The 57,671-nt window shown below is 43.9% G+C and carries 58 protein-coding genes (2 of these 58 only partly in view); 23 read left to right on the top strand and 35 right to left on the bottom strand.

Features of this window, described 5'->3' with window-relative positions:
- The 14 genes from alaS to O3A65_02565 all read right to left on the bottom strand — a co-directional run.
- A protein-coding gene (gene alaS / locus O3A65_02630) for an alanine--tRNA ligase (GenBank protein ID MDA1331359.1) crosses the window boundary here: on the bottom strand, positions 1 to 906 show its start. 1,722 nt of this gene lie to the left of the window's left edge; only the first 906 of its 2,628 coding nucleotides appear in the window; the start codon lies at positions 904 to 906; its stop codon lies beyond the left edge, outside the window.
- Positions 907 to 938: 32 nt separating this feature from the next.
- Entirely contained in the window at positions 939 to 1,403 is a 465-nt protein-coding gene (locus O3A65_02625; protein ID MDA1331358.1) for a regulatory protein RecX, read from the bottom strand.
- Positions 1,404 to 1,420: 17 nt separating this feature from the next.
- Positions 1,421 to 2,488 carry a recombinase RecA gene (gene recA, locus O3A65_02620; GenBank protein ID MDA1331357.1) on the bottom strand — a complete coding sequence of 356 codons (1,068 nt, stop codon included), beginning with the start codon at positions 2,486 to 2,488 and terminating at the stop codon, positions 1,421 to 1,423.
- Between the two features lie 129 nt (positions 2,489 to 2,617).
- On the bottom strand, positions 2,618 to 3,121 hold the full coding sequence (locus O3A65_02615; protein ID MDA1331356.1) for a nicotinamide-nucleotide amidohydrolase family protein: 504 nt from the start codon (positions 3,119 to 3,121) through the stop codon (positions 2,618 to 2,620).
- A 7-nt stretch (positions 3,122 to 3,128) separates the two neighbouring features.
- Positions 3,129 to 3,638 carry a phosphatidylglycerophosphatase A gene (locus O3A65_02610; protein ID MDA1331355.1) on the bottom strand — a complete coding sequence of 170 codons (510 nt, stop codon included), beginning with the start codon at positions 3,636 to 3,638 and terminating at the stop codon, positions 3,129 to 3,131.
- A complete protein-coding gene (gene thiL / locus O3A65_02605; protein MDA1331354.1) occupies positions 3,622 to 4,590 on the bottom strand; it encodes a thiamine-phosphate kinase in 969 nt (322 codons plus the stop codon). The genes O3A65_02610 and thiL overlap by 17 nt, the downstream gene beginning before the upstream one ends.
- A gap of 21 nt (positions 4,591 to 4,611) precedes the next feature.
- A complete protein-coding gene (panB, locus tag O3A65_02600; protein ID MDA1331353.1) occupies positions 4,612 to 5,475 on the bottom strand; it encodes a 3-methyl-2-oxobutanoate hydroxymethyltransferase in 864 nt (287 codons plus the stop codon).
- Positions 5,476 to 5,508: 33 nt separating this feature from the next.
- The gene (gene nusB, locus O3A65_02595) at positions 5,509 to 5,925 is read right to left on the bottom strand and encodes a transcription antitermination factor NusB (GenBank protein MDA1331352.1); all 417 of its coding nucleotides are present in this window, start codon (positions 5,923 to 5,925) and stop codon (positions 5,509 to 5,511) included.
- The gene (gene ribH / locus O3A65_02590) at positions 5,915 to 6,385 is read right to left on the bottom strand and encodes a 6,7-dimethyl-8-ribityllumazine synthase (GenBank protein ID MDA1331351.1); all 471 of its coding nucleotides are present in this window, start codon (positions 6,383 to 6,385) and stop codon (positions 5,915 to 5,917) included. Before ribH ends, nusB begins: the two co-directional genes overlap by 11 nt.
- Positions 6,386 to 6,442: 57 nt before the next feature.
- Positions 6,443 to 7,540: a bifunctional 3,4-dihydroxy-2-butanone-4-phosphate synthase/GTP cyclohydrolase II gene (gene ribBA, locus O3A65_02585; GenBank protein ID MDA1331350.1), complete on the bottom strand. Its 1,098-nt coding sequence runs from the start codon at positions 7,538 to 7,540 to the stop codon at positions 6,443 to 6,445.
- Positions 7,537 to 8,133, bottom strand: coding sequence for a riboflavin synthase (locus O3A65_02580; GenBank protein ID MDA1331349.1), 597 nt, complete (start codon positions 8,131 to 8,133; stop codon positions 7,537 to 7,539). The genes ribBA and O3A65_02580 overlap by 4 nt, the downstream gene beginning before the upstream one ends.
- A 2-nt stretch (positions 8,134 to 8,135) precedes the next feature.
- Positions 8,136 to 9,233: a bifunctional diaminohydroxyphosphoribosylaminopyrimidine deaminase/5-amino-6-(5-phosphoribosylamino)uracil reductase RibD gene (ribD, locus tag O3A65_02575; GenBank protein MDA1331348.1), complete on the bottom strand. Its 1,098-nt coding sequence runs from the start codon at positions 9,231 to 9,233 to the stop codon at positions 8,136 to 8,138.
- Entirely contained in the window at positions 9,230 to 9,682 is a 453-nt protein-coding gene (gene nrdR / locus O3A65_02570; protein MDA1331347.1) for a transcriptional regulator NrdR, read from the bottom strand. Before nrdR ends, ribD begins: the two co-directional genes overlap by 4 nt.
- 31 nt (positions 9,683 to 9,713) lie before the next feature.
- The gene (locus O3A65_02565; protein ID MDA1331346.1) at positions 9,714 to 10,958 is read right to left on the bottom strand and encodes a serine hydroxymethyltransferase; all 1,245 of its coding nucleotides are present in this window, start codon (positions 10,956 to 10,958) and stop codon (positions 9,714 to 9,716) included.
- 163 nt (positions 10,959 to 11,121) lie between these two features.
- On the opposite strand from O3A65_02565, the gene O3A65_02560 reads away from it, so the two are divergent.
- Both O3A65_02560 and O3A65_02555 read left to right on the top strand, forming a co-directional pair.
- Positions 11,122 to 13,206 (top strand): carbon starvation protein A, encoded by a 2,085-nt coding sequence (locus O3A65_02560; protein MDA1331345.1) that lies wholly within the window; start codon positions 11,122 to 11,124, stop codon positions 13,204 to 13,206.
- Positions 13,207 to 13,223: 17 nt separating this feature from the next.
- On the top strand, positions 13,224 to 13,400 hold the full coding sequence (locus O3A65_02555; GenBank protein ID MDA1331344.1) for a YbdD/YjiX family protein: 177 nt from the start codon (positions 13,224 to 13,226) through the stop codon (positions 13,398 to 13,400).
- 71 nt (positions 13,401 to 13,471) lie between these two features.
- Here the strand turns inward: O3A65_02555 and O3A65_02550 are convergent, their stop codons facing one another.
- A complete protein-coding gene (locus O3A65_02550) occupies positions 13,472 to 13,984 on the bottom strand; it encodes a GNAT family N-acetyltransferase (protein ID MDA1331343.1) in 513 nt (170 codons plus the stop codon).
- 9 nt (positions 13,985 to 13,993) lie between these two features.
- The gene (locus O3A65_02545; GenBank protein MDA1331342.1) at positions 13,994 to 14,827 is read right to left on the bottom strand and encodes a hypothetical protein; all 834 of its coding nucleotides are present in this window, start codon (positions 14,825 to 14,827) and stop codon (positions 13,994 to 13,996) included.
- A gap of 235 nt (positions 14,828 to 15,062) precedes the next feature.
- Between O3A65_02545 and O3A65_02540 the strand changes: the two genes are divergently transcribed.
- Together O3A65_02540 and O3A65_02535 are read left to right on the top strand one after the other, a co-directional pair.
- Positions 15,063 to 16,217 (top strand): alpha/beta hydrolase, encoded by a 1,155-nt coding sequence (locus tag O3A65_02540; protein ID MDA1331341.1) that lies wholly within the window; start codon positions 15,063 to 15,065, stop codon positions 16,215 to 16,217.
- Positions 16,218 to 16,219: 2 nt separating this feature from the next.
- Positions 16,220 to 18,040, top strand: a complete 1,821-nt coding sequence (locus tag O3A65_02535) for a PDZ domain-containing protein (GenBank protein ID MDA1331340.1) — start codon at positions 16,220 to 16,222, stop codon at positions 18,038 to 18,040.
- On the opposite strand, the gene pcaF is transcribed toward O3A65_02535, so the two are convergent.
- Positions 18,037 to 19,239: a 3-oxoadipyl-CoA thiolase gene (gene pcaF / locus O3A65_02530; GenBank protein ID MDA1331339.1), complete on the bottom strand. Its 1,203-nt coding sequence runs from the start codon at positions 19,237 to 19,239 to the stop codon at positions 18,037 to 18,039. The genes O3A65_02535 and pcaF overlap by 4 nt on opposite strands.
- A gap of 80 nt (positions 19,240 to 19,319) precedes the next feature.
- A complete protein-coding gene (locus O3A65_02525; protein MDA1331338.1) occupies positions 19,320 to 21,041 on the bottom strand; it encodes a potassium/proton antiporter in 1,722 nt (573 codons plus the stop codon).
- A gap of 332 nt (positions 21,042 to 21,373) precedes the next feature.
- On the opposite strand from O3A65_02525, the gene O3A65_02520 reads away from it, so the two are divergent.
- Positions 21,374 to 22,996 carry a GMC family oxidoreductase N-terminal domain-containing protein gene (locus O3A65_02520; GenBank protein MDA1331337.1) on the top strand — a complete coding sequence of 541 codons (1,623 nt, stop codon included), beginning with the start codon at positions 21,374 to 21,376 and terminating at the stop codon, positions 22,994 to 22,996.
- 22 nt (positions 22,997 to 23,018) lie between these two features.
- Here O3A65_02520 and O3A65_02515 read toward each other — a convergent pair whose 3' ends face one another.
- Positions 23,019 to 23,741: a DUF1499 domain-containing protein gene (locus tag O3A65_02515; protein ID MDA1331336.1), complete on the bottom strand. Its 723-nt coding sequence runs from the start codon at positions 23,739 to 23,741 to the stop codon at positions 23,019 to 23,021.
- A gap of 227 nt (positions 23,742 to 23,968) precedes the next feature.
- Here O3A65_02515 and O3A65_02510 point away from each other — a divergent pair, with 227 nt between their 5' ends.
- Positions 23,969 to 25,141, top strand: a complete 1,173-nt coding sequence (locus tag O3A65_02510; GenBank protein MDA1331335.1) for an MFS transporter — start codon at positions 23,969 to 23,971, stop codon at positions 25,139 to 25,141.
- A gap of 55 nt (positions 25,142 to 25,196) precedes the next feature.
- Here O3A65_02510 and O3A65_02505 read toward each other — a convergent pair whose 3' ends face one another.
- The 5 genes from O3A65_02505 to O3A65_02485 all read right to left on the bottom strand — a co-directional run bounded on the left by O3A65_02505 (position 25,197) and on the right by O3A65_02485 (position 28,501).
- Positions 25,197 to 25,487, bottom strand: a complete 291-nt coding sequence (locus O3A65_02505) for a DUF1330 domain-containing protein (protein ID MDA1331334.1) — start codon at positions 25,485 to 25,487, stop codon at positions 25,197 to 25,199.
- A 49-nt stretch (positions 25,488 to 25,536) separates the two neighbouring features.
- Positions 25,537 to 26,385 (bottom strand): ribosome biogenesis GTPase YlqF, encoded by an 849-nt coding sequence (ylqF, locus tag O3A65_02500; protein MDA1331333.1) that lies wholly within the window; start codon positions 26,383 to 26,385, stop codon positions 25,537 to 25,539.
- A 61-nt stretch (positions 26,386 to 26,446) separates the two neighbouring features.
- Positions 26,447 to 26,728: an ArsR family transcriptional regulator gene (locus O3A65_02495; GenBank protein MDA1331332.1), complete on the bottom strand. Its 282-nt coding sequence runs from the start codon at positions 26,726 to 26,728 to the stop codon at positions 26,447 to 26,449.
- A 172-nt stretch (positions 26,729 to 26,900) separates the two neighbouring features.
- Complete coding sequence (locus O3A65_02490; protein ID MDA1331331.1) at positions 26,901 to 27,218, bottom strand: hypothetical protein; 318 nt, start codon at positions 27,216 to 27,218, stop codon at positions 26,901 to 26,903.
- Positions 27,219 to 27,526: 308 nt separating this feature from the next.
- On the bottom strand, positions 27,527 to 28,501 hold the full coding sequence (locus O3A65_02485) for a nitronate monooxygenase family protein (protein MDA1331330.1): 975 nt from the start codon (positions 28,499 to 28,501) through the stop codon (positions 27,527 to 27,529).
- 103 nt (positions 28,502 to 28,604) lie between these two features.
- Here O3A65_02485 and O3A65_02480 point away from each other — a divergent pair, with 103 nt between their 5' ends.
- Positions 28,605 to 28,892: a DUF1330 domain-containing protein gene (locus O3A65_02480; GenBank protein MDA1331329.1), complete on the top strand. Its 288-nt coding sequence runs from the start codon at positions 28,605 to 28,607 to the stop codon at positions 28,890 to 28,892.
- Between the two features lie 52 nt (positions 28,893 to 28,944).
- On the opposite strand, the gene parC is transcribed toward O3A65_02480, so the two are convergent.
- From parC to O3A65_02460, 4 genes are all read right to left on the bottom strand, one after another.
- A complete protein-coding gene (gene parC / locus O3A65_02475; GenBank protein ID MDA1331328.1) occupies positions 28,945 to 31,323 on the bottom strand; it encodes a DNA topoisomerase IV subunit A in 2,379 nt (792 codons plus the stop codon).
- Positions 31,324 to 31,384: 61 nt separating this feature from the next.
- The gene (locus O3A65_02470) at positions 31,385 to 31,825 is read right to left on the bottom strand and encodes a DUF3859 domain-containing protein (GenBank protein ID MDA1331327.1); all 441 of its coding nucleotides are present in this window, start codon (positions 31,823 to 31,825) and stop codon (positions 31,385 to 31,387) included.
- Positions 31,822 to 33,810, bottom strand: a complete 1,989-nt coding sequence (locus tag O3A65_02465) for a DNA topoisomerase IV subunit B (GenBank protein ID MDA1331326.1) — start codon at positions 33,808 to 33,810, stop codon at positions 31,822 to 31,824. Before O3A65_02465 ends, O3A65_02470 begins: the two co-directional genes overlap by 4 nt.
- A gap of 140 nt (positions 33,811 to 33,950) precedes the next feature.
- The gene (locus O3A65_02460; GenBank protein MDA1331325.1) at positions 33,951 to 34,913 is read right to left on the bottom strand and encodes a LysR family transcriptional regulator; all 963 of its coding nucleotides are present in this window, start codon (positions 34,911 to 34,913) and stop codon (positions 33,951 to 33,953) included.
- A 534-nt stretch (positions 34,914 to 35,447) separates the two neighbouring features.
- On the opposite strand from O3A65_02460, the gene O3A65_02455 reads away from it, so the two are divergent.
- Together O3A65_02455 and O3A65_02450 are read left to right on the top strand one after the other, a co-directional pair.
- Positions 35,448 to 36,182: an RraA family protein gene (locus O3A65_02455; protein MDA1331324.1), complete on the top strand. Its 735-nt coding sequence runs from the start codon at positions 35,448 to 35,450 to the stop codon at positions 36,180 to 36,182.
- 14 nt (positions 36,183 to 36,196) lie between these two features.
- A complete protein-coding gene (locus O3A65_02450) occupies positions 36,197 to 36,409 on the top strand; it encodes a DUF465 domain-containing protein (protein ID MDA1331323.1) in 213 nt (70 codons plus the stop codon).
- Between the two features lie 47 nt (positions 36,410 to 36,456).
- Here O3A65_02450 and ilvD read toward each other — a convergent pair whose 3' ends face one another.
- A complete protein-coding gene (ilvD, locus tag O3A65_02445; GenBank protein MDA1331322.1) occupies positions 36,457 to 38,139 on the bottom strand; it encodes a dihydroxy-acid dehydratase in 1,683 nt (560 codons plus the stop codon).
- Between the two features lie 223 nt (positions 38,140 to 38,362).
- On the opposite strand from ilvD, the gene O3A65_02440 reads away from it, so the two are divergent.
- The 4 genes from O3A65_02440 to O3A65_02425 are packed head-to-tail and all read left to right on the top strand — an operon-like array spanning position 38,363 to position 41,570.
- Entirely contained in the window at positions 38,363 to 39,262 is a 900-nt protein-coding gene (locus O3A65_02440) for a LysR family transcriptional regulator (GenBank protein MDA1331321.1), read from the top strand.
- Between the two features lie 3 nt (positions 39,263 to 39,265).
- Complete coding sequence (tsaE, locus tag O3A65_02435; GenBank protein ID MDA1331320.1) at positions 39,266 to 39,718, top strand: tRNA (adenosine(37)-N6)-threonylcarbamoyltransferase complex ATPase subunit type 1 TsaE; 453 nt, start codon at positions 39,266 to 39,268, stop codon at positions 39,716 to 39,718.
- Positions 39,718 to 40,971, top strand: coding sequence for an N-acetylmuramoyl-L-alanine amidase (locus tag O3A65_02430; GenBank protein MDA1331319.1), 1,254 nt, complete (start codon positions 39,718 to 39,720; stop codon positions 40,969 to 40,971). The genes tsaE and O3A65_02430 overlap by 1 nt, the downstream gene beginning before the upstream one ends.
- A 5-nt stretch (positions 40,972 to 40,976) precedes the next feature.
- Positions 40,977 to 41,570, top strand: a complete 594-nt coding sequence (locus tag O3A65_02425) for a nucleotidyltransferase family protein (GenBank protein MDA1331318.1) — start codon at positions 40,977 to 40,979, stop codon at positions 41,568 to 41,570.
- Here O3A65_02425 and O3A65_02420 read toward each other — a convergent pair.
- Genes O3A65_02420 through O3A65_02405 form a run of 4 tightly spaced genes read right to left on the bottom strand, consistent with a single transcriptional unit; the run spans position 41,567 to position 45,140 of the window.
- The gene (locus O3A65_02420; protein ID MDA1331317.1) at positions 41,567 to 42,238 is read right to left on the bottom strand and encodes a flavin reductase family protein; all 672 of its coding nucleotides are present in this window, start codon (positions 42,236 to 42,238) and stop codon (positions 41,567 to 41,569) included. The genes O3A65_02425 and O3A65_02420 overlap by 4 nt on opposite strands.
- A 27-nt stretch (positions 42,239 to 42,265) precedes the next feature.
- Complete coding sequence (locus O3A65_02415; protein MDA1331316.1) at positions 42,266 to 43,687, bottom strand: NAD(P)(+) transhydrogenase (Re/Si-specific) subunit beta; 1,422 nt, start codon at positions 43,685 to 43,687, stop codon at positions 42,266 to 42,268.
- Positions 43,684 to 44,001 (bottom strand): NAD(P) transhydrogenase subunit alpha, encoded by a 318-nt coding sequence (locus O3A65_02410; protein MDA1331315.1) that lies wholly within the window; start codon positions 43,999 to 44,001, stop codon positions 43,684 to 43,686. The genes O3A65_02415 and O3A65_02410 overlap by 4 nt, the downstream gene beginning before the upstream one ends.
- Positions 44,002 to 44,027: 26 nt before the next feature.
- Positions 44,028 to 45,140, bottom strand: a complete 1,113-nt coding sequence (locus tag O3A65_02405) for a Re/Si-specific NAD(P)(+) transhydrogenase subunit alpha (protein MDA1331314.1) — start codon at positions 45,138 to 45,140, stop codon at positions 44,028 to 44,030.
- A gap of 173 nt (positions 45,141 to 45,313) precedes the next feature.
- Here O3A65_02405 and mutL point away from each other — a divergent pair, with 173 nt between their 5' ends.
- Positions 45,314 to 47,122: a DNA mismatch repair endonuclease MutL gene (gene mutL, locus O3A65_02400; protein MDA1331313.1), complete on the top strand. Its 1,809-nt coding sequence runs from the start codon at positions 45,314 to 45,316 to the stop codon at positions 47,120 to 47,122.
- Positions 47,123 to 47,159: 37 nt separating this feature from the next.
- Complete coding sequence (gene miaA / locus O3A65_02395) at positions 47,160 to 48,101, top strand: tRNA (adenosine(37)-N6)-dimethylallyltransferase MiaA (GenBank protein ID MDA1331312.1); 942 nt, start codon at positions 47,160 to 47,162, stop codon at positions 48,099 to 48,101.
- A gap of 1 nt (position 48,102) precedes the next feature.
- Here the strand turns inward: miaA and xseA are convergent, their stop codons facing one another.
- Positions 48,103 to 49,446 (bottom strand): exodeoxyribonuclease VII large subunit, encoded by a 1,344-nt coding sequence (gene xseA / locus O3A65_02390; GenBank protein ID MDA1331311.1) that lies wholly within the window; start codon positions 49,444 to 49,446, stop codon positions 48,103 to 48,105.
- A gap of 444 nt (positions 49,447 to 49,890) precedes the next feature.
- On the opposite strand from xseA, the gene O3A65_02385 reads away from it, so the two are divergent.
- The 8 genes from O3A65_02385 (at position 49,891) to O3A65_02350 (ending at position 57,262) form a co-directional block, all read left to right on the top strand.
- A complete protein-coding gene (locus tag O3A65_02385) occupies positions 49,891 to 50,502 on the top strand; it encodes a MotA/TolQ/ExbB proton channel family protein (protein MDA1331310.1) in 612 nt (203 codons plus the stop codon).
- A gap of 8 nt (positions 50,503 to 50,510) precedes the next feature.
- Positions 50,511 to 50,924, top strand: coding sequence for a biopolymer transporter ExbD (locus tag O3A65_02380; protein MDA1331309.1), 414 nt, complete (start codon positions 50,511 to 50,513; stop codon positions 50,922 to 50,924).
- A gap of 108 nt (positions 50,925 to 51,032) precedes the next feature.
- Positions 51,033 to 52,013, top strand: coding sequence for a tetraacyldisaccharide 4'-kinase (lpxK, locus tag O3A65_02375; protein ID MDA1331308.1), 981 nt, complete (start codon positions 51,033 to 51,035; stop codon positions 52,011 to 52,013).
- The gene (locus O3A65_02370; GenBank protein MDA1331307.1) at positions 52,006 to 52,176 is read left to right on the top strand and encodes a Trm112 family protein; all 171 of its coding nucleotides are present in this window, start codon (positions 52,006 to 52,008) and stop codon (positions 52,174 to 52,176) included. Before lpxK ends, O3A65_02370 begins: the two co-directional genes overlap by 8 nt.
- A 24-nt stretch (positions 52,177 to 52,200) precedes the next feature.
- Positions 52,201 to 52,962: a 3-deoxy-manno-octulosonate cytidylyltransferase gene (gene kdsB / locus O3A65_02365; protein MDA1331306.1), complete on the top strand. Its 762-nt coding sequence runs from the start codon at positions 52,201 to 52,203 to the stop codon at positions 52,960 to 52,962.
- A gap of 101 nt (positions 52,963 to 53,063) precedes the next feature.
- Positions 53,064 to 53,720 (top strand): adenylate kinase, encoded by a 657-nt coding sequence (adk, locus tag O3A65_02360; protein ID MDA1331305.1) that lies wholly within the window; start codon positions 53,064 to 53,066, stop codon positions 53,718 to 53,720.
- Between the two features lie 73 nt (positions 53,721 to 53,793).
- Positions 53,794 to 55,059 (top strand): 6-phosphofructokinase, encoded by a 1,266-nt coding sequence (locus O3A65_02355; GenBank protein MDA1331304.1) that lies wholly within the window; start codon positions 53,794 to 53,796, stop codon positions 55,057 to 55,059.
- 172 nt (positions 55,060 to 55,231) lie between these two features.
- On the top strand, positions 55,232 to 57,262 hold the full coding sequence (locus O3A65_02350) for a sodium-translocating pyrophosphatase (protein ID MDA1331303.1): 2,031 nt from the start codon (positions 55,232 to 55,234) through the stop codon (positions 57,260 to 57,262).
- 57 nt (positions 57,263 to 57,319) lie between these two features.
- Here O3A65_02350 and O3A65_02345 read toward each other — a convergent pair whose 3' ends face one another.
- Positions 57,320 to 57,671, bottom strand: partial view of a DUF502 domain-containing protein gene (locus tag O3A65_02345; protein MDA1331302.1) — the 3' portion only. It continues 245 nt past the right edge of the window; the window shows 352 of its 597 coding nt (coding positions 246-597); its start codon lies beyond the right edge, outside the window; the stop codon is at positions 57,320 to 57,322.

The raw sequence follows: 57,671 nt of genomic DNA, 5'->3' as shown, positions 1-57,671 counted from the left end.
ACCCTCGTTACTTGGCATTACCCCGTCAACGATGAGAAAAGCACAAGAGCGAATATGATCGACTATCACCCTTAAAGACGCGTTACCAGAATCTTGACAACCGGTCTCACGAACAACAGCATTGATTAACACTTTAAATAGATCAATCTCATAATTGGAATAAACCTTTTGTAGAACAGCGGCCATTCGCTCCAACCCCATACCTGTATCTACCGAAGGTTTAGGTAAAAAATTCATCGCCCCGGACTCATCACGGTTGAACTGCATGAACACCAAATTCCAAATCTCAATGAAACGATCCCCATCCTGATCTGCGGAACCCGGCGGGCCACCTTCTACCTGCGCCCCATGATCCCAAAATATCTCTGAACAAGGTCCACAAGGACCGGTATCTCCCATTTGCCAAAAATTATCACTTTGATATTTTTGACCACCCGGTTTATCACCGATACGCACAATACGTTCAGCAGGGATCTTGATCTCTTTAGCCCAAATATCGTAGGCCTCCTCATCCGTCTCGTACACCGTGACCCATATACGGCTGGGATCCAAACCAAACTCATCGGTCAATAAACCCCAAGCCAGTCGTATCGCATCTAATTTAAAATACTCCCCAAAACTAAAGTTTCCGAGCATTTCAAAAAACGTGTGATGGCGTGCGGTATAACCTACGTTTTCCAAGTCATTATGTTTGCCTCCCGCTCGCACACATCGCTGCGAGGTCGTAGCCCGAGAGTAAGAACGTTTATCATGCCCAAGGAATACATCCTTAAACTGAACCATACCTGCGTTAGTAAACAATAACGTTGGGTCGTTTCCAGGAACAAGCGGGCTACTCGAAACGATCGCATGACCACTTCGCTCAAAGTATTTAAGAAATCTTTCTCTAATTTCATCACTTTTCATTCGCGTGTCTCACTACATTAAATAACGCTTTATCAATCCTGAAAAACATCTCTTTCGAAGGTACAATCAGGATCCGATAAGACTTTCTTTATCGTACTTTGATCAAAACCTCGATTCAATAAAAAACGGGCTTGCTTTGCCCATTCAGCAGGACACTCGGGTTTCAAACTGTATTTTTTTGACCAAACCAATCTAGCAGCAGCCAGATCGCCAGTAAGAACCTCTTCTCGATATTTCAGGATGGTACTTTTAGCGACGCCTCTCGCCTCCAGATCCTGAAAAATTTTTCTCATACCAAACCGTTCACGCTTAGTGCGAATAAAAGCTTCGACATAACGACGGTCATCTAGGTAACCTTTATGCTCAAATTCATCCAGTAACTGGTTGATATCTTGCGGACTTCCACCCTTTAGAAGAAGCTTATTACCCAGCTCAAAACGCGTATATTCACGTCGCCCTAACAAACGCATCGCCGTTAGTGTGAGTGACTCTTCCAAATGAATTATCCCAAATTCTAATCTTCAGAACCTTCAGAATCTTCAGCATCTTTTGGAGCTTTTGCACCCTTGGGAGCTTTTGGAGCATTGGCAAGACGAACACCAACGATCTCACGTATTTTGTTTTCAATTTCAACAGAAATTTTCGGATTTTGCTTTAAAAATTCTCGGACATTATCTTTACCTTGTCCGATGCGATCACCATTGTAGCTATACCAGGCCCCCGCTTTTTCCACGATATTATGCTTCACTCCGAGATCAATGACTTCGCCTTCCCGGGAAATTCCCTGGTCATAAAGAATATCAAATTCCGCCTGCCTAAAAGGAGGGGCAACTTTATTCTTTACTACCTTGGCGCGAGTCTCATTGCCGATCACTTCATCAGATTTTTTTATCGCACCAATACGTCTAATATCAATTCGAACCGAAGAGTAAAACTTAAGGGCATTACCCCCTGTCGTAGTCTCAGGATTCCCAAACATGACACCAATCTTCATACGTATCTGGTTAATGAAAATAACTAACGTGTGAGATCTCTTAATATTTGCGGTTAGTTTCCGAAGTGCCTGAGACATCAATCTAGCCTGTAGCCCCATTTGTGGCTCACCCATTTCACCCTCAATCTCCGCCCGAGGCGTTAAAGCTGCAACCGAATCAACAACCACCACATCAACAGAACCTGATCGAACCAACATATCAGCTATCTCTAATGCCTGCTCACCGTTATCTGGTTGGGAAATTAACAATTCATCAATGTTGACACCTAATTTCTTCGCATACTCAGGGTCTAACGCATGCTCCGCATCAATAAAGGCTGCGGATCCACCAATTTTTTGCATTTCTGCAATCACAGAAAGCGTCAATGTGGTCTTACCAGATGACTCTGGACCATAAACCTCAACAACCCGCCCTCTGGGTAATCCACCAATGCCAAGCGCAATATCAAGGCCGAGAGATCCCGTCGAAACCACCTTCAAATCCGGATTAATTTCCTGCTCCCCAAGCCGCATAATGGAGCCTTTGCCAAACTGCTTCTCAATCTGAGATAGTGCCGCCTCTAGCGCTTTTTGCCTATTTTCATTCATTTGTGTATGAGCTCCGGATGTCTAAGATTAATCGTAGTTTATTAGTATTAGATTATCGCACAGCCTCGACAAGTCCGAAGCCACTTTATTAAAACCCGCCTATCCGACTGTGCCATACCTCGAGAAGTACTAGTCCTGAGCTAAAAACTGCTCCATCAAACTGAGGCTCTCTATCACCGATTTCTGACGCACAGAGTTGCGATCTCCTTCAAACAAAAATCTTCTTGTCATCAAACCCTTAAGCTTACTCCCTACACCAATCCAGACTGTGCCCACAGGTTTGTCTTCGGTTCCCCCTTCAGGACCCGCAACACCACTTGTCGCAATTGCACAATTCGCTCCGGTACGATTCAAAACGCCGAATAACATCTTCTCAACGACAACGTCAGACACCGCTCCATATTGATCGATCAATTTAGGATCCACCCCCAATTGCTGCACTTTTGATTGATTAGAATAAGTGACGAAGCCAACATCGAACCAAGATGAACTACCTGGCACCATCGTTAGGGCTTGTGCGACCCATCCGCCGGTGCATGACTCCGCAGTCCCAACAATCAAAGCATTTTCTTTGAGTATCAAACCTAAACGTTGACTAATTTGATAAATATCTGATTTAAGGTAAGAGCTCATCACTGAATCAGTTAGTCCCCAGCAAGGCTACGACCGGCACGAAAACTGTAAACGCACAAAGGGTGTATACCGCAGCGACTAAATCATCCAGCATCACGCCCAGCCCTCCTTTTACGCGTTGGTCTATAAGACGTATTCCAAAAGGCTTTAAGATATCAAAAATACGAAAAACAATAAAACCGAGCACATGAAAGATCATATTTTGCGGAATAAGCGCTAATATAATTCCGAAAGCGACGATCTCGTCAATCACGATCGCAGAATGATCTGAATGACCTAGGATAGTTTCCGAAACCGCACAAATCTTAATGCCTACTAAGAACATCACAACCCAAAATAGCAACAACAGTTCTACCGACAAACTAGCGCCTAACAAATAGTGAATTGGCAAAGCGACTAACGTCCCCCAAGTTCCTGGGCCTGGACGAATCAAGCCAACACCAAAGCCACACGCCACAAATAGATATGGATGCTTAAAAACCTGATTAGCTATAGAAACGCTATTTTTTTCTTGCAAAATGATCGAAACCTCTTTGGAAGTCTTTTTTAAAATCGACATTCCCGCAGCGAACTATAACACCAGCGCCTTGGATCACGCGACCGATCTTAGTAAGCGACAAACCTAGCTCGCCAGCAATCTTATTTATACTATTTTCATGTTCTACATTAGCTGTAAACAAAAGCTCATAATCATCACCACCACCGAGAATACTGCTCTCAATGTTTTGATCATACCGCAGATTTTTTATTGACTCATGTAATGGAATTTTTTCATAATCAATGATAATTTTCACACCAGATTGATCTGCAATATGCCCAGAATCAGCTACTAAGCCATCAGAAATATCGATTGCCGAATTCGCAATCCCGAGTAACTTTTGACCGAGCTCTATCCGAGGTTGCGGCTGATGCAAATGCTGCAAGAAGTCTTGTTCTTCTTCGATAGTAAATTGAAGTACTCCCTGTTTAATCAAAAGACCAATGGAACCAAGCCCAATTAAACCGGAAACCCATACGTCATCCTCCAGGCAAGCATGATCTCTCCGCAAAGCAGCATCTGATTTCACAAATCCAATTGCCGTTAGAGTAATCGACAAGGTGTCCCCTCGATTGGTATCTCCGCCCACAAGAGCCACAGAGTGACGACTGAGCAATTCCTTGACGCCATTGGAAAACCGCTCAATCCAGATTTCATCAGAACAGGGCAACGTGATAGACAAAAGCACATATTTTGGAATCGCTCCCATCGCAGCAAGATCCGATAAATTTACTGCGACAGATTTATAGCCGATAGAAAATGGATCATCCGTCGATAAAAAATGAGTACCGCTTACCAGTGTATCGGTAGTAAGAACTAAATCCCGACCATCACCCATGTCTATTAAGGCACCATCATCACCGACACCGAGCCGCACACCAGCTGAATTATGATGGAAGTACTTGCGTATAATTTCAAATTCCGAAGCCAAACTTTTGACCTCTGTCCTAAATCAACTTCTGGAAACTACGGCCAAGAACTCTTTGTACTCTTCATCATCCATTGAAAAGCTGTGTTCTTTCATTGGGAATTGCCCTCCTCTAACCTCATTCTGAAAGTCATCAAGTGCCTTAAGAATAATCTCCCAACAATTTGCATATTTCTTCATGAACTTTGGAGAAAATCGATCGAACAACCCGACCATATCATGTAACACCAAGTTCTGACCATCGCATCCGGCACCGGCCCCAATACCAATTGTGGGTATCCGAAGCGTATCAGTAATCAGTGCCGCGACCCGATCAGGAATAGCTTCTAAAACAATTGCGAAGCATCCAGCCCTCTCTAGCGCAAGCGCATCGCACAAAAGTTGCGCCCCCGCTTTAGCACTCTTTCCCTGAACTCTGAATCCCCCCATCTTTGACAGCAATTGTGGCGTCAGTCCGATATGAGCCATCACAGGAATCCCTGCGTCTACAACCGCCTTCGCTATATCTGCAAACTCTTCGCCCCCTTCCATCTTGACAACATCTGCACCCCCCTCTTTGACCATACGCATCGCATTATTAATCGCATCTGCTTTGGTTGCATGGTAAGCCCCGAGAGGAAGATCACCAACCAAGATGCATCGCTTTGTAGCCCGAGATATCGCCTTCGCGTGATGAATCATTTCATCCATGGTAACGGGCACTGTACCGGTGTAACCCAGTGCCGTCATCCCCAAAGAATCCCCAATCAAAATACAATCCACTCCAGAGCGATCAACAAGCTGCGCTGTAGGAAAATCGACAGCTGTTACCTGAAATACTTTTTCTCCACGATCCACCTTATCTTGCAAATCATATATAGACAATTTCTTAACAACATCTTCAGACATGCCGCACCCCCCATCTAAGTGTTTTCAGCATAATTAAGATTGTGCTGCGCGGCAGCCCTTGAGATATCGATCCAGGACGCCATTAATGTATTTATGTCCATCAGTTCCGCCAAACTGCTTTGCCAACTCGACACACTCGTTGATGACTACCTTAAATGGCACCTCAGAAGTTTCACCAAGCTCAACCATAGCAATGAGCAAAATCGCTTTTTCTATCGGTGAAATTTGTGATATCGGGCGATCAAGGCAGGATTCAATATCTTTGTAATATCGTAACGAATTGTTAATCGCAGATTCTAAGAGGCTACGCGTGTAATTTACATCCGCCTTCGGATATTCTTCCTCGGTGATTAAAACCTCTATGATCTTCTCGACCTCAACCTGGTTTACTTGCCAATGATACAAGCCTTTCATAGCTAATACCCGAGCGTATCGCCGACTACCTTTCATAAATTAGATCTAGTAGCCGCACCATACCAATGGCCACATCAGCACATTGTTTTGATTTTTGCTCCATACGCTCGGTTGTCTGATTCATGTTTTCACAAGTAAGAATCCCGTTAGCAATCGGAATACCCGTATCCAACTGAACCCTCATAATTCCCTTCGCTGATTCGTGTGAAACCACTTCAAAATGGTATGTCTCTCCTCGAATTACAGACCCGAGCGCAATTAATGCATCGAAGCTACCGGTTTTTGCCATAGCATCCAAAACGATCGGGATTTCCAGCGCGCCCGGAACCTCAGCATATGTAATATCATCGGGGCTAACGCCTAAGTGCACTAGCTGTTCGCCACAAGCCACGCGCATCGCTTCCGTAACATCCTTATTAAATTGCGCGATAACTATGCCAACCTTTAACCCATCACCGGTAACTTCCTCAAAGGGTTGAGTCTCAAATTTTTGCAACTATCTTGCTCCTTATCATTTCCCGAAAACACCAGGAGTCAACATTTATCACATACCTCAATCAGATGGTTTTTCCCTATAGCCAACAGTCTCTAGATCAAAACCAGTCATGCTAGGCATTCGCCTTGGTGTAGCCATCAACCTCATACGAGCAACACCAAGATCTTTCAAAATTTGAGCGCCAATCCCATAGTTACGAAGGTCCATTTTTGTCGGCAACTCTTGGCCTGGTTGCAAATGTCGCAGCAGCGAATCCCCGTCCTCAGTGCGGTGGATAAGTATCAAAACACCTGTACCCGCTTGGTTGATAGTGGCCAAGGCATCATCAAAGTGCCATGAATGTATACGACTATTCTTATCGAGAAGATCAGCTATGGACAAAGGTTCATGAACTCGAACCAAGATCTCTTTGGAAGCTTCCAATGTTCCTTTAACAAGTGCCAGATGTACTTCTTTTGAAATGCGATCACGATAAGCAACCAACTTAAAAGATCCGGCAACCGTATCAATAGATCGCTCCAAAACACGCTCCACCAGCGATTCATGCTGGCCTCGATAAGCAATTAAATCGGCAATCGTTCCGATTTTAATATTATGCTGGATACTAAAAGTTACGAGATCAGGCAGTCGAGCCATTTCACCATTTTCTTTTAAGATCTCGCAAATCACAGCCGACGGTTGCAATCCTGCCATCAAGGCCAAATCGCAACCAGCCTCAGTATGTCCGGCCCTCACTAGAACTCCACCCTCTACCGCCTTCAGAGGAAAAACATGCCCTGGCTGTACGATATCCGTCGGAGAAGCGTCAGCAAAGGAGGCCACCTTAATTGTTAGCGCCCTATCCGCGGCAGAAATTCCAGTCGTAACACCCTGTGCAGCCTCAATCGAAGCAGTAAAATTTGTACCCATACGAGAACCGTTGAAGCCTACCATAGGCATCAAATTTAACTTTCGACACTTTTCCTCAGTTAGCGTCAAACAGATAAGTCCTCTACCAAATGTAGCCATAAAATTTACAGCTTCCGCTGTCACATGCTCCGCGGCCATAACAAGATCCCCCTCGTTTTCACGATCTTCCTCATCGACGAGAATAACCATCTTTCCGTTTTTAAAATCATCAATGATGTCGGATATTGGGCTAATGTCAGATGTCATATTGAGTCAGAATTAGTTAAGAGCTTTTCCACATAACGCGCCAGCATATCAACTTCTAAATTAACGCAACTACCAGGCCTAATAAATTTTAAATTAGTCATGTTGATCGTATGAGGCACAAGATTAATCAGCACTTTATCTTTTTTATCTTCATTCACGGTCAAACTCACACCATTTACTGTTATAGATCCTTTTTTGACAAGATACCTATTTAATGCCGACGGAATTGTAATAGTTATCTCCCAATTCCCATCTCTTTCGTCAACAACCTCAATCTTTCCAATCCCATCAACGTGTCCACTTACTAAATGTCCACCAACTAATGAGTTTAGTGTCATGGCACGTTCTAAATTAACGACATCACCCACTAAAAAACCGGTAACCAGTTTTAGTGTCTCTGGCGATACATCAAAATCAAGCGAGTTTTCACTTAAGCCAACGACCGTCAAACACGCGCCGTTAACCGCGATACTGTCACCAATTGCGACGCCATCCATCTTGAAAAGATCACTGCGCACCACCAAACTTGCACCTGCCCCAGCAGCTTCGCAACGCTCTACACCACCTGTGCACTCAACAATTCCTGTAAACATAATCAAAATCTAACCATAACTCTAAAATCCCTACCAAATTTTTTAATGTCAATGATATCTCTCTCGGCGACTTCGTCCATCTTTTCTAGCTCATTAAGAAAAAACATTCCTCTGCCTTGGGCACCCAAAAATTTCGGCGCATAGTAGATGATCATCTCATCAATTAAATTTCTACGCAGGAACGCACTATGCAAGTTAATACCCGCCTCCACTAAAACCTCATTCATATGCTGGTTAGCTAATTCAATTAAGAGCGCCGCTAAATCAACGCGGCCATTCGAGTCGGGCAACACCAATACATTAACGCCTTTATCAATAAAGGGGCCTAGTCGCTCCTTATTTGTGACTGCAGTCGCAATCGTTGCTCCAGGCATTTTAAAAAGCCGTGCACTCAAGGGGCTACGTAATTGACTATCCACAACTACCTTTACAGGCTGTCGACTCGTTTCAATATATCGTACAGTCAGTCTGGGGTCATCCTCTACGACGGTACCAACTCCCGTAAGCACAGCACACGAACGCGCTCGCCACCGATGAACATCCTCTCTTGCTAACTCTGACGTGATCCACTGACTCTTTCCATTTTCTAACGCGGTTTTTCCATCAAGTCCTGCAGCAACTTTGACACGAACCCAAGGCTTACCGGACTCCATCCTTCTAAAAAAACCGATATTAAGCTCTCGCGACTTCTGAGCGAGTAATCCCTCTAACACTGTAATCCCATTCGCCTTAAGTCGCTCGATCCCTTTCCCATTGACCAATGGGTTAGAATCCCGCGAGCTCAAAATGACTCGACTTATACCTGCTTTAATGATGGCGTCAACACAAGGAGGTGTTTGCCCCTGATGAGCACATGGCTCTAGATTGACATAAAGCGTTGCGCCTAAGGTCTCAGCAGCAGCTTGCTTCATTGCCAAGACCTCTGCGTGCGCCTCCCCAGAAGCAACATGCCATCCTTGACCAACGATACGTCCATTTTTCACAATCACACAACCCACTCTTGGGTTCGGTGCAGTCGAGTACAGGCCTAGAGTCGCTAATTCAAGCGCCTTAGCCATGAAATACTCATCTTCATGCGCCTCGGTTTCAACCACGCTCACGGTTTTTGAACTTCCTCGAGGACATCTCGAAAATCCTCTTCATCTTGAAAGTTTCGATAAACCGAAGCGAAGCGGATATAAGCCACCTTATCCAATTTACGTAACTCTGCCATCACCAATTCACCTATGCGGCGTGACTCAATCTCACGCACTCCGAATGATAAAGTTTTTTGGATAATACGATTTATCGCATCTTCAACTAAATTGGTAGGTACAGGCCGCCTATGCAGCGCACGTGAAAAACCAGTTCTGATCTTCCTTTCATCAAATTCCTCTCGGGTGCCATTCGTCTTAACCAATTGGGGCATGCGTAACTCAACCACCTCATAAGTTGTAAAGCGCTTATCGCAAGCCACACAACGCCTACGGCGACGGATACTATCACCACTTTCAGAAACTCTTGAATCCACTACTTGTGTGTCTTCATAACTGCAAAACGGACATTTCATATCTTGTTTCCGTCACAAAATGAATCGTTGGTCATCCGTACACAGGATGCCGTTTACACAGGTCCTTAATAGCATCTCTCACTTTAGCCGCAACCGAAGCATCATGTGGCCGATCTAGAACATCGGCAATCAAATTTGCCGTTTGACATGCCTCTTCATAACCAAAACCTCTAGTAGTCACCGCAGGAGAACCAATACGGATACCACTCGTCACAAACGGCGACTCCGGGTCATTCGGTATTGCGTTCTTATTGACCGTAATATGCGCAACGCCAAGTACACGCTCCACCTCTTTCCCTGTAATTTTTTTTCCACGTAAATCAACTAAAAATAAATGGCTATCCGTACCGCCTGAAATAATCCTCAAACCTCGCTCCGTGAGAACCTTCGCCATGGCCTTTGCATTAATGATTACCTGCTCTTGATAAGCAACAAACTCCTGAGTCAGTGCTTCTTTAAGTGCGACAGCTTTTCCAGCAATGACGTGCATCAAAGGTCCTCCCTGATTCCCAGGGAAAATTGAAGAATTCACACGTTTTTCATACTCAAGACTTGATAGGATCAAACCACCTCTCGGACCTCTTAATGTTTTATGGGTCGTAGTCGTTACAAAATCTGCAATACCTACCGGTGAAGGATAAACACCTGCAGCGACCAGACCAGCATAATGTGCCAGATCAACCAAGAAATAGGCATCAATGGCTTTTGCCACTTCAGCAATTCGAGCCCAATCAATAATCAACGAGTACGCAGAAGCCCCCGCAACTATCATTCTAGGCTTATGTTTATGAGCTAACTCCTCAATTGCGGAGTAATTAATAATTTCATCTTTATCCAGGCCGTAACTCACGAAGTTATAAATCTTACCGCTAAAATTTACAGGGGAACCATGGGTAAGGTGGCCTCCGTCCGCTAGCGCCATGCCGAGTACAGTATCACCTGGCTTAAGGACAGACATATAAACTGCAGCATTTGCCTGACTACCAGAGTGTGGTTGTACGTTTACCGCTTCCGCGCCAAACAATTCTTTAGCACGACTGATCGCCAACATCTCAACTTGATCAACAAACTCACACCCGCCGTAATAACGTTTGCCAGGGTAGCCCTCAGCATATTTATTAGTCAGCAAGGACCCCTGAGCTTCTAATACTGCTGGGCTAGCGTAATTTTCTGACGCAATCAGTTCCACGTGATCTTCTTGCCTTTGAAACTCTAAGCTCATAGCATTCCAAAGCTCCGGATCACTACTTTGAATACTATCTTTATGGCGAAACATACGGGTTTAATTGCCTTTTAAATATATTAAGATCGACAATTTTATCATTGCGCGCTGCGGCATTCATAAATTCGTCGAATCTGTCAGAATAGCGTCCAGACCTAAAGATGCAGTGTAATCCGCCGAACGATCATAATTAAAAATATGTAAGGGGAGAAAGGACATGCCAAAAAGCCTACTTAGTAAATTTATTTGGTTAGGAATCGTAGTCCTTGGCGCGAGTGCTGTTGGCGGCATAGCAATTACTCGCGGGGAGTCGATCAATGCGATCTGGTTCATCGTCGCCGCTATTTGTACTTATCTAGTCGGATTTCGATTTTATAGCGCATGGATTTGTGCAAAAGTTCTAGTCTTGGATGAAACGCGCGCAACACCGGCTGAGAGATTGAATAACGGTCGAGATTTTATTCCAACCAATAAGTGGGTCACTTTCGGACATCACTTTGCCGCTATTTCCGGACCAGGGCCGCTCATTGGGCCAACACTCGCCATGCAATTTGGTTATCTCCCTGGAACGATTTGGATTCTTGTTGGTGCAGTCCTTGGAGGCTGTGTACAAGACATGATCATCCTTTTTTGCTCTACAAGACGCGATGGTCGCTCGTTAGGTCAAATAGCTAAAGATGAACTTGGACCCATCGGAGGCTGGGCAGCCTTACTAGGAACCATGATGATTATGATCATTCTGATAGCCGTTCTAGGTCTGGTGATCGTGAAGGCTATGGCTCATAGCCCGTGGGCAACTGCAACTGTGCTTGGTACAATTCCAGTTGCAATGCTGGTCGGCATTTATATGAAAGGCATTCGTCCAGGTCGCGTACTAGAGGGAACACTTATTGGAATTGCTCTACTTTTTGTGTGCGTTCTAGGAGGGGGATGGATAGATGCAAATGAATCTATCCGTGGTTTATTTGAATGGAGTAGTGAGCAAACCGCATGGTTCGTGATCATTTACGGATTTAGCGCCGCTGTTCTTCCTGTATGGCTTTTATTAGCACCTCGAGACTACCTGTCAACATTTCTTAAGCTTGGCGTTGTGTTTTTGCTTGCGTTCTCAATTGTTATCCTGGCTCCTGAAATCAAAATGCCTCACCTCACACAGTTTGCGGAAAACGGCATGGGACCTATTTTCAAAGGTGATTTGTTCCCATTTGTGTTCATCACGATTGCGTGTGGGGCTATTTCTGGATTTCACTCATTGGTCGCTTCCGGCACGACGCCTAAACTACTTACTAATGAGCGAGAAATTAGAATGATCGGATACGGATCCATGGCGCTTGAGTCATTCGTAGCTATCATGGCAGTCGTCGCAGCTACCGTCTTAGAGCCTGGGGTTTTCTTCGCAATCAACAGTCCTGCAGGCGTTGTAGGCAGTACAGCTGCCGAAGCCGTGGCTACTATTTCCTCTTGGGGTTTTCCAGTTAGTGTTGAGGAAATGGAATCCCTAGCGACAAGCATGGGTGAATCGACCTTATTTGCTCGGACTGGCGGTGCTCCATCACTTGCAGTGGGTATGGCGACCATTTTCTCAGGGACCTTTGGGGGATCAGCTCTCGCTGTGTGGTATCACTTCGCCATCATGTTCGAGGTACTCTTCATCCTCACAACGTTAGATGCAGGAACGCGAGTTGGTCGATTTATGCTCCAAGATTTTGGAAAACACATTTGGAAACCAATCGGTAACGTATCATCCTACCCAATGACCATTCTTGCCAGTGTCATCTTTGTGTCGGCGTGGGGCTACTTCCTGTGGCAAGGCGTGAAGGATCCTCATGGAGGCATCAACATACTCTGGCCTCTATTTGGAATTTCAAATCAGCTTTTAGCAGGCATCGCTCTATGTGTTGCCACCAGCATCATAATAAAAATGGGCAAACTGCGTTATGCGTGGGTTACAGGTCTACCGCTGATTTGGCTAACATTTATATGCACTTGGGCCGGATGGGAAAAAGTATTTAGCTCTAACCCTGCCGTAGGTTTCCTATCCGGGGCTTCAGATATGGCTGATAAGCTTGCTGCTGGAGCCCTAAGTCCAGACGTTGCCGCAGTAGCTCCGCAGTTAATCTTTGCAAAACGTATTGATGCGGTATTAGCGATTCTCTTCGCAATCATTTTATGGATTGTGATCATTGATATGCTCAGAATGAGCTTTAAGTTTCTCAATGGAGGAAAAGTACTGCCTCTTTCAGAAGCTCCTTACGTACGCTTGAACTTAAACACATCCTCAGTTACCACAGGATTACACTAAAAATTAAGGACAACCTAATGAATATACTTAAAAAGTTTTGGGCATATATTCGACAAGCTTCTGGAGATGACGCGTACGAACGTTATTGTGCGCATCATCAACTTAATCATCACGAGTCCGAACTCATGAATCGTGCCGAGTACTTTGAATATCGACAACATAATAAATGGAGTGGCGTGACTCGATGTTGCTAAATTTTGAGGACGCGGGTGCTCAGCAACTGATTGTAAAGAACACTAAGGTCTCTTTGACTGGCGACAAACAGTTACCGCTGACGACCCCAGACATATCGATACTTTAAATATTTGCCGCCATCGGGAGAGTCCCATATCCGCGCCTCGTAGCGCTCCCCCCCAATACGTTCATAGAATGTAACAGCCGGCTTGTTATCAGCCAGTACCCACAGATACACACGTGACTCATTAAATTGTGCTCGACTAAGATCGGCTATACGCTCCACCATTTGAGCACCATAACCATGTCGCTTCAAAGCGTGACTGACATGCAAATTATCTATAAAAGTTCCAAACGCCTCATCCGCTGAAAAATAGGCACACACGAATCCAACTATATCTTGGGCGCTCTCTAGGCATAAGATAAGTTGATTTACACTTGGATTAGCGAAACGGCCCATCCATATCTGCAACCGATCCGACTCGACCTCATGATCTAAGTACTGATCACTCAAAATGCCTTTGTACGCACGCTGCCAACTTTTAGCATGGAGTGCCGCAATTGTAATGCAGTCATCAAGCGAAGCCTCTCGGATTTTAACCATACATTAGATCTATTCTTTTTTTTCCTCGAAAGCCACAAGAAAAGGTTCAATCGAAGCCCTTCTAGATTCCATTTGTAATTTTATTTCTCGCGTAATGTCCTCCATGTATCGAAATATTGCACCCTGCATCGGTATGGCCAGCATTTTCCAATATTTGGGCCCAACACAAAACTCACTGTCTGGGCTACAAGCTATAAATGTGTATGCCTCCTTCTGCCCAGCTTTCCACGTAACCATTTCGTCAGGCATTCGTTTACGTGCTTCTTTTTGTAAAGCCTCCAGCTCATTGCGGGTCTCTTCGAGACGATAATCCCATCGGTCAGTAAAGGTATAATAAAAGAGTGTTGTCTCACCGAGGTACCATTCCATTAGCTGCCTTTGTATCACCCCGCCTTCGGTCTTAAAATGTTCTGCGATTGATGATGCCTGCTCGCCGGTGAAGTTATTAGCCGTGTACTCAGTCCAAATATCAGTAAGCCAACCTCCAGAACTGAATTTATTCAGAAGTACTTCGTCACCAATTAAGATTAGATAGTCTACGGCCTGTTGGAATTCAATCTTATCCTCCCACCATTCTTCCCCCAGACCGCGCTCCCTACCCCAGGTTAAAACGTATGTTTTAGCTGCCTTAACAACCTGCTGGCGAACCATAAGCTCGCCACCCCTCAAAATTAAGGTCTGATCATGTGCGCCCACGACCGCTTGGACTGACCTTTCTTTGAGTATTCTCTTTTCCGCATCAGAGCCTAGAACTTCAGAAGAATCTTGGGCGAACGCCAAGAACCCAAACATTAAAAGTTGAATCAGTACAAAGCTTAAAACTATATTTTTTTGTATCACCATCTACCCCCTATACTCAATGACTAGCAAATAAGCCAAAAGATTTAATTATTCTTTAGAACCACAATTCATCTAGACTTTACTTTTAATTCGAATATCCAAATAATCCATTAGGATAAACGAAAAAAACTCAGAGCAAACAAGCAATGAAATCTAAAGATCAAATTGCTCATGATAAACATTGCTCCGTGTACGTGTTTACAATTAAAACTGTATTCAAAAAATAAAGGTAATCGTTATGGAACGTATTTATTCAACACAATATGGTGAGGTGCCACTGCCCAAAGGAATTGTATCCCGTAAGATTAAAAACAATAACGGCCTCGAGATGCATATATTGGAATCTCGGCCGGACGAGAAGGGAAGACCGCTAATCATACTCGCTCATGGCTTTCCAGAATTAGCCTATAGCTGGAGGCATATCCTTCCAGAAATCGCGTCACTTGGCTACGTGGTAGTTGCACCAGACCAACGAGGTTTTGGTCGAACAACAGGATGGAGCAATCAATATGATAATTCGATAGAGCCCTTTAACCTAGTTAACTTAGCTCGAGATATCGTTGGATTAGTAAAGGCTCTTGGATACAGCGAAGTTAAAGCGATTATCGGTCATGATGCGGGCTCTTATGTCGCCGGAGTCTGCGCGCTAATCCGCCCCGATTTATTCAAAGCTTGTGTGATGATGAGTGCTCCGTTCACTGGCGCACCTCCTATGATTGAGGAAACAAACTCAGTTCTAGCACACCCCACCATTCATGATTTAGAAGACAAATTGCGCGCACTTAAAGAACCAAGAAAACACTATAAAGTCTATTTTTCTGCACCGTCCTCAAATGACGATCTGATGAATGCACCCCAAGGACTACATCAATTTCTAAGAGCTTACTATCATCACAAGAGTGCTGCATGGATTTATAACCAACCATTCAAACTATCGTCATGGGATGCCGAAATAATCGCACAAATGCCGACTTACTACATCATGCATAGAGACCAAACAATGCCCGAGACAGTAGCCTCTCACATGCCAGACGAAAATCAGATTCGTGCATGTCAATGGCTACCTGACGAAGAACTTGCTGTGTATGTTTCAGAATACACAAGAACTACGTTTCAAGGCGGGCTGCAGTGGTATCGGTGTGCGATTGAGGGGATCAATCAATCCGCGCTATCTCTTTTCTCCGGACAACGCATCCGAGTCCCATCCTTATTTCTGTCGGGAAAAAATGACTGGGGTATTTATCAAACGCCTGGCGCCATAGAACATATGCATCATCAGGTGTGCACATCAATGAAAGATGTTGTCCTCGTCGATAATGCTGGCCATTGGGTACAACAAGAACAAAGTCAGGCTGTCATAGGTAATCTTACACATTTCCTCCGGAGTCTTTAACCATGCCTTTTGTCCAATACAACGTGTCCATGGAAGAGGCTCACGCCCACCTCTTCAACGTCACGTGTCAAATTAACGCGCCTAGTCCTGAGAAGCAGATCATATCGCTACCGGCGTGGATTCCTGGCTCCTATCTCATCAGAGATTTTTCTAAAAATATTATCCGCATAAAGGTTTTTTGCGCCGATGCAGAAATCCCTATACAAAAAATCGATAAAGATTCTTGGTCGATCCCGACTAACGGCGAACCGATTACTATTTTTTATCAGGTCTATGCGCGAGATCGTTCGGTTCGAACAGCGTATCTTGATCAATTTAGAGGTTTTATTAATGGTACAAGCTTATTCCTTCAAATACATGGCTTAGAGCATACGCAGCACAAAGTAGACATCTCCAGACCGAGTTGGTTGCCCACACACAAAAAATGGAGCGTGTCGACCGCCATGATACCCAACCGAATCGATAGGCTTGGGTTTGGACGATATGTAAACGAATCCTATGAATCCTTAATAGATCATCCTCTTGAAATTGGAGAATCGATTAAGTCGTCTTTCTTCGTTAAAAACGTTCCCCATAACGTCGTAATTACAGGTAATCCTCGTGCAAATATTCGACGCATATGCCAAGACCTAAAGTTAATTGTGGAGACACAAGTTGAATTTTGGGGTGCTATACCCGTAGATAGATATACATTTCTAATCAATGCAGTCAATGATGACTACGGAGGCCTTGAGCACTCCCACTCAACAGCGCTAATATGCTCAAAGACAGACTTGCCAACTGACTCAGATTCACCGATTGCTGATGGCTATCTGAAATTCCTAGGTTTATGCTCACATGAGTACTTCCACTTATGGAACATCAAGCGACTAAAACCTGCAGTATTTTCACCTTACGATCTCACTAAAGAAAACTACACTGAGCTCTTATGGGCATTTGAAGGCATCACCTCTTATTATGACGACCTCATGCTCTACAGAGCAGGACTGGTAGATGAGAGGCGTTATCTGAGCTTACTCGCTAAGACAATAACCGCTGTTAAAAAAACTAATGGCAGATCAAAGCAGACTTTAGCGGAATCAAGCTTTTATGCTTGGACCAAATTCTACAAACAAGATGAAAACGGAATTAACTCTATTGTCAGCTACTACAGCAAAGGGAGTCTAGCCGCCCTATGTCTTGATCTGCATCTGCGTAAAAAAACTGACGGACGGACCTCATTAGATACTGTGATGAGAGCGCTTTGGAATACTTATGGCAAGAAAAATAAAGGAGTTCCAGAAAATGGAATCGAAACGACAGCTGCGCTTGTTTCAGGGCTAGATCTACGCGATTTTTTTCATCGTATTATTCGATCAACTAGGGAGTTACCGATTAAACCATTACTAAATAGTGTCGGCGTCCAATTAACATTCACCACGCCCAATGGGCCTTCAGACAGCGGGGACGCGGTGAATACTTCAGTTGATAAAAACCGACAAGCGATAAAGCATGACTTAGGCTTCACCCATAGCAACACTGCTGACGGCTTGCGCATAAAACAAGTTTTTGACAACGGAGCAGCACAACATGCTGGAATTGCTCCAGGAGATGTCATTATGGCGATAAACCGGCAAAGACCCTCGATAAATAATATGCAACAAATTATCGATCTAGAGAAAAAAAATTCGGTAATTCCAATTCATGTGTTTAGAGATGATGTGCTTCACACCGTACAGTTTCCCTTACTGTCAGCGCCAAAAAACATTGCTTACTTATATCTCGACCCATTAAAAAATAAGCTACTTCATAATTGGTTGAATCGAAAAGTAAAATCACGTTAAATGCGTTTTAATAACATAGAGATACCCTGCCCCACACCAATACACATTGTCACAAGCGCGTACTTTGCACTAGTTAAAGACAATTCGGTAGCCGCTGTAAGCGCTAGTCTTGCACCGCTCATCCCCAACGGATGTCCAAGCGCAATTGCCCCCCCATTGGGATTTACCCTAGAATCTCCATCCTGAATATCTAAACCGCGAGTTACAGCAAGCGCTTGAGCAGCAAATGCTTCATTTAATTCAATAATCCCAATTTCATCAATAGAGATTTTCTCTCTCTTTAAAAGCTTTTGTGTCGCGGGTAACGGGCCAATACCCATAATCCGAGGCTCAACACCTGCTGTCGCAAAACCGACAACACGCGCCAATGGAGATAGATTGTTCTCTCTCATAGCAAGCTCGCTGGCGAGGACCAACGCGCAAGCTCCATCATTGACTCCTGATGCATTCCCTGCGGTAACTGTTCCTTTTGCGGTGACTATTGGCGAAAGTTTGGAAAGCTTTTCAAGCGTAGTTTGTCGAGGATGTTCATCTTCAAAGACAATAATGGGTTCGCCCTTTCTTTGGGGCAACGATACCGGTACAATTTCCGCCTGCAATCTGCCGGAAATCAGGGCTTTTGCAGCTTTTTCCTGAGAACTCAAAGCAAATTTATCTTGATCTGCACGGTTAACGTTGAATTGGCTCGCCACATTCTCTGCGGTTTCAGGCATGCTGTCGATCCCGTACAATTCGCGCATAATTGGATTGACGAAACGCCAACCAATGGTCGTATCGAATACTTGATTTGCTCTAGAAAAAGCGACCTCTGCTTTCGGCATCACAAAAGGAGCTCTAGACATACTCTCAACCCCACCCGATACAATTAAATTTTGTTCTCCCGCCTTGATTGATCGAGCAGCGATGGACACCGCATCAAGTCCAGAACCACATAGCCGGTTGATCGTGCTGCCTGGAACATGACTAGGCAATCCGGACAAGAGTGTAGCCATTCTGGCCACATTTCTATTGTCTTCACCTGCTTGGTTTACACAACCGAACACAACATCATCAAGCCGATCCCAATCAACCCCAGACAGTGTCTCCTTAAGGTGACGGAGAGGGATCGCTGCGAGATCATCAGTTCGCACAGATGAGAGTACGCCACCATATCGACCAATTGGAGTCCGTACACCAGCACAAATGAACACTTCAGCCATAAGATAAATCCAGATTTCTTATTAATTTCGATAATTTAGTTCAGTGTATACAAACATCATCGTATTGGTCACTGATTGAATCACTCCCTAATTCTTAATCCAACCTTTTTTACAACACCTAGACTATCAACTTCTTTAACAACTAGTTCTAAAGGACCAAAGAAAACTCGATCACCAACAACACATTGATTTCTGAAACGTATTCGCATGAATTGTGACAGCGTCATATTTTTAGTTGAACTAGGCACCTCTCCACCATACATATCTGCGACATCATCAATGAGCGCATCACCGTTCAAAGTAAAGTCCCCAAAATAACGAGCTTGCTCCAACTCGGCCACCTCATCAGTTGGCAATAACATTTGATTCACGAGTGACACCTTGTTCTGTGACGAAATCACATATAATAGATCACCTGATTCGATTACGTGTTCATCAATACCTTGGACTGATTCATCAACACGAAACGCCGCAATAAATCGAATGCCATCTGGCACAAGAAGACTGTCGATACGACGTTTAGTAACAGGACTATTCTCGGCTATCTTATAGCCGAGAATTGTTAAGTCGGAGCTACCCGGAACTTCTATGCTTTCTGCATAATACGGCGCATTCTCAATAGGCAACTTCAACTTAAGCCATTGAGCAAAGGGAGCCACTGTCCAGCCCTGAAGAATCAGCGAAAAAAGTACCGACACAAACGCAACGTTAAAGTACAGTTCAGCATCAGCCAATCCACCCAGAACCGGAAACGTTGCGAGCACAATAGGAACTGCTCCACGTAATCCCACCCAGCTGATAAACAATTTCTCTTTAGCCGCAAATCGAAACGGAGACAAACTTACCAACACAGCAATAGGTCTGGCAACGAACACTAAGAGTAGCGCAACACCCACACCCACATCCCAATACTTAGTCAACGTGGTTGGAGTCACCAACAAACCAAGCATCAAAAATAACGATATCTGAGCAAGCCATGCGAGACCATCATGCACTTTTCTAATATTATTCGCAGCGTGCGCTTCAGTATTACCCACAATAAGGCCTGCGATATAAATCGCCAAAAATCCACTCGCACCCATCATAGTGACCAAACCAAACAAAGTGAGTCCTCCAGCCGCAGCAAGCAAAGGATAGAGGCCCGCGGTTAGAGTTACTCGACTTATGGTTCTCGATAAAACCTGCCCGCCAAGCCACCCCAAGATCGCCCCAACCCCAAAATGATAGAAAAATTCCGGAATGATTGACGCTACAACGATATCCTGACCTTGTCGCACTCCCTCAACGAACATCAGGGTCAAAAACACTGCCATTGGATCATTGCAGCCCGATTCAATTTCGAGTGTGGTCCCAACTCTCTTCTTTAGTTGCAGCCCTTTTGCATGCAGCATAGAAAACACCGCAGCGGCATCAGTAGAACCAACAATCGCGCCGATGAGAAAGGACTGACCCCATGAAAAATTGAACAGCCAATGCAAGCCTGCTGCGACAATAGCCGTAGTAAGCAACACCCCCAGCGTTGCTAGGGACAAGGCTGGTTTTAATCCAACTTTTGAACTCTCTGCCCGAGCTCGCATACCACCATCAAAAAGAATGATTGCGAGCGCTACGGATCCAACGGCATAAGCAGCCTCAAAACTTTCAAACCTAATACCGCCGATCCCTTCTCGCCCGGCCAACATGCCGACCCCGAGGAATACCAATAATAAAGGCGCTCCTGCCCGCGACGCGACGCCCGTAGCCAAAATACTAATTAGAAATAGTATTGCGCCAGCAAAAATTGCATTATTGGTAAATTCCATCTAATAACTTAAAGTAAATCACCCTCAAAAATTTATCGTTGAAAAGTGCGTTAAAACAGATTAAAAACTATTTAAATCATAGCTTAGAGACGTCAAATAAGCTGAAAGCACATCATAGGCTAGTCTAGAGTTCCAAACATTACGCTAAGAGGCTTACTCAACGTAACCATACTCTTTAAATGATGACTCAGATTATCTTTTGAAAGTTAATCTGGAATTTTGCTATAAGAATTAGCTATAATTTTACTGATACGAAAGAAGTTTTTATATAGCGAAACTGAACTTTTCTCCATTTTTTTAAATAAAATGAACATTAGGGTCGAGCCCGCATCATGAACACTTTCGGCACTTACGATTATGTCATTATTGGCGCAGGATCCGCCGGGTGTGTTTTAGCCAACCGCTTGAGCGCCGACACATCTAAATCAGTTCTTCTGATTGAGGCTGGCTCTAGAGATAACTATTTCTGGATTCCCATTCCTATTGGTTACTTATTCACGATTAATAATCCACGCACTGATTGGATGTATAAAACCACCAAGGAGAAAGGACTGAACGATCGATCAATAGGATATGCTAGAGGCAAGGTGCTGGGTGGCTGCACATCGATTAATGCAATGATTTATATGAGAGGACAACGGTCCGACTACGATCGATGGGTTGAGGCTGGAAATCCTAACTGGGGTTGGGATAATGTACTTCCCTACTTTAAGGGTATGGAAGATTACGTGCATGGCGCGAACGCATTTCACGGCTCTGGGGGCGAACTTCCGGTTCAAGAACGACGCGTTAGTTGGGAAATTCTCGATGCCTGGCGAGATGCTGCTGAAGAAAAAGGAATACCAAAAATTACAGAATTTAATACTGGGGACAACTTTGGGAGCGCTTATTTCCAAGTCAACCAAAGAAATGGAACCCGGTGGAATGCAATAAGATGCTTTATTAATCCAATCAAACATCGTAAAAACCTCACGATTCTAACTGACGCGCATGTAGAGAAATTATTATTTAACGAATCTGATCAAGAAACCCCTAAAGCTAGCGGTGTAAAAATTCGAGTGCTCGGCGATATGTATGGCGTAATTGAGGCTAAACGTGAAGTAATCTTATCCGCCGGCGCCATTGGTAGCCCACAAATTCTTGAATTATCAGGCGTAGGTAAATCAACACATATTGAGAAATTCGGCATCAAACTCGTTAAAGACATACCTGGCGTTGGTGAAAACTTACAAGACCATCTCCAAGTAAGGATTCAGTATAAAGTGAGCAATACCATCACTCTCAATGACCGTTATAAAACAATATTTGGAAAAATAATGATGGGGCTAGAGTACATGTTTTTTAAATCTGGTCCGATGACTATGCCGCCATCTCAGCTCGGTGCATTTGCGAAGAGTGATCCCAGCCAGTCTTCGGCCAACATCGAATGGCATGTCCAGCCCCTATCTTTAGATAAGTTTGGTGAACCGCTCCACCGCCACTCCGCGGTGACACCTTCTGTGTGCAATTTGAGGCCTACGAGCCGAGGGACAGTCCATATATCTGATTCCAACCCTTACACACACCCGGAAATTAGCCCAAACTATTTGTCCACGCCAGAAGATCAAAAAGTAGTGATTGATTCAGTAAGATTCACTCGACATATTATGTCTGCTAATGCGCTCAAACATTTTAGTCCTGAAGAGTTGTTGCCAGGCCTTCGTATAGTGACAGATCAGGAAATATTAAAGGCTGCCGGCGACCTAGGAACGACAATCTTCCACCCCGTTGGAACATGTAAAATGGGTAACGACTCGTCTAGTGTTGTTGACTCTGAACTCAAAGTTCATGGGATAAGGAACCTACGGGTCGTGGATGCATCTGTGATGCCCGCGATTACATCAGGGAATACCAATGCACCGACCATGATGATCGCCGAACGTGCAGCAGAATTTATTATTAGCGATAACCGCTAGAATCTATAGCATTAAATGTGGCTCAACCTTTCGCGAAACGCAGCATTAGGCCATTGGTAAACTGACGAATTCTTTTAGCGTTCTGACCAAAATCATTTTTTCCAACACGTGACTTTGATCTCACGTCAATCCTCATACTACCTCTCTCATCTTCAACGATCCGAACCACGACATCATCTTTGAAGCCGTATAAGAAGGTTGTCGCCGTCGCTTCTATTCGACCAGAATCAGCTTCCGAGCTCACAATTTCTAGTCCCATTTTCATTAAAACATCTACCGCTTCTAACCGAACATTTTCGGCTTGAGCATCCACAACTAACGTTTTAAGCTCTGGATAAGCTTTTTTTTGCTGCTCTGCGACCTCCAGTCCGTCGTAGTCAGTGGAATGATGCTCTGCATTTCTCAAACTACGCACGACCACAAAGTCAGGCGGATTTAACGTATCTGTTGTAATGTCATGGATATATGGATGCGCATCAAGCATCCTCTTCCAGCTGTAGGGTACATAGACCATCACAAGGCAAATGATGAGCCCTAAAAATCCAACGAAAGAATCCATGCGTGTCTTACTTTGAATGAAGAACATACCAGCCAATAAAATTATCAGCACTGCTCCCGATAAAAAAGCAGACCATGTTAGGATTTTAAATCCAGTCCTAAAGTGCCATAGTCCTAAACGATAGCCTAGGCCCGAACTCAAAGCAGCAAAAGCACACAAAAGTGCCAAAACAAAACCAATGTACATGATTCTCCTTCGATTTACTTGTCTACTCTGCAGATGATTGCTGAACATTTTCACCTCTCAGGAAAATTAAAGATGCACTACAAACTACAGTCATTCGAACAAGCGTAGCAACTTATTGATCGTAAACATTTACAATAAAACACGGTCCATTGATATTACTTCAAAAAGCAGTCAACAAACATCCATTATCTAGCGGCATATAAATAATGTATTTTTAAACCTCAATTATGAACCTTCGCTACATCGTACTCGCTTCTGCTGCTTTTTTATCTGGGGCTAACCTAAGAGTCTTCGACTCGCTTTTACCGAACATTGCTGCAGAATTCGATACGTCTCACGCTACGGCAGCCGCAGTGGTCGCCGCCTTTACGCTCGCCTACGGATTATTTCAAATCATTTATGGGCCCATTGGTGATCGTCATGGTCGCTTGAAAACGGTATCTGTAGCGACCGCAATCGTCGCTATTGGTTCTTTAGGGTCTGCCTTCGCCCAAGATCTAGAGTGGTTAACTGCCTTACGCTTCTTAACTGGCATTGGGGCCGCGGGAATCATACCCGTCTCACTTGCTTGGATTGGAGACCAAACAAGTTATGAAAACCGTCAAGCCAGCCTTGGAAATTTCATCAGTTTCATATTGTTAGGACAAATCTTAGGACCGTCGCTTGGTGGTGCCCTAGCAGAAATTTCATCTTGGAGAACCATTTTTTATTTCTTTTCTATCGCCTTTTTCATCGTGACGTTAACACTGTTTGCAGTTGACCAAAAATATCAGTCGTCATGCGCACCCAAGAAACCTGCAGTACCGGAGAATCACCATTTTAAAAATTACTTAAATATACTCAAAAACCCTTGGTGCCAAACTGTGTTAGTTATGGTGCATCTCGAAGGTGCATTATTTTATGGTAGCTTTGCGTTTGTTGGGGTATGGATAAAAACGGAGTTAAACCTCGACTATATGACAATTGGGCTGCTACTTTCTGGTTTTGGTCTTGGCGGAGTGTTGTACACGATTTCCATAAGGAGGTTACAGACCATTATAGGAGAAGTTGGATTTGTAATGACTGGGGGTTCAGTATTATTCCTATTTTTTATCGGCTTACCGTTCATGCACTCTATAGTCCTCATCGAAATCTGGTGCATTTTCGGCGGGTTTGGTTTTTATATATTGCACAACACGCTACAAACAAAAGCAACGGAGATGTATCCTCAAGCTAGGGGCACTGCAATCTCAATCTTTGCTATGAGTCTATTTGGTGGACAAGCACTTGGCACAATCGTTTTCGGAATCTTAGCCACAATATATGGTTATCCCATCAGCTTTATAAGCGTCGGGGTTTGTATGCTGATATTAGGTCTCCTCTTTGCCAAGAAACTTAAAATTAATTTACGACCTATCTAGAACCTGGAGATTAATTAATCTACCGAGCACCTTTTCAAAAAACTGTCTAATTCAATTACGTCGCCTCCACAATCCGCATGTCACGCACAGCCGCGTCACCCATAACATCAAGCGCCTCTTTATACGCTTGACTATCATGCGTCGCGACAGCTTGCTCAACACTATCAAACTCAATCATCACAACACGTTCCTCTTTCCCAGCCTCGTACACCTTAGCTGGCATACCACGAGCCATAAAACGTCCTCCTCCAATCTCAATAGCTGGTCTTGCTAACTTCGAGTACCTTGCCATTGCTTCTGGGTCATTGATTGAATGGTAAAACGCAATCCAATAAGCTTTTGCCATCTCTTCATCCTTTTTTTAAAATTTGATTTGGTCTATATTTTTTTTAATTTTAAACTAAATCATTAACCGACTGCAGTGAAACTCGTCCAAACCTAGCATGTCGATAATCTGTCACAACCAATTGAGCGGCACGCTCAAAATCAACATTACCACCTTTCGATCGCATACCACGCTGCCTTCCGATTAATTCAATAAACGCGACCGCATCAATCCCTTCGAGTTGGATTTTATATCGATCTGATATTGCTTCAGGATATCGTTCAAGCATTTTTTGTACTAAAAAAATGGCAGCATCTTCTATGTTATACGCATTAACGCCAATTGCATTATTGACCGCCAGAAGAAGGCCAGTCTCAACAGTATCAACCTTTGGCCACATAACCCCTGGACTATCATAAATAATTAATTGATCACTCACCTCATATCGAGTGATCATTTTCGTGACTGCAGGTTCATCGGCAGCCTTTGCTTTCGCCTGACCTAGCAGACCATTTAAGATCGTTGATTTACCAACATTAGGCACACCCGTGACAATCAACCTCAGGGGCTTAATCGCATCAGTGCGATGAGGCGCTAACTTCTGACACTGCTGAATAATCTTACGTGCCTCTTGTTTGGACTTCCCGAATATAGGAAGCGCACTTGCCAAAGATGTTTGATCCAAGAAATAACGGACCCATTGCTCAGTTATTTGTTCATCGGCTAGATCTGCCTTATTTAGAACCTTTAGTGCGGGACGCTGCCTTTCCTTACGCAATTCCTCAAAAAGTGGATTAGCACTAGCCGCCGGCATACGGGCGTCAAGAACCTCCACGACGACATCAACTGAAGCCAGTGCTTTGCTTAAGTCTCGCTTCGCCTGCGCCATATGGCCAGGGAACCAGTTTATGAGCGCCACAATTTAGAGAAATTTAATTAAGATTTAGCTAGGGAGATTCTGCGACAAAAATAAACGTACATTAATCTTCGTCAGCATCATCACTCGTTGCTGCTTTAGATTTTGCTCCTGGCTTCCTGCCTGGCGCTCTTGGGGGTACGTGGGCTGATAGCCGATAGCTCATGCCTTCTATTTTCTTATCACCACTAAAACGAGTCATATGGCAACATATCACTGCCCCTGCCGCTAATAGCTCAGATAACTGCTTTTCGAGCTGCGCCTTAGGGATCTTCAAGGCTTTTGAAATGTCAGCATCAAGCTGTTCACCTTGGATTCTTAAATACTTAAGAATATTTTCACTCATGCATTTACCATCCAAAATTACATCAATAATCGGCAGATTAAGTTTGAGTTTGCGCTAATCAGGCGCGTTATTTAAATTATAGCTCACATTAATGCCAGTGATTTACCCTGCCATTACACAATTCATCTTAAACCAAAAAAAGCCCCATATTTATATACGAATCCGATCGCCGTTAGGAATCCACTCGATCTATTTTTATTTTTCCAGCCTCCGGGTTTGTAAAAGAGCATAACCAACCCGTAACCGTTGACCCGCTATATTCGGGTGGTAGCCCCTTAACAATATCATCCATATCTTCTTCTGCTTTGGCATTACATGCCTCCAGCGTCTTAACATTTGGATTAAACGACAGGTAACTGATCTCCTGCCCTTTTTTATCCTTGAGCATTATCTGAAGGAATATGCCCGCCTCTTCCGTAGTCGCTTCGCCACAACTTACCAGTAAAAACATAGAAAGTATAGATAGGCTCAATCTGCAAATTCTAATCATTTCCCAACCTCCTTCTTTTAAAACAAAACGTTACTACTTTATCAAGACTCAGAGATTACCTATAGATTACTTATAAATGACTTAAAGTAGAGCAAGACAATCTCGAAAATATTTGGAAGCCTCAAGATGCCCATCCATGCGACACTGACCTCACCTCCGGCTCGTATTCTGCTCTTTTTTAAAAACAAAGTCTGCGCTTACGACACCAGTTGGAACAACGAGAATTCCCCGATCTGGAAGCATCGTTACTGAAGAAACTACCCTACCAATATCGGTTTAAGGAAAAATATCTATAAATCCAAAGGTAGTCATACTGACATTTGTTGGCTTCTTTTCTTAAGGATAGCGATTGCCTCAGACATCGTTCGCTCGATCAGCTCTTTGCATGAAGGAATATCGTTAATTAATCCAACAACCATTCCGCAAGACCAAACGCCCGCTTCCATGTCCCCGCCAAGCATCACCTTAGGATAGACACCAGCAACCTCATCTAGAACATCATCGATTTTAATGTTCTCTCCTAGGGTGCGTTCTTTCTCAAGAAGTTTTTGCGCAGCATTATTATTCAGCACACGCTCAGTATTACGTAAAGGTCTCATAACAAGCCTGGTATCCAGTTCGGTCGCCCGAAGCAAAGCCTCCTTCACATTTGAATGGCAAGGTGCTTCCTGAGTTGCCATGAAACGGGTACCCATATTGATTGCGTCCGCACCTAATGCCAAAGCAGCAACCAACGAACGCCCGTCCGCCATACCACCGGAGGCAACGATCGGAATCTCGAGTTCATCAGCTGCTCTTGGTAGAAGTATAAAGTTGGGCACATCATCTTCTCCAGGATGGCCGCCACACTCAAAACCATCGACCGAAACCGCATCACAACCAATAGATTGGGCCTTTAGCGAGTGTCTCACGGAGGTACATTTATGGATCACTTTAATCCCAGCTTTTTTTAACGCAGGCATGACCTGCTCAGGATTACGCCCAGCAGTCTCAACGACCTTAACACCCTCTTCTATGATGACCTTTACGTATGCGGGATAGTCTGGAGCTGTCAATGAAGGAAGGAACGTGAGATTGACTGCAAAAGGTTTATCCGTGAGTAATTTACACTTTCGGATTTCATTACGTAAATCCTCAGCCGATTTCATAGTCAAGCCAGTAATCGTACCGAGCCCTCCAGCATTAGAAACCGCAGCAGCTAATCCGGCAAACCCAACATAGTGCATACCACCTTGGATAATGGGGTAATCGATGCCTAAAAGCTCAGTAATTCGTGTCCTCATTTCTAGCTACCCTTCAACTCAGAAAATTATCAAAAATATTGTTCAAATTAAAAACTTTGTATATATTTGTCTATACATTGAATCCAAACAAGGCTAATTCTGAATGTCAGCATACCTCATCGCGGAAATTACCGTTTTAGACCCAGAAGGGTACGAAGAATATAGGGCGGCAGTGGGCGCCTCTCTTGCAAAATATGGTGCTAAATTTCTCGTTCGTGGCGGGAAGATAGAGAATATAGAAGGGGACTGGATACCACAAAGACTTATTATGACTGAGTTTCCTGATATGGAGACTATTCACCAATGGTATGCATCTAAAGAGTATCAAGCAGCAAAAAAATTACGAAAAGACACAGCCGTCTTCAACATGGTCGCAATGACAGGCGTGTAGCGCCATCCAGCAAGACGCCAAAAGCTTAGATCTGCCCTCATACCAAGCTAAGTCAACCGTTTATAATCCTATGAGGACCTTTTAATTTTCTCGGTAGCACTCGACCCATACGGGCACGCCTAAGGTAATGGTGTTCAAACTTTTCACCAGTTAACAAAATAGTATCTTCCTTTTGCGTCCTAGGTGACTGGCCTATGATCTTCACTAGTCTCTTATTTTGTAGGCCGATTGCGGACAGCTTATCGTCATCATCTAACCCCATCACAATCACGCCTCGCCCCTTGGAGAGAAACTTAATTTCCTCAGAAGAGAATATTAACAACTTGCCCTTTTCAGACACCGCAACCACCAAGCGATCCGTTTCGGAGTTAAAGAATTGTGGTGTTATGGGTGTTTCATTTTTCGGCATTGACATAAAATCTCGACCCGCACGCCGATTAGAAACCATAAGACCTAGCTTCGCAAAAAACCCATACCCACCCGTCGTTGCAACAAATACGTTTGATTCTGCAGTACCCGCAAGACAATGCATCACTTGAGCGCCATCCTGCAGATCCAAGAGGGAGGAAGCGGGCACGCCGTCCCCCCTACCTGACGGAAGTATATTGGCATCAATGCTGTACGCCCTACCTCTCGAATCTATAAATACAACGGGATCAACCGATCGGGATTGCATGATCGATGAGAGTCCATCTCCTTCCTTAAAACTTAAGCTGCTAGGCTCAACATCCCAACCCTGCCGCACTCGAATCCAGCCTTTTTTGGAGAATACTATGGTGATCGGATCATCTGAGGCCTTAACTTCAAGCACAGATTTCTCGGATACTTCTATGACGGTGCGCCGTTTATCACCAAACTGTTTGGTATCAGATTCAATCTCCTCGATAATCAACTGCTCAAGATGATTCTTATTCTTTAAAATAGCCTTGAAAGATTTTTGCTCCTTTGTTAGGTTTTTGAGCTCCTGCTCTACTTTAATATGCTCGAGTTTGGCTAACTGTCTTAACCTCATATCCAAAGTATCATCTGCTTGACGGTCCGATAAATTAAATTCTGACATTAAATCCTGTTTAGGCTGTTCGGAATTCCTGATAATTTTTATAACCTGATCAACATTGAGAAGGATCAATAATCTTCCCTCTAGAATGTGTATACGGTCTTCAACTTTCTCTAAACGGTACCGTGTACGTTTCGTTACAGTTGCCCGCCGAAACTCAATCCAATCCGTTAATATCTCAAGAAGATTCTTTCCAGATGGACGACCATCCAAGCCAACATTGACAAGGTTAATAGGAGCATTTGTTTCTAAACTCGTTCGTGCAAGTAATGTATTAATGAACTCATCTTCACCGATTTTCGATGTCTTAGGCTCAAAGACCATACGAACTGGATTATTACGATCCGACTCATCGCGCATTCGATCTAAAACCGACAACATTGCTTGCTTTTCTTTTTGCTGCGTTACTGTAATTGACTTCTTCCCAGCCTGCGGCTGCGGATTCGTTATCGCATCGATTTCCTCTTGAATTTTTCGAGATGAAACACCAGGAGGCAGCTCTGTAACTACCAACTGCCATTGACCTCTTGCTAATTTCTCCACAACCCATCTCGCTCGGACTCGAACAGCACCTCGACCCGTAGCGTAAACTTCCTCAATATCCGATGGGCTGGTAATAATTTGAGCCCCTCCCGGAAAATCTGGACCCTTTATATGACGCATGACCTGCTTAATTGTCATGTCAGGCTTCTTGATGAGGGACACAACCGCCAAAGATACTTCCACGAGATTATGACTTGGCACTTCCGTTGCCATACCTACGGCAATACCACTTGCGCCATTGAGCAACAAAACAGGCAAACGAGCGGGCAGTAAACAAGGCTCATTGACACTGCCGTCATAGTTAGGAATAAAATCAACTGTTCCTTGATCTAACTCAATGAGTAACACCTCGGCAAATTTCGTGAGTCTAGCCTCTGTATATCTCATTGCCGCAGCATCATCACCATCTCTAGACCCGAAGTTTCCCTCGCCATCAACTAAAGGGTAACGAAGTGTAAAATTCTGGGCAATTCTAACTAAAGCATCGTAGACCGATGAATCACCGTGAGGGTGGAACTTACCTAAGACATCACCGACTACACGGGCTGATTTTTTTCTAGGATTCCCGGCAATTGCATTCATCTCCCACATTGCGTACAAAATTCTTGACTGAACCGGTTTCTGCCCATCGGCAAGCCGTGGCAGGGCTCGATCTTTGACCGTAGCTATGGCGTACTGCAAATATTGAGTTGACGCGTATCTACCTAATGGAATGACATCGGAAAAATTAATGCGCCCTAAAGGGGCAAAATAATCAGGAAGCACATCCGTAGCTTTTCTCAAAGAAACAGCATTAGATTTCTTCATCTGTTTTTCTTCTACTTTACTCATTTCAAATAACTCTTTCTGTTGACTCATATTTTTCTTTTATTACAACTACGCGTCTTATCTATCATTTCAAACTAAAAGTAAATTTAAGCAATTCATCACTACCATCGGACAAACTGAATACCCACTCTCCCGCTGGAGCCTCTTTCTTTGACCGAGCGTTATACCCAACACATCCAAATGCCGTTCCATTCTCGACTTTAAATTTACGAGGTACGTTATATCCCGTATTAGGCCACCCCTCGTCACTCAATATCTCAGGGTGAACCAATGATTGCGTGAGCATATACTTATCGTCATCAAAAAAATTTACGAAGGCCTCGAAACAGAAACCAAATCTAACAACCTGACCCGCAGGAACGACTTTTGATTTTCTGATGAGTTTCTGATTGTCATCATAAATACCATACTCAGAGATCTTGACTCCTTGTGCTGCAACCCCATTAGCGAAAAGAAAACACATTAACACCGCTACGGACTGAAAAAACAATAAAAATTTACTCATGAAAAATCAGCCTCCACTAAGTTACCAAAAGCCTCCATCCAATTTCGGCGTTGACCCGCATTCTCGCGCGCCATCATCATTCCAAATATATCTAATGACTCTTCCATAACATCCTCAAAAGTCACTTGTAGGGTTCGTCTGGTATCTGGATTAAGCGTTGTATCCCATAGTTGATCTGGGCTCATTTCACCTAACCCCTTAAATCGACTCACCGACCACCCTTCGCGTTTGACACCTTCATCAAGCAATTTTTCTTCTAATATTTTGAGCTCATACTCGTCCAGAACATATAACTTGCGCGCCGGGTTATTCTTTCCTTGAGAAGAGACATCAACTCGGAAGAGTGGTGGCTGAGCAATATGAATATGACCTCTTTGGATTAACTTTGGGAAATGTCTGAAAAATAACGTGAGGAGTAGAACCTGAATGTGCGCACCGTCAACATCCGCATCTGCAAGAATATTGATTCTGTTATAACGCAAATTAGTTAAATCTATTGGGTCATCCAAAGTGTGGTGATCCACGCCTATGGCAAGCGCGATCGCCTCGATTTCTTTGTTTGAATAAAGCGAGCTTGGCGCATCTTGCCACGTGTTTTTAGGCTTCCCTTTCAAGGGCAGGATTGCTTGAAATTCTTTATCTCTCGCCCCTTTTGCTGAGCCACCTGCGGAATCGCCCTCTACGATGAAAAGTTCATTGCGAGTAGGATCTTCTGAGGCGCAATCCGTTAGCTTTCCAGGCAACACCGCTATTCCAGATGTTTTCCTTCGTTCTGTTTTTTGTGCTGCACGGGTTCGCTGCACCGCTTGCCGCAAGACTAACTCAGCAATACGCTTGCCCTCATCAACATGTTGATTCAACCACAACTCAATAGGATCTCTTATCATTTGCGACGCGAGCTTAAACGCATCGCGCGAAATAAGTTCATTTTTCACTTGACCTTTAAACTGTGGGTCGAGAATTTTGCACGCTAAAACAAAATTAGCTCTCGACCAAACATCATCAGGTACAACCTTTAACCCTCTTTGCCCCATTGCGTGATGGTCGATAAAACTCCTAATCGCCTGATACACACCATCCCTAAGCCCAGATACATGTGTACCTCCTTGGCGCGTAAAAATCATATTCACGTAGGATTCATTAATAATCTCTCCCTCCGTTGTCCAGGATATTGCCCACTGAGCGCCCTCACCCTCCGCAAATAAATTAGACTCAGATGGAGTCGTAACATAACGCTCACCAAAAAAAGTACTCGCCACAGCATCCTGACCGAAAATGGCCTCGGCAAAATAACCTTCTATACCTTTAGGGAAATGCCAGCTCTGCGTATCGAATGTACCATTCTTCTCAACGCCTAGAGAAAAACGGACGCCGGGCAATAGCATCGCTTTGGCTCTGAGCAATGCGGTAAGCTCGACAACATCAAATTTCACACTATCAAAATACTTTGCATCTGGCCAAAATCTAATACGTGTCCCCGTTTTATTACTCTTCACCTCTTTTAATTTTTTAAGAGGCACCTGAACTTTGCCGTTAGGGCCAAACGTAATTTGATGCACGACGCCATCTCGCGTTACTTCTGCCTCTAATTTTGTCGAAAGTGCATTACTGACGCATACACCAACCCCGTGAAGACCACCTGCGATCCGATAAACTGACTCAGAATCGGTTTTACGAAATTTGCCACCTGAATGCAGCGTCGTAAAAATAACCTGAATTGCGGGAATTTTTTTGGTCTTGTGGATGTCCACAGGAATTCCTCGGCCATCATCTATAACCTCAGCAGAACCATCATCATAAAGTTTAATCTCTGCACTCTTTGCGTATCCCGCTAGACCTTCATCTGAGGCATTATCAATGATCTCCACTAATGCATGATTTGGGTTGATCGGATCAGTGTACATACCAGGTCGATGCAAAATAGGAGATAAATCCTCGAGAATTTCGATGTCGTCAGCAGTATATTTAGTGGCTCTTTTATTCATACAAAATTTTACCGTTCACGGATTTTTTAAGCGTCTACTCTTTGATTTAACGGGACTGCAACATGCATTGCAGATCACAACTCAAAACTTTGAACGCCGCCAGTTTAACTAAGTTCCAAGACTGCGCAATTAGCAAGCTATTAATCCGCCTCGACAACGACAGCGGGCTTCGACCTCAACCTCGGCACAGGTCGCAGTGGTATCAGCGGATGCAACAATGGAATCTTTAGAAACTCCTTTTTCATAAAATCAACAAAAAGTTTCACCTTCCTCGGAATCAGGCGGTTGGAAGGATAAACAGCAGAAATCTTAATAGGGTCAGGAGCATACTCATTCAAAATTGGAACCACGGTTCCGCCCTCAATCTGTTCTTTAACCAGTAATGACGGCACTAACGCGATACCAACTCCGTTCAATACTGCATCACGAATAGCGTACCCACTATTTGCCCTGAAATTACCTCCTACTTTTATTGAAAGCAAACCATTAACATCACGCAATGGCCAAACACTAGAAAAAAGATGTGTATAAGTTATGCAGTTGTGATTTTTTAGATCATTAGGCACCTGTGGCGTTCCATGTTTTGATAAGTAAGACGGCGACGCCACACAAACCCGCGCACTACTGCCAACATGACGGGCAATTAACTGAGAATCTTCAAGCTCTCCAAACCGTATCGCAACGTCAAAGCCCTCTTGCACCAGGTCGGAGTAACGATCATCGTATGAAAGATCGACACCATATTCAGCAACCTGGCTCCGGAATGCCAACAAGAGTGGGAGCATATAGATTTGCCCAAACGCAACCGGACTACTGATTCGCAACGTGCCAGTCGGTTTATCTACTAAGCCAAACACCTCAGTTTCCAGCTCATTAACATCATCTATGATCCGCTGACAACGCTCAAAATACTCTTTTCCAGCCTCAGTCAATGAAATTTTACGCGTTGTTCGGTTGAGCAAACGGACACCAAGACCCTGTTCGAGCATATTCATATGTTTACTGACAGAGGGCTGGAGCATTTCCAACTCTCTCGCCACAGCAGAAAAACTGCCCGTCTCCACAATACGAACAAAGAGGTTCATCAATCTGAATCTATCCACAATTAACCTTATTTACTTATAAATTAGAATGAATATCCGTTAATTATATGTATTTGTCAATTTAATAGAATATATTAAGCACGAAGTGCTATTAATGCGTTGCAACAAATATAATATCGTCTCATCTCTTCTTCTGAATCTCCTACTAATGCAAGAACTTTTATATAAGCGCCTATGACTAATAGCTTTTTCTTGTGCTGCAATATTATAGTTTCAGTCAAGTGACAAAGGTTAGAAAAAGATATTAAACATTATTTATGTATATTTATGAATATATCATATTCAATTTAGCAGTATTGTTAAATTTTTAGAATGAAACTACCATATGCCTCATAATAGTTATCAAGCAATGTTTTACGCTTCCTAAGTTTGGTTTCTCTTCAAATTACCTCCCTCTAAAGAGAAATTCCCTTAGCCCCCATCTCCTGGGGGCTTTTTTTTCTTTAATCAAGCGGGCATTAATGAACAATTTTTGCTGTATTCTTAGCAGGCTTGCATCAGATTTTGAATTAAACGCGTTGGAGGAATAGTGACATGGCTCTAAGTCGGGTTATATCAATCTTTTTTGGCGGTTTATTCATACACGTCGCGTCGGCGCTTGCGCTCACGGATACAGAGATCATTACGCAACTGAGAACCTCAGAAAACAGCACCGGTAACATTGCGGATGCAGTGGAAACTGTTACAGGACATCGCGGCTGGATGAGTGCGGATATGAAACCTCTATTCGACGTCAAGATCGTGGGAAAGGCAGCCACCGTACTTATGACACGAATAGAACCCGGTGATAATGTTTACAGCGAAGTTCCGCCCTATCATTTGCAAATTCTAGATTCTGCGGAGCCCGGGAGCATATTAGTCTACGTCATGGAAGAAGGGCTTGATATTGCTGCAATTGGGAATTTGATGGCAACAACTGCACAAATTAGAGGGCTAGAAGGTATCGTCATTGATGGCGCTACGAGAGACATTACAGCCATTAAAGAAATCCAATTCCCAGTCTTTACTAGGAGGATAAGTCCCGCCACCTCTGTTGGACGCATGGTCCCTGTTGCTAAACAAATTGCAGTGATGTGCGGAGGAGTTTTGGTAAACCCAGGAGATTTTATAGTGGGCGACCCTGATGGCGTAATTGTCATTCCCCACGAGGTAGCCGAAGACGTCCTCAAACTACTCACTGAGTACAATCAAAAAGAATCTAAAATGATGCCTATTATTAAGCGCGAAAAATCCATTTTAAAAGCAATTGAGATCTATAACCGCTACTGATTACTAAACTCGATATGGCAGAAATATTTAACTCAACCTCAATAATAAAAAATCGCATTGCCGCCCTAACAGAAGAACATCGCGATCTTGACGAGGCAGTTACGGCACTTAGCGCATCCTACGCACTCAACGAATTACAAATACATAGACTAAAGAAACGCAAACTGTTACTAAGAGATCAGATCACCCAACTTCAAAAAGCGCAGATCCCAGACATACTGGCGTAAAAAAACCACCCACAAAGAGGCGGTTTTTTTACACTAGTTAATTGTTATTAGTCAAAATTATCGGTGACAGCACCTTTTGAAGCGGTCGATACCAGGTAGGCATACTTCGCAAGTAATCCACGCTTAAATCTAGGCTCAGGCTGCTTCCAATTAGCTCGACGTTTCGCCAATTCTTCATCAGACACATTCACCTCAATCAATAATTTACGCGCATCGATCGTTATCTCATCACCTTCTTCGACTAAAGCGATCGTACCGCCCACAAACGCCTCAGGCGCAACATGTCCTACTACCATCCCCCAAGTGGCTCCTGAGAATCGCCCATCCGTCAAAAGTCCGACGGACTCACCTAGTCCCGCACCGATCAATGCGGAAGTAGGTGCGAGCATCTCTTGCATCCCTGGACCCCCTTTTGGCCCTTCATAGCGAATAACAACCACATCTCCAGCTTTAATCTTACCACCCATGATAGCTCCCATGGTCTGCTTCTCGGAATCAAAGACTCGAGCAGGCCCTGTAATCACAGGGTTCTTAAGGCCTGTGATTTTCGCAACACACCCCTCAGTGGCTAAATTCCCCTTGAGAATAGCCAAATGGCCCTGCTTGTATAGAGGCTTATCAAATGGTCTTATTACATCCTGGTCAGGAGACGGTTTACTTGGAATATGCTCCAATTCCTCTGCGATGGTTCGACCCGTGATCGTCATGCAATCTCCATGGAGCAGTCCATTGACCAGAAGCATTTTCAGCACCTGAGGCACACCACCTGCTCTATGCAGATCAACACCAACATATTTTCCCGATGGTTTGAGGTCACAAAAAACAGGAGTTTTTTGACGAATACGCTCAAAATCGTCGATCGTCCACTCAACATCGGCCGCTGAAGCAATCGCTAAATAATGTAGAACAGCGTTTGTGGAGCCACCCGTTGCCATAATCAAGGACACAACGTTCTCAATCGACTTTTTCGTAATGATATCCCTTGGACGAATATTATTTTTAATAGCGTTAGCCAATACTCGACCAGACTCTCCTGCTGAATCTGCCTTTTCAGGATCAACTGCAGCCATAACCGAGGAACCCATCAAGCTCATACCCAGAGCCTCGAAAGAAGACGACATGGTGTTAGCAGTAAACATACCACCACATGCTCCAAACGTCGGACATGCATTTTTTTCTATGCCAACGAAATCTTCTTTAGATATTTTCCCTGCGCTATAAGCACCGACAGCCTCATAGGCACTCGCGATAGTTAAGTCCTCGCCTTTCCAATTACCCGGCTTGATGGTCCCTCCATACACATAAATAGCGGGAACATTCATTCTTGCGATTGCCATCATACCAGCAGGCATATTTTTATCACAGGCGCCTACGACCAAAACGCCATCCATCATTTGCCCATTGACTGAAGTCTCAATGGCATCTGCGATAACCTCTCGAGATACTAACGAATATTTCATTCCGTCGGTTCCCATACCAATACCGTCAGTAACGGTCGGGACCCCGAAGACTTGAGGCATACCACCGGCTTCCCGAATAGCATCCATCGCACGATCAACCAAAGGTTGAATACCCGCATTACACGGATTCATGTTTGAGTGTCCATTCGCAACGCCAATAATTGGCTTTTGGAAATCATCATCTCCGAAATCCACCGCTCTTAACATTGCGCGATTTGGGGCTCGAACATCGCCACCTGTGATCAATTTACTGCGCCAGTTATCAGCCATTTTTATGCTCCCCTACATATTTAAAATTAATAAACATCCAGAACCTTAGTGTAATGAACTTAAAGCACTAATAGACTTTCATTGGCCACACACTTAGCACACTAAGATTAATCTTACTATTTTTAAAATCTCTCGAAGTTGTAGCTAATGAACAAATTATCCATCCTCCAAAAATAATGGTCCAATATATTATTTATATAGTTTTAATATATAATATATATTAATGGAGCTTAGACATCTTAGATACTTTGTTATGGTAGCTAGCGAACTACACTTTGGTCGTGCGGCATCCAAGTTAAACATTTCCCAACCTCCGCTGTCGATGCAAATCCGCGACCTGGAACGAGAGGTTGGAGTGGAGCTTCTCTATCGCACTAAAAGAAGCGTATCACTCACGCAAGCAGGGAGCGCCTTCCTTGAAGAAGCCAAAGATATAATCTCTCGCGTCAATCGAGCTAAAACCTCAGCACAGCAAGCTGGTCGAGGCGAAACCGGCAATCTCACAATAGGCTTCATAAGTGTCGCCGACTACAATGTACTGCCCCATGTTCTTCGTGAATTCCAAAAAAAATACCCATCTGTATCTTTAGGCTTACGAGAAGCGACCACTGATACTCAACTTACAGATCTGGCTAGCGGGGTAATCGATATTGGATTTATTTTATCCCCAGTAAACATTGAAGGCATCACATCATTCCTAATCGCTAAGGAGAGACTAATTGCTGTATTACCATCCAATCATCCTCAGGCAAAAACGAGAAGCGCCATCTCTATTAAATCATTAGCATCCTCCCCTTTCATCATGACTCCAAGACAACACGCCCCAGGACTGTATGACGGCATCATAAGATTCTGTGAAAAATTCGAGGTTCGACCTCGCATCGCTCAAGAGGCGATCCAGATGCAAACAATTGTCAGTTTAGTATCGGCGGAGATGGGGGTTTCTCTAATACCTGAATCGATACAGAATCTCCGGCGAAAGGGTGTTGTCTATAAAGCTATTAAAGAAGTTACTCCCATAATTGAGATTCATCTAGCCTGGAAGGAATCGAACCAACTACCAAGTCTTAATAGATTTTTAGAGGTCACCAGAAATTCCATGAAAACATACGTAAAAGGCTGAAACATGCTCACTCAAACACTAAATGGCGAAAAGGAGACCGTATCATTTGGTGAGGAAATCGCCAAAAGTCTAAGGCCAGGTGTATTTATTGCCCTTAGAGGAACCTTGGGAGCTGGAAAAACCTGCCTTTGTCGAGGAATTCTTAGGGGATTCGGGCATACGGGTCGGGTTAAAAGCCCAACGTACCCGCTCGTGGAAATTTACAACTTAGAGTCCTCAACAATCTATCACTTTGACTTTTATCGAATCACAAATCCAATGGAAATCATTGAGGCGGGTTTTAGAGAGGTATTTACAGATTCAAACATATGTCTTGTCGAGTGGTTGGAAAATGCCGGAAGCGTTCTGCGTGTCCCAGATATTATGATATCAATTATCTTTAACTCAGACTCCAGAAATATTTCTGTAACCACAGCAAGCGAGCTTGGGAAACAGTGCTTAAAGGGCCTACTGTAATGCGTCATACGTTAATTCAACTACTGACATCAGTCTTAATATGCAACACCCTGATTAGCTCCGCACTGTCAGCAGACGAATCAGGAAATTACGTTGAGTCTACGAACTATCAAATTATAAAAAATCAAACTTCCATTGAGATCAAATTCTCCCAGAGAATTAATTATAAGCATAATCAAATTCAAAATCCGTATCGCATCTATTACGACATAGCGGTCAAGAGCATTGACAAAAAACTAATTGCTCTCATTGAGAGTATCAACAAACAGTCAGGACTTGTAATAAAAGCTGTTATTGCAAAAAATAACCCTAATGTTGTGCGTATCGTTTTCGAATTCACGCAAGGTACGCATACCCGCGTTATCGGAACTAATGAAAGTATTACATTAATCGCCTCAAAAAATGAATTACAAAGCGAACCACAATTTGAATCACAAAGTGAAATCTCCGAATCTATTGATAACTCCTATCAAGCCGGAGCCCTACCAAATAAAAATAAAAATAAAATAATTGAAGTGGAGAAGTATTTAATTGCCATTGACCCAGGTCATGGTGGTAAAGATCCAGGCGCAGTCGGCCGTGCAGGAACAACAGAAAAGAGTGTAAATCTATCCATCGCCAATAAATTGAAAAAACTTATTGATAAAGAAGAAATCATGAAAGCGGTATTAACTCGAGATAAGGACGTCTACGTCAATCTTTCTCAGCGAATCAAAAAAATAAGAAAACATCAACCACCAACTATCTTTATCTCCATTCATGCCGATGCCGCATTAAACAGAAAGGCCAATGGGTCCTCAGTGTTTATACTTCCTCGCAAAGATGAAGTCGCAAGCTCGCGTTACGCTGAGCTTATCGCAGAGAGAGAGAATGAGATGGATCTTTTGTATGATCCACATATCAACAGTCGGGACAAAAATATCAAAGATTTGATATTAAATCTGGGACAAAGAGAAAATTTTTCAATGAGTGAGCGACTTGGTACGAGCGTACTTCAACGTATCGGAAAAGTGAACAATCTACATAAAAAGAAGGTTGAAAAAGCTAATTTTGCTGTGCTGAAATCGATCGATGTGTGTTCAATCCTTGTCGAAACTGCATTTTTAAGCAACAGCGAAGAAGAGAAGCAACTCAATACGGATGAGTATCAAGACCGTTTGGCCTTAGCTATCCTACTAGGTATTAAAGATTTTTTAGAAAATACAAAGCCGGGCGAACTAGGCTTCAAAATATCAAACACTAAAAATCCATAAAAAAAATGATGATTACTGGAATACTTCTCGCAGCAGGCTTAAGTAGAAGATTTGGCTCTCAAAAATTAATTGCAACACTGCCATCAGGATTACCTATAGCCGTAGCCTCATGGAGAGCACTTAAGGCAGCTCACGACAACTCTATTGCAGTCATTCGACATGATGACAAGATGTTAAAAACCATCTTTGAGCAAGAGAAAATTCCATTCCTCATCTGCCAGGATGCACATTTGGGTATGGCTCGGAGTCTATTAACTGGCATTCAAAATAGTCTTGACTCAGACGGCTGGATTATCGCCTTAGGCGACATGCCATCAATAGATCCTGAAACAATAAAAAAAATCACTAAAGCCACGTCAGACCCAGGAATCCGCAAATTAGTGTTTCGCCCAACATTTCATGGAAAACCAGGAAACCCAGTAGGCTTACGCTTTGAGCTACGGGATGAATTGATAGCACTACAAGGAGACGAAGGAGCGCGCGAAATCATCAAACGCCACATCAGCGATACCCATTTCATTCCTGTTAAGGACGAAGGTATTATTAAAGATATCGACACGCAAGAGGACTTAAAAGCAATTAGCTCCCAAAACAACTAAGAGTACTTACCATCCCACGCCCCTGGTTTTAGGTAGGCACTTCGGCCATCTTCACTCACTTTGGGTCTATTAAGTGAAAAGGTGTTTTCTGGGGTAACGTGGCAGTAGTCCATGTAGCCCATTCGCGCAATCAATCCCGCCCTCGCGGTATCAAATAATCCACCAGATAGATACTCATCATTGATGTATACCCCGGCGACAAAACCTAGGATTAGATTATGTTTAGATGCCCCATCATCACCAGGCCCTTTTGGAATTGGAATCACTTTCCAAAGCTTACACTCAAACGCCGCTGGACTATCAGCTACCCTTGGTGGAGCCACCAACCGTGAGTCTGCCCAGGCAAGTGTCGCCAAGTCAAACTCACTGACACTGTTATCAACCATGGCAGAGCTCATGTTCATAGCGTCACGTAAACGATAAGTCGCCAGCGAACACACAAACTCTCCGGTTTCTTCGATATTAGTCAACGTATCTTTACGTTGATTAGAGGAAATCATCACCATCGGGGGCGCATCACTTACCGCATTGAAAAAACTGTAAGGCGCAAGATTGATTACGTTGCTTTTGGATAGGGTAGATACCCAGCCAATCGGTCGAGGCGCCACTAAGGCCTTGAACGGGTCATGCTCGAGGCCGTGATTATTTACATTAGTTTCGTAGAACATGTGCGATTTTCCTGGGGCAAAAAAAATCTAATCTAATGCCTTGACGATATCCTCCACCACCTTTTTAGCATCACCAAACACCATCATAGTCTTGTCCATGTAAAACAATTCATTATCCAGACCTGCGTAACCGGCCGCCATTGATCTTTTATTCACAATGACATTGCGGGCTTTGTAAACTTCTAAAATTGGCATCCCATAAATCGCGCTACCCGGTGTTCGAGCTGCAGGATTCACCACATCATTAGCTCCTAAAATGAAAACTACATCAGTCTGACCAAAGTCACTGTTAATATCATCCATTTCAAATACTTGGTCATAATCCACTTCCGCCTCGGCCAGCAACACGTTCATATGCCCTGGCATTCGACCTGCTACTGGATGTATCGCATAACGAACTTCAATACCTTTAGCACTCAACTTTTCGGCCATCTCTTTTACTGTGTGCTGCGCACGAGCTACCGCTAGCCCATAACCAGGCACGATGACGACGGTATCTGAATTTCCCAATAAAAATGCAACATCATCCGCACTACCCGATTTAACGGGCCGTGCCTCTGCCGCCCCAGCTTGCACACCCTCTTCGGCACCAAAGCCACCAAGAATTACACTGAGAAATGAACGATTCATGGCTCGACACATGATGTACGAGAGAATTGCACCAGAAGATCCAACCAATGAACCAGCAATTATCAACATTGAATTGTTTAATGAGAAGCCAATACCCGCAGCAGCCCAACCAGAATAACTGTTCAGCATTGAGACGACAACCGGCATATCAGCCCCACCGATGGGGATAATAATTAGCACCCCAAGAACGAACGCAATCGCCATCATGATGATAAAAGGTACCCAAGCCTGTGTGAGGAAAAACCATACACCGCACATCACCATCAAAAGCGCGAGCACTAGATTTATTAGGTGCTGCCCTTTAAAGACAATAGGCGCACCTTGGAAAATTCGCAGCTTGTAGATCCCAGACAATTTTCCGAACGCGATGACCGAACCAGAAAAGGTAATCGCACCAATAAATGTACCGACAAAGAGCTCGAACCGATTGCCAACTGGGATGAGCCCATTCACTAGCTCAATACCTAATGCCGTAGGTTCTGCCACTGCTGCGACCGCAATGAGCACAGCAGACATACCAATCATAGAGTGCATGAACGCCACCAGTTCTGGCATCTTAGTCATTTCGACACGTTTAGCCATAAACGCACCTAATCCACCGCCAACAACCATACCTCCAAAGACATTAACCAAACCCGGCCCAAATTCACCTGACAACTTAACAATAAGCGCAACCGTGGTCACCACTGCGACCGCCATCCCAACCATACCGAATGCGTTACCCAGTCGAGATGTGTTGGGGTGAGATAAACCTTTTAGCGCCTGAATAAAACAAACTGATGCAAGTAAATACAAAAGCACGACAATATTCATACTCATTTTGCAGCCCCCCCACCAGATTTCTTGGGTTTCTTTTTGAACATTTCGAGCATACGTTTCGTGACCAAAAATCCACCAACAACGTTAACAGAAGCCAAAGCAACTGCGGCCACACCCATTACCTGCCCCAACAATGTTTCAGTCATCGCTGCAGCCAACATAGCGCCGACAATCACGATGGCTGATATTGCATTAGTAACAGACATCAAAGGAGTATGGAGCGCTGAGGTAACATTCCAGACCACGTGATATCCGACATATATAGCAAGCACAAAAATAATGAGATTGATAATGGTCGGATTAATTAATTCCATCTGGTGACTCCCTATCAAAAAATACTTTAACTAGAATACGACGACACCAAAGTGCCGGATACAATTTCATCATCCAAATTTAATTCAAAAGAACCAGTTTCTTTGTTAACAAGTAATTCCATAAAATTCAATAAATTTCTCGAGTATAAGGAGCTTGCATCTGACGCCACACTGGATGGGATGTTAACCGACCCAATTAGGATCACGCCATACTGCTCTGTCGTTTCGTTTGGTTGCGTTAGAGGGCAGTTCCCTCCTTGCTCTGCTGCCATATCTACAATCACGGAGCCAGGCTTCATGGACTTAACCATCTCCTCAGTAACGAGAATCGGGGCTGCCCTACCGGGTATAAGAGCTGTAGTGATAACAATATCCGCCTGCTTTAATCTCGCAGCGATTAATTCTGCCTGACGCTTTTTGTAATCATCACCCATTTCTTTCGCGTACCCACCTTCCCCTTTAGCAAGTTCCTGCTCGTCTTCACTTAACGGGACCTCAATAAACTTCGCACCCAGTGATTCCACTTGTTCTTTCGTCTCCGGCCTGACGTCAGTCGCCTCAACAACCGCACCCAAACGTTTTGCGGTGGCAATAGCCTGCAAGCCAGCAACGCCGACCCCCATAACAACCACTCGCGCCGCCTTAATAGTTCCGGCTGCCGTCATTAACATGGGCATAAATTTTTTATAAGCATTCGCTGCCATCAAAACGGCTTTGTATCCGGCTAAATTGGCCTGCGACGACAACACGTCCATTGACTGAGCTCGTGAAATTCGCGGCAACCGCTCCATCGCAAAACCTATGACTCCAACTTCTTTCAAACGCTGAATCGCAGATTCGTTGTGAGGCTGCAAGAGCCCAATCAGAACTTGACCTCTTTTTAACATTGCGACCTCAGCCTCATTCGGCCTTTGAACCTTCAGTACAAGTTCAGCACGCTCATAAATCTCCGTCGCACTCGCAACCAATGTCGCACCAGCCACTTCGTAGTCACCATCTGGAAATGACGAGTTGCTTCCAGCCCCTTGTTGGACTAGGACCCGATGGAGTCCTTTCGATACAAACTTTTTAACCGTCTCCGGCGTTGCGGCAACGCGATTCTCACCATCTAGAATCTCAGCTGGAATTCCAATTAACATCTATAAACATCCTTCCTATTGTCATTGGGACGAAATTAATTAAAACTAAGCCAGAATGGAACGAGCACATGAGATACGTCTGGGACGCGGGAATTATAATTCATCTAATAAATATGGCATAAATTCTACATTAAGAAAAAATTAGTCATTCAAAATCTGTAATATTAATTACCATGCCAAATATCAAATTATTACCTGACATTCTAATCAGCCAAATAGCCGCTGGGGAAGTCGTAGAGCGCCCCTCATCCGCACTCAAAGAACTGATTGAAAATAGTATTGATTCAGGCGCTACAGACATTAATATTTCGATTACTGAGGGTGGAATACGAGAGATTAGAGTTTCAGATAGCGGGCCCGGTATCCCACCAAATGAAATCAAGCTGGCGATATCTCGACACGCCACGAGCAAAATTAGTGAGCTAGCAGATTTGGAATCCATTCGGAGTCTTGGTTTCCGAGGAGAGGCATTAGCGTCTATAGCCTCAGTGTCTCAAATTAACCTCTCTAGCAAACATCATAGTGAAGATCATGCTTGGGAAATTAGCGCTGACGGGGGGCAGATATCAGAACCTAAGCCCTCAGCACTAGCTAATGGAAGTGTTGTGACGGTATCGAATCTTTACTTCAACACCCCCGCAAGGAGGAAGTTTCTACGCTCACCAAACACTGAGTATGGGCACTGTGATGAGGTATATAAGCAAGCAGCGCTAGCAAACCCAAGCATTCGCTTTTCAATCACGCACAATGGCAAGACTCAACGAAGAGCTCGGGCTGAGACCATTGAAATGCGAATTCGAGAAACACTAGGGTCCGAGTTAACCGATACCAGCATTTGGATTGATGAAGGAACGGAACATTTATCCATCAAAGGATTAATTCAACAACCAGCTTATGAATCCAGAAATAAAGACACACAATATCTTTTTGTGAACGGGCGCTTCGTACGAGATCGAGTGATCTCCCATGCTATAAGACAAGCTTTTAATGACGTCCTACACCACGGAAAATCGATCTCGTACGTTCTGTTTCTTCGAATTAACCCAAGCTTAGTCGACGTGAATGTACATCCCAGGAAAACAGAAGTACGATTTCGAGAATCTCAAGCGATGTACCAATTTGTTTTCCACGCAATAGAAAAAAATCTGTCATCGAGTGAGTGGTTGCCGCATAAAAACATACATTCATTCTTCACAGATAACGCGGCACCAGGAGATTCTCAACAATCATTCTCACAAGCTATCCTGAGACTACCAGAGGGCTATGCCCAGCGACCTGCTAATGGATTTAACAGCTCAGAACTCAAACCTGGCTTTCAAGAAAATTCAGCTGCAATGGAACAAAAAAATTCAGTGGATATATCTAATTGGAGTCAATCCGACGAAAACCCAGAAAATAAATACCCACTAGGTTTTGCGCTAGCACAATTGAGCGGCGTGTACATTCTTGCGCAAAATCAAGCTGGCCTAATTATTGTTGATATGCATGCGGCTCACGAACGAATTGTGTATGAACGCTTAAAAACGGCATTAAACTTAAAACAAATACCAAAGCAATCTCTTCTCATTCCTATCAACGTTACTGTTAGCCTCGCCCAAATGGCAGTCGTGCACGAAAATGAGAGACTTCTAAATACGCTGGGTTTTGAATTTTCAACATCAGGTCTAGAAAGCGTAGCTGTAAGATCTATTCCCTCCTTTCTAGAGCAAGGAAAGGTTTCAGAGTTGATGCTCAGCGTCGTTAAAGACATCGTTGATTACGGAGGTTCGCGCGTCTTAGAACAACATCGCAACGAAATTTTATCTACACTTGCCTGTCACTCTGCGGTACGTGCTAATCGCAAACTCACAATTGAGGAAATGAATAAATTACTTCGTGATATGGAGCAAACTGATCGATCAGATCAATGTAATCATGGCCGACCGACTTGGTTTCAGATTTCATTGTCCGAACTTGACCATCGCTTTATGCGTGGACAATAATCGGCGCGACACGAAATCGGTCGAAAAATACATTAAGATGAATGAAAAAATCCTAGCCGAAGCAATTTGCCTCATAGGCCCAACAGCCACGGGAAAAACTGACATCTGTCTCGAACTTGCTCAACACTTACCTATCGAAGTGATCAGCATGGACTCAGCCCTCGTTTATCGTCATATGAATATCGGTACAGCAAAACCAGACTTAATTGCAATATCACAATGCCCTCATCACTTAATAAATATTATTAATCCAAACGAACACTATTCAGCTGGACAGTTCAGAATAGACGCCGAGAAATTAGCGAAGGAAATCAAAAATCGTGGAGCAATTCCAGTTTTTTCTGGCGGTACCATGATGTACTACAAAGCTCTCAAGGACGGATTAAACCAACTGCCTGTACGCGATACTGACATTCGGAAGGAGATAGACATAGAGGCTAAGCAATATGGATGGCCCTATATCCACGAGAAATTAAGCAAAATAGATCCTGAAACAGCCAAACGACTAAACCCAAACGACTCACAAAGAATTCAACGCGCCATGGAGATATTCAATATAACAGGCGAGCCAATGAGTACGTTTTTTGACACTACGATTTCAAACCAAATTAACATCAAAACTATCGATATTGCCCTTGTGCCTGAATCCAGAGCAAAGTTACATGAGCATATTGGTCTTCGATTTAAAAAAATGATTGGTATGGGCCTCATAGAAGAAGTCGTTCAGCTTAAGAAAACCTGGGACTTATCGCTAGAGATGCCCTCGATGCGATGCGTTGGTTATCGACAAGTTTGGGAGTACCTAGAAGGCAAGTATGACGAGCAAACGCTAATCGATAAAGGCAGCGCCGCTACTCGTCAACTGGCTAAAAGGCAGCTCACTTGGCTACGCAGTTTTCCAATCAAATATGTACTCGACCCCTATTCAAAAAATACGCAGCCTGAAATTGAAAAACTTGTTGCAACTCTCACAAGTTGACTCACGAGTCACGAGAACGTTTTGCAGCAACCCAAGCCTTAAGTTCACCATCATGCAATTGCACAGTCAGTTGATCGTCAATTTCAATGAGTTCGGTACTGCGTAGAATGTCATCTTTCATGTTTCTAACGATTGCGTAACCGCGTGATAAGACATGCTCAGGGTCAAGGTGCGACAAACTGCTATTCAATCCTGACAATCGACCTTGAAACTGATTAAGAATAGCGACCATTCCTCGATGGATGCGTTTTTGCCAATCTTGAAGCAAATCCAATGAGCGCGCCCCATCGGGTCGCGATCGACGTAACTGAGCCCTAGCCGTTGTTACACGAAATTCCTGGTGGCGCAAAACACTATGAACAAGCGCGTTCATTCTTGTTGCCAGGCGATTGAGCTCTGCCGCATACAGAGCGTTCCGTTTTCCCGGTTGAATGAGTCGGCGATTCAAATAATCAAGATGTTGCTGTCTGCCGTCAATTTTTCCCTTAACCTTTCTGACCATTGCGCTCAGAAACCGCCGTAAATCACGATTTAGGTCATAAACGGAATAAACCACAGCAGTGGCGGCTGCGGTTGGCGTGGGAGCACGATAGTCAGAAACAAAGTCAACCAGGGTTGTATCAGTTTCATGTCCTACGCCTGAAGCAACAGGAATAGAACAAAGGGCAATTGCCCGAACCAAGTCTTCAGAATTGAACTCCCACAGATCCTCGAGACTACCGCCACCGCGACAAATAATCAGCACATCAACTTCCGAACGCACATCAGCTAATGACACAGCCTCTGCGAGTTTCTTGCCTGCTCCAACACCTTGTACTGGCGAGGGATAGATGATCACTGGCACACCGGGAGCCCTATCAGCTAGCGTTTTACAAACATCACGAAGTGCAGCCGCATCTTTAGACGTAACAACACCAATTTTTCTCGGAAAGCGAGGCAATTGCTTTTTCTTACTGACATCAAATAGCCCCTCGGCAGAGAGTTTTCTTTTCTGTTCCTCATAGAGCTCAAATAATCGACCTAGACCAGATTTGCGAATCGATTGAGCAATCAATTGAAACTCTCCTCGCTTCTCAAACATCGAGGGAGTAGCTAATAATTCAACCGCAATGCCATTCGCAATTTCAAAGTCAGCCGCAACCATCTGAGAACGGAATAACACGCAACGAATTTGACTCGAATCGTCCTTAAGAGAGAAGTAACAATGTCCAGAGGCTGCTCGAACAAAATTCGAAATCTCTCCTCTCACCCATATCTCAGGAAAATGTCTTTCAATCAGAGATTTAATAGTTCTCGTGACTTGAGACACGGACAGCACTTTAGATTGACCAAACAAATCACTCATTTGCGGACCTGAAACATTTCATTTTGTAGGTTTGGAGGATATGTTGTCACGAGACATTACTAAGTAAAAAATGCCATTGGGTTCATTAAACTTATGATATCTAGAGAGTTTCTTGTCAAGTAATCCACAACCGTGATCTTTGTGTAAAAATCATTAACCAACATGACCTCAGCAATAAATAATCTATAACTATATGATTTTTATTAATATTTACTAATATGCACTCTATTATTCCGAAACCTATTGGTTCAACATCGGGTTATAACCAATTAGTGATTAGAATTACCCACAAACTTATCCACAAAGCGACTTTACAAGCAATAGGCAGGTTAATTGCCATGGGGCAACGCTTGCATAGTACTAAAATATGCAACGTTGAACTTGCTGGTAATTCCTCTGACGTTTAAAGTGGGGCCTTACGTAACTAGTACTCAAGGGTTTATCGTGATCGAAATTATCAAAGCTGCCGGATGGCCAATTTGGCCGATTATCTTTTGTTCTATTGTATCTTTAGCAATCATTGTGGAACGTTTCTATTCACTTCGACGAGAGGCTGTAGTCCCAAAACACTTGTTAGATGAAACAATCAGCCGGCTCAAAACCGGTGGTACAACCCAAGAACTGATGTCAACCACCGAGAAATCCTCTCCTCTGGGACGAGTATTTGTCGCGGGACTTAAGAATTTGGGGAACACGAAGGAAGCGATGCGAGAGGCAATTGAAGAGGCTGGAATCGAAGTGGCTCAAGAAATGGGTCGTTACCTAACAACCCTTGGGACAATCGCCACAATGGCCCCTCTACTTGGACTATTAGGAACAATAATCGGGATGATTGAGATTTTTGGGGCATCCACCCCAACCGGCATCACGGACCCAGCACAACTCGCACACGGAATATCGATTGCTCTATACAACGCAGCATTTGGCATTATTGTCGCCGTGCCAAGCCTCGTTTTTTACCGACACTTCAGATCAACAGTTGATTCTCTTATCGTCCAAATGGAGATTCAAGCAGTAAAGCTTGTCGAGATGAGTCACGGCAATAGAACTAATTAATACCAAAGATGAATTTCCGAAGAACCTCTTTTCGTGAAGAACCAGATATCAATTTGGTACCTTTTATCGACGTATTAATTGTAATCGTGATTTTCTTGGCCGTGACTACAACATATTCACAATATTCGGAGCTAAAAATAAATCTACCAGTTGCTGACGCAAACAATGTGGATCAGCCTATTGATAAACTAGAGATTGCCATTTTGCAGTCTGGACAATACTTCATCAATGGCCGAGAAGTTCCCATGGAAAGTCCGGCTCTTTTCGCGGACATACTTCGACAAATTGCTGGGCCGGATACTGACCCCGTAATCATCATCAGCGCGGACTCCAATGCCACCCACCAATCAGTAATTTATACAATGGAAGCGGCAAGACTTGCTGGCTATGGGCGCATTACGTTTACGACACAAAAAAACTAATTAGGATCAAACAATACATATTGGTTCTACCAATCTATGCTTGGGTGAAAATTGTATTACGCTAAATTTGCGTGAATCCTAAAAAACTATTCAAAAGGATAAATTTCAGTGCCTCGCTCATGGAAGAGTTTCAACGCGCTATCGTTAATATTATTACCAGCGACCCTCGTTTTCTGGTTGGTGAGCCATATAAGAAGACAACTGTTTCGTGGCGGGTTCTTCAGGTCAACAAAACTACAAGTGCCTGTTATCGTGGTTGGCAATATCACGGTTGGCGGTACAGGAAAAACACCAGCTGTTATTGCTATTGCAAACGCGCTTAAAACGTCTGGGTATATTCCAGGAATCGTCAGCAGAGGCTATCTAGGCGACGGGCAAGAACACGAGGTCATTGCACAAAGCGTTCCATTACAGGTTGGAGATGAAGCCATCCTCATTTTAAAGAAAACTCTTTGCCCATTATGGGTAGGGCCTAGTCGAACTAAGAACGCGCAACACCTACTCGCAAAATACCCAAATGTAAATGTCATTATCAGTGACGACGGGCTACAACATTACGCTCTGAAGAGAGATATCGAAGTTATAGTAATCGATGGAAACCGTAAATTTGGAAATGGCTTCCTTCTACCTTCGGGCCCATTAAGAGAATCTAAAAAAAGAATTCACGGATGCGATCTCGCTGTCGTAAACGGCCCAGAAAAACTAAACCTATCAATTCCAACCGTCAATATGACCCTTGTTGGTAAATTATTCCATAGCCTTTCCAACCCTGATCGCACATGCCGTGCCATTGACTTATTCGGTCTCGAGGTCGCAGCGATCGCCGGCATTGGGAACCCAGAGAGTTTTTTCCTACATCTTGAATCATTAGGTCTTAAATTAGAAACCCATGCTTTCCCAGACCACCACAAGTACACAATCTCGGACATTGCCGCGATCAAACAAAATGTGATTCTAATGACTGAAAAAGATGCTGTAAAATGCCCCATAACCTTTGGTAAGGAATGCTGGTTTCTTCCGGTGCAAGCCGAATTCAATGGTGATCTAATCCCGAACATCTTAAAAAAACTTAAAACATACCATGGATAAAATACTTCTTGATATATTAGTTTGCCCTATTTGCAAAAGCAAACTCAATCTGTCGCCTAACAGTACCGAACTAGTCTGCAACCCTTGCAAACTAGCATTTCCAATCAAAGATGGTATTCCAATCATGTTGGAAGAAGAAGCGCGGCAAACTCAAACCGATTAGCCCCCTATCAGCTCATATTGCGTAATGCATTTTAAAATCGTCATCCCAGCCCGTTATGAATCCTCACGATTCCCAGGTAAGCTATTGTTCACGATCAAAGGACGAACCATCATCAGTCATGTTGTCGATTTAGCGAAACAATCTGGAGCCGAAGAGATTATCGTGGCGACAGACGACCAACGCATTGCTGAATCCTTAGAAACGTCCGGATGCCACGTCATGATGACCAGCGTAGCGCACGCCAGCGGTACCGATCGTATTTCTGAAGTAGTATTAAGACAAAAATGGTCCCCAGAAACGTTAGTTGTTAATGTGCAAGGTGATGAGCCTTTTATTCCACCCGCTTTAATTAACAGCGTTGCCCAAACGCTTTGGGACACACCAAACGCATCAGCGTCTACTGCATGCTTCCCGATTTCGGATCGAGAAGAGTTGTTTAATCCCAATCTAGTCAAAGTCGTTTTAAACCATGAGAACTACGCTCTCTATTTTTCTCGAGCTCCGATCCCATGGTCGAGAGACACTTTCGCCGATAAACAAAAAAATCTTCCACGTGATTATTCAGGATTTGGTCATATCGGCATTTACGGTTACCGAGCTAAATTCTTAAGCAAATATTCAGATTTGCCATTTAGCCCTCTTGAGACTTTTGAAAAGCTAGAACAGCTCAGGATGCTGCAAGCGGGGCATCGAATGGCTGTGATGCACACTAAATCTCCACCAGCACCTGGAATAGACACCCCTGATGACCTGGAAAGAGCACGAGAACTTCTCAGCAAGTTATAATTTTTCTTCATTTATAGCTGTAGCACAAAGATTCAGTAGAAACGTCCCTCAATCAGATTGGGTAATAAGCGATAGAACCAACCAATTAATAAGGATTTATTGTGAAATTAATACTACTCGGCCCACCAGGAGCTGGTAAGGGCACTCAGGCGACATACATCATGGAAAAGTACAACATTCCGAAAATATCGACTGGTGATATGTTAAGGGCTGCTGTAAAAGATGGAACGAGGCTTGGATTTGAAGCAAAAAAATTTATGGATGAAGGCGGATTAGTACCCGATGCCGTCATGATTGGACTAGTCAAAGAACGTATCACCCGACCCGATTGCTCTAATGGATTTCTCTTTGACGGCTTTCCTAGAACCATCCCTCAAGCGAATGCGCTCAGCGAAGCAGGAGTTGACATCGATCACGTCATAGAAATTGACGTCAACGATGCAGAAATCATCAAACGATTGTCGGGGAGACGTGTACATCCAGCTTCTGGACGTACCTATCACGCGCTCTTCAACACTCCAAAAATAGAAGGAATTGACGACATCACAGGAGAGCCTCTGGTGCAGCGAGGTGATGACAAGGAGGAGACCATAATGAAACGTTTGGAGGTCTACCATGACCAAACCGAGCTTCTAATTAGCCACTACTCTAAACTCGCCAAACAAGCAGCTGGTCATGTCCCCTTGTACAAAAAATTTTCTGGTATCGGTTCCCTAGAATCGATACGAGATAAAATATTCGAGGCTCTTGATGCGTAATAAGAACCACTTCAAACAAGACTGATAATCCTCAACAAAGGATGAGCACTTATCCAATCGACTAGGTAATATAATGAAAAAAATATCTAATGCGTTCTATGCTCAGTCTGGCGGAGTCACAGCCGTTATTAATGCCTCAGCCGCCGGGGTAATCGAAACCGCCCGGAAAAACAAAGATAAAATCGGAAAAGTTTTTGCTGGCAGAAATGGCATCATTGGGGCACTCACTGAAGACCTGATTGATACATCGAAAGAATCAGCATCTGCAATAGCAGCGCTTAAGCACACACCCGCAGGCGCGTTTGGATCCTGCCGATACAAACTCAAGTCACTCGAACAAAACAGAGCTGAATATGAACGCTTGATAGCCGTTTTCAAGGCTCACAATATCGATTATTTTTTTTATAACGGGGGTGGAGATTCAGCAGATACCTGCCTCAAAGTATCGCAGATCTCAAAAACATTGGGATTTCCCATACAAGCCATACATATCCCTAAGACGGTAGATAATGATTTGCCCATTACCGATTGTTGCCCAGGGTTTGGGTCGGTAGCAAAATATATTGCCGTTTCGACACGAGAGGCAAGCTTCGATGTGGCCTCCATGGCTAAAACATCAACTAAAGTATTTATTCTTGAGGTCATGGGCAGACACGCTGGTTGGATCGCAGCAGCAGGTGGCCTAGCATCCACCAACGAAACTCCCCTTCCCATTGTTATTCTATTTCCAGAGATTGTTTTTAACCGTAAGAAATTCATACAAAAAGTACATGACAAGGTTAAAAGATACGGCTACTGCTCAATTGTTGTCTCTGAGGGCGTCAAAGGGTCTACTGGAAAATTTCTGTCGGATCAAGGGCTAACCGATGCCTTTGGGCATGCTCAATTAGGTGGTGTGGCACCAGTCATCGCAAATATCATTAAGGAAGACCTTGGTCTGAAATATCATTGGAGCGTGGCGGACTATTTGCAAAGGGCTGCAAGACATATTGCTTCTAAAGTAGACGTTGACCAAGCTTATGCCTTAGGCGAATCGGCAGTCAAACTCGCGCTCAAAGGCCACAATGCCGTGATGCCAACCATCGAAAGACTATCGGATAACCCATATCGCTGGAAAGTCAGCAGCACTCCACTAGCAAAAGTAGCTAATGTAGAAAAAAAAATGCCGAAAAAATTCATCAGCAGTGATGGATTTGGCATTACCCCCAGTTGCGAACGCTATCTTCAACCGTTAATTGAAGGTGAGGCCTATCCACCATATAAAAATGGCCTACCAAAATACGTCGTGCTCAAGAATAAATCTGTTCCAAAAAAAGTGGCAGATGACTTCAAAATTTAGCTATTTTCAATGAATAGCTGAAGCTGATCGCCATTTTGAGGTAAAATTCCGCGGCACAAAAGTTTAAAAAGGAAGCAATCCAGCTAGTTTTTTGATCAATTTTCTAATAAGTTTAGGGTATTTGGCCGACCCTTATCGGCCAGCTAACTACATGAAACAAGGGGGGACATTGATGTCTTCAGGTCTAATGATTGCCTTAGTTTGTTCGATCGTAGCCTTAATTTACGGAGCGGTTTCTATCCAATGGATTCTTCGACAACCAGCCGGCAATAGCCGCATGCAAGATATTGCGGCCGCCATTCAGCAAGGCGCGCAGGCCTATCTAAATAGACAGTACTACACCATTTCGATTGTCGGAGCAGTCCTATTTATCGCGCTTGGCTTTGGACTAGATTGGTATACGGCAATCGGGTTTGTTGTTGGTGCCGTTCTTTCTGGAACTGCAGGCTATATCGGCATGTACATTTCGGTGCGTGCGAACGTGCGAACAGCAGAAGCGGCTAATCATGGTATTAACGCCGCACTGAACGTCGCATTTAGAGGTGGTGCTATTACAGGAATGCTGGTCGTTGGTCTTGGGCTACTTGGAGTAGCCGGTTATTTTGGTGTTATCTCGCATCTAACGGGTGATACCGATGAAGCCTTACATGCCCTTATCGGACTTGCTTTTGGTGGATCACTCATTTCTATTTTCGCCCGACTCGGCGGTGGAATCTTTACAAAAGGCGCTGACGTCGGAGCTGACTTAGTTGGAAAAGTTGAGGCAGGCATCCCAGAAGATGACCCAAGAAACCCAGCTGTTATTGCTGACAATGTTGGCGATAATGTTGGCGATTGTGCTGGTATGGCTGCTGACCTATTCGAGACCTATGCCGTCACTATTGTGGCGACCATGCTTTTGGGTGGACTAATGATGGCTGATATGGGTGAAGCTGCAATCACATATCCGCTTGTACTTGGTGGCGCTTCAATTATTACCTCTATCATTGGCACCTTCTTCGTAAAAACCTCAGAAGGTGGCAGTATTATGGGAGCTCTCTATAAAGGCGTGATCGTCTCTGGAGTAATTGCTGCCATTGCCTTTTATTTCATCACAGAATGGATGATGGGTAGTGACTCCATCAATCTTTTCTACGCATCTCTGGTAGGACTAGCATTAACAGGGGCAATGATTGTCATCACTGAGTACTACACCTCTACGGAATATGCACCAGTTAAACACGTCGCAGCTGCATCGCAAACTGGTGACGCGACCAACATCATCGCAGGCCTCGGAGTATCGATGAAATCTACTGCACTTCCTGTATTGGCAGTATGCATAGCGATATGGGCATCTTACTCATTAGCGGGTATCTATGGGATCGCAATAGCTGCGACCGCGATGCTCTCAATGACTGGCATGATCGTAGCGCTTGATGCATATGGTCCGATCACCGATAACGCTGGTGGTATTGCGGAAATGGCAGAACTACCATCGAAAATACGCGATATTACTGATCCTCTAGACGCTGTAGGTAATACGACTAAAGCAGTAACTAAGGGATATGCGATCGGCTCTGCTGGTTTAGCTGCCTTAGTACTTTTTGCAGACTACACACACAAACTAGAAGCCGCGGGCAAACTCGTTGAGTTCTCGCTATCAGATCCTGCAGTCATTATCGGTTTGTTCCTTGGAGGTATGATCCCTTACCTCTTTAGTGCAATGGCCATGGAAGCTGTAGGCCGTGCTGCCGGATCTGTCGTAAACGAAGTGAGACGTCAGTTCCGAGAAATTGCAGGCATTATGGATGGCACAGGAAAACCAGATTACTCTGCGGCTGTGGATTTACTTACACGCTCTGCCATCAAAGAAATGATGATCCCATCTTTGCTACCGGTCTTGGCACCAATCGTTGTCGCATTCGGCATGAATTGGTTAATGGGCCCAGGTGAAGGAATTAAAGCGCTGGGTGGATTACTCATCGGGACTATTATTACGGGTATCTTTATAGCAATTTCAATGACCACTGGTGGTGGCGCTTGGGACAATGCTAAAAAATACATCGAAGATGGTCATTTCGGTGGAAAGGGTTCTAATGCTCACAAAGCATCAATAACCGGAGATACTGTTGGTGATCCTTATAAAGACACGGCAGGCCCAGCGGTGAACCCTCTAATCAAAATCATTAATATTGTGGCTCTTTTACTGATCCCACTTTTATAAGACAAAGATAACAACGAAAAAGGGCTCTTCTTAAGAGCCTTTTTTTGGCATCATACATCAATCATTCTTTTTAGACTGCTGTATACCTGCTGTAATGATAAGCCGCATAGCTTGCTCACGCGGCATATCAACAGGAGTGAGTCTTGAGCGCGGTACAAAAATAGTATAGCCACCGATCTGGTAACTCATTGGAAGGTAGACAGCAACGCAGCCTTTAGGAACCATATCAAAAGGCAAATCTGAGAACTCTTCTCGAGTTAAAAAACCTAATAACCTCACATCGAGATTGGGCATATCAACCATTACGACCTGAAAGTTCTCTCCTTTGTCATCCCCAGTGAATAATCCAAAAAACTCCCTCAAAGCACTGTAAATCGTTTTGATGAGAGGTACTTTTAAGAAAAATCGC

The sequence above is a fragment of the Pseudomonadota bacterium genome (assembly GCA_027624715.1).
In the GTDB taxonomy this organism is placed as follows: domain Bacteria; phylum Pseudomonadota; class Gammaproteobacteria; order Burkholderiales; family Eutrophovitaceae; genus Eutrophovita.
The sequence above is the reverse complement of the archived record's forward strand: the minus strand, read 5'-3'. Positions and strand labels throughout refer to the sequence as shown.

Excerpts from the sequence above, each read along its gene's own strand:
- recA (MDA1331357.1), bottom strand. The coding sequence starts at position 2,488 with ATGAATGAAAATAGGCAAAAAGCGCTAGAGGCGGCACTATCTCAGATT.
- O3A65_02615 (MDA1331356.1), bottom strand. The coding sequence starts at position 3,121 with ATGAGCTCTTACCTTAAATCAGATATTTATCAAATTAGTCAACGTTTA.
- panB (MDA1331353.1), bottom strand. The coding sequence starts at position 5,475 with ATGTCTGAAGATGTTGTTAAGAAATTGTCTATATATGATTTGCAAGAT.
- nusB (MDA1331352.1), bottom strand. The coding sequence starts at position 5,925 with ATGAAAGGTAGTCGGCGATACGCTCGGGTATTAGCTATGAAAGGCTTG.
- ribBA (MDA1331350.1), bottom strand. The coding sequence starts at position 7,540 with ATGACATCTGACATTAGCCCAATATCCGACATCATTGATGATTTTAAA.
- O3A65_02580 (MDA1331349.1), bottom strand. The coding sequence starts at position 8,133 with ATGTTTACAGGAATTGTTGAGTGCACAGGTGGTGTAGAGCGTTGCGAA.
- nrdR (MDA1331347.1), bottom strand. The coding sequence starts at position 9,682 with ATGAAATGTCCGTTTTGCAGTTATGAAGACACACAAGTAGTGGATTCA.
- O3A65_02565 (MDA1331346.1), bottom strand. The coding sequence starts at position 10,958 with ATGTTTCGCCATAAAGATAGTATTCAAAGTAGTGATCCGGAGCTTTGG.
- O3A65_02560 (MDA1331345.1), top strand. The coding sequence starts at position 11,122 with ATGCCAAAAAGCCTACTTAGTAAATTTATTTGGTTAGGAATCGTAGTC.
- O3A65_02555 (MDA1331344.1), top strand. The coding sequence starts at position 13,224 with ATGAATATACTTAAAAAGTTTTGGGCATATATTCGACAAGCTTCTGGA.
- O3A65_02550 (MDA1331343.1), bottom strand. The coding sequence starts at position 13,984 with ATGGTTAAAATCCGAGAGGCTTCGCTTGATGACTGCATTACAATTGCG.
- O3A65_02545 (MDA1331342.1), bottom strand. The coding sequence starts at position 14,827 with ATGGTGATACAAAAAAATATAGTTTTAAGCTTTGTACTGATTCAACTT.
- O3A65_02540 (MDA1331341.1), top strand. The coding sequence starts at position 15,063 with ATGGAACGTATTTATTCAACACAATATGGTGAGGTGCCACTGCCCAAA.
- O3A65_02535 (MDA1331340.1), top strand. The coding sequence starts at position 16,220 with ATGCCTTTTGTCCAATACAACGTGTCCATGGAAGAGGCTCACGCCCAC.
- pcaF (MDA1331339.1), bottom strand. The coding sequence starts at position 19,239 with ATGGCTGAAGTGTTCATTTGTGCTGGTGTACGGACTCCAATTGGTCGA.
- O3A65_02525 (MDA1331338.1), bottom strand. The coding sequence starts at position 21,041 with ATGGAATTTACCAATAATGCAATTTTTGCTGGCGCAATACTATTTCTA.
- O3A65_02520 (MDA1331337.1), top strand. The coding sequence starts at position 21,374 with ATGAACACTTTCGGCACTTACGATTATGTCATTATTGGCGCAGGATCC.
- O3A65_02515 (MDA1331336.1), bottom strand. The coding sequence starts at position 23,741 with ATGTACATTGGTTTTGTTTTGGCACTTTTGTGTGCTTTTGCTGCTTTG.
- O3A65_02510 (MDA1331335.1), top strand. The coding sequence starts at position 23,969 with ATGAACCTTCGCTACATCGTACTCGCTTCTGCTGCTTTTTTATCTGGG.
- O3A65_02505 (MDA1331334.1), bottom strand. The coding sequence starts at position 25,487 with ATGGCAAAAGCTTATTGGATTGCGTTTTACCATTCAATCAATGACCCA.
- O3A65_02495 (MDA1331332.1), bottom strand. The coding sequence starts at position 26,728 with ATGAGTGAAAATATTCTTAAGTATTTAAGAATCCAAGGTGAACAGCTT.
- O3A65_02490 (MDA1331331.1), bottom strand. The coding sequence starts at position 27,218 with ATGATTAGAATTTGCAGATTGAGCCTATCTATACTTTCTATGTTTTTA.
- O3A65_02485 (MDA1331330.1), bottom strand. The coding sequence starts at position 28,501 with ATGAGGACACGAATTACTGAGCTTTTAGGCATCGATTACCCCATTATC.
- O3A65_02480 (MDA1331329.1), top strand. The coding sequence starts at position 28,605 with ATGTCAGCATACCTCATCGCGGAAATTACCGTTTTAGACCCAGAAGGG.
- parC (MDA1331328.1), bottom strand. The coding sequence starts at position 31,323 with ATGAGTAAAGTAGAAGAAAAACAGATGAAGAAATCTAATGCTGTTTCT.
- O3A65_02470 (MDA1331327.1), bottom strand. The coding sequence starts at position 31,825 with ATGAGTAAATTTTTATTGTTTTTTCAGTCCGTAGCGGTGTTAATGTGT.
- O3A65_02465 (MDA1331326.1), bottom strand. The coding sequence starts at position 33,810 with ATGAATAAAAGAGCCACTAAATATACTGCTGACGACATCGAAATTCTC.
- O3A65_02455 (MDA1331324.1), top strand. The coding sequence starts at position 35,448 with ATGGCTCTAAGTCGGGTTATATCAATCTTTTTTGGCGGTTTATTCATA.
- O3A65_02450 (MDA1331323.1), top strand. The coding sequence starts at position 36,197 with ATGGCAGAAATATTTAACTCAACCTCAATAATAAAAAATCGCATTGCC.
- ilvD (MDA1331322.1), bottom strand. The coding sequence starts at position 38,139 with ATGGCTGATAACTGGCGCAGTAAATTGATCACAGGTGGCGATGTTCGA.
- O3A65_02440 (MDA1331321.1), top strand. The coding sequence starts at position 38,363 with ATGGAGCTTAGACATCTTAGATACTTTGTTATGGTAGCTAGCGAACTA.
- tsaE (MDA1331320.1), top strand. The coding sequence starts at position 39,266 with ATGCTCACTCAAACACTAAATGGCGAAAAGGAGACCGTATCATTTGGT.
- O3A65_02430 (MDA1331319.1), top strand. The coding sequence starts at position 39,718 with ATGCGTCATACGTTAATTCAACTACTGACATCAGTCTTAATATGCAAC.
- O3A65_02425 (MDA1331318.1), top strand. The coding sequence starts at position 40,977 with ATGATGATTACTGGAATACTTCTCGCAGCAGGCTTAAGTAGAAGATTT.
- O3A65_02420 (MDA1331317.1), bottom strand. The coding sequence starts at position 42,238 with ATGTTCTACGAAACTAATGTAAATAATCACGGCCTCGAGCATGACCCG.
- O3A65_02415 (MDA1331316.1), bottom strand. The coding sequence starts at position 43,687 with ATGAGTATGAATATTGTCGTGCTTTTGTATTTACTTGCATCAGTTTGT.
- O3A65_02410 (MDA1331315.1), bottom strand. The coding sequence starts at position 44,001 with ATGGAATTAATTAATCCGACCATTATCAATCTCATTATTTTTGTGCTT.
- O3A65_02405 (MDA1331314.1), bottom strand. The coding sequence starts at position 45,140 with ATGTTAATTGGAATTCCAGCTGAGATTCTAGATGGTGAGAATCGCGTT.
- mutL (MDA1331313.1), top strand. The coding sequence starts at position 45,314 with ATGCCAAATATCAAATTATTACCTGACATTCTAATCAGCCAAATAGCC.
- miaA (MDA1331312.1), top strand. The coding sequence starts at position 47,160 with ATGAATGAAAAAATCCTAGCCGAAGCAATTTGCCTCATAGGCCCAACA.
- xseA (MDA1331311.1), bottom strand. The coding sequence starts at position 49,446 with ATGAGTGATTTGTTTGGTCAATCTAAAGTGCTGTCCGTGTCTCAAGTC.
- O3A65_02380 (MDA1331309.1), top strand. The coding sequence starts at position 50,511 with ATGAATTTCCGAAGAACCTCTTTTCGTGAAGAACCAGATATCAATTTG.
- O3A65_02370 (MDA1331307.1), top strand. The coding sequence starts at position 52,006 with ATGGATAAAATACTTCTTGATATATTAGTTTGCCCTATTTGCAAAAGC.
- kdsB (MDA1331306.1), top strand. The coding sequence starts at position 52,201 with ATGCATTTTAAAATCGTCATCCCAGCCCGTTATGAATCCTCACGATTC.
- O3A65_02355 (MDA1331304.1), top strand. The coding sequence starts at position 53,794 with ATGAAAAAAATATCTAATGCGTTCTATGCTCAGTCTGGCGGAGTCACA.
- O3A65_02350 (MDA1331303.1), top strand. The coding sequence starts at position 55,232 with ATGTCTTCAGGTCTAATGATTGCCTTAGTTTGTTCGATCGTAGCCTTA.